We start from the raw sequence: 56,687 nt of genomic DNA, 5'->3' as shown, positions 1-56,687 counted from the left end.
TTGCAAGGCTTTGCGCAGGTCCGACACGGTGTTGAGCAGGCTGCGTTTTTCTTCGTCCGGCTTACGGTTGATGGCGTAGTCGTCGCCGTTTTGCGGCACGCCGTCGATTTGCACGCGCACGCCGCCGTAGCTGACGAAGTCGGACGTCGCCGGGTTGGTGTCGATGGCGCCAGTGGCCAGCTGGCCCGTGGGCGGCGTAGTCGGGTCGTAGGTGGTCCAGTCGTAACCCGCCGGCAACGTCGCCTGGTCGTAGACGACATAGTTGGTCGGGCTGAGGAAGTGAATGCCGATGCCGTCAGTGGCAACCGGTGGGTTGCTCGACGGGAAGGTGTTGTCGTAGGCAGCCTTGTCGGTCACCAGGCCCAGCGAGATACGCCCGGTGCTGACGGTGCCGTCGGTGCCCGTGCCGGTTACGGTTTTGTTGGTGGTGACACGGTTGGCGTTGAACACGTTTTCGAACAGGTCTTTGCCGTCGTCGCCCAGCGCCACGAAGGTGCTACTGGCGATTTGCACGTTGCGTTCGGTTTCGTTGCCCTGGTAGCTGTAGGTGCCGTCGGGGTTGCGCACGAAGGGCTGTTGATCCGACTGCGAGCCGCCAAACAGGTAATTGCCGCTGGCGTCTTTGCTGTTCATCAGGCTGAGCAGCTCGTCTTCACGCTGTTGCAACTCGGTGCCCAGCGACTCACGGTCGGTGGCATCCAGCGTGCCGTTGCCCGCCTGCACGCCAATTTCGCGGATGCGCTGCAGCACGGTGCCCACGGAGCTGAGAATGGCTTCTTCGGAGTTGAGGCTGTTCTGCGCGGCGGTGTTGTTGGAGGTGTATTGCTCGTTCAGCGCTTGTTCCTGGCTCAACTGCAGCAGGCGAACGGACGCTACCGGGTCATCGGCCGGGGTCAGAATGCGCTTGCCGGTGCTGATCTGTTCCTGGGTGCGGGAAACGTTGGCGTAGTTTTTCTGCATCCCGCTGACGGAACTGTTGAAGGCTTGGATAGTGGAAATTCGCATAACTAACTAGCCTCAGTTGAAGGCGCCTATAAGCGTATCGAACAGCGATTGCGCAACTTTAATCACCTGTGCCGATGCATTGTAGTACTGCTGGAACTGCACCAGGTTGGCGGCCTCTTCGTCCAGGCTGACGCCGGACAGCGAGTCGCGGTTGTTTTGCGCTTGCGTCAGCACGGTTTCGGCCGCATCCGAATTGACCCGCACCTGCGCGGTCAACGAACCCACCCGCTCCACCAGACCGCTGTAGGCGTCGTTGTAGGTCGCCCCTGCCCCCGCGCCGCTGGTGCCGACCGTTTTCTGGGTTTGCAGGTCGATCAGTTTCAGCGCGTTGCGGTTGTCGGAAGATCCGGCGGTATTTTGCGACAGCGTAAAGGTATCGCCCGTTTGCGGCGTACCTGTAACGGTAAATTCGTAGGTGTAGCTGTTGTTGCTCACCGGGTCGGTATAAGCCAGGCGCAAGGTGTTGTTCTGGCCGGGCGTGAGTGCCGTGGTCGAGGGCGACACATAGCTCAGCGTGGCGCCAGGCGGCAAGGTGCCGTTAAGGGTGTTGGTGGCCGAGTCGAACGTCAGCGGCAGGCCGGTACCGAACAGCGTTTGCAGGTCGGTGGGGTTGATCGGTGTAGGGCCAGCAGTCAGGTTCGGCTGGCTGATCACGCCGGTGCCCCGGTTGTTGGTGGTCGCCTGGGCACGGGCGGAACCGGCAAAGGCCAACTGGTCGGGCGATTGCAGCTCGGTGCCAAAGTCGAACGCGCCGCGCCGGGTCGGTTGCAAGGTGAAGCGGTCACCGGCGTTGGGCGTGCCATTGATGGTGACGTCGAAACCCTGACTGGTCGGCGGCGTGGTGCCGGGGTCGGCCATGGAAATGGTAAAGGGCCCGGTGCCGGTCACGGTGACGTTCATGGTCGCGCCGTCGCTCAGGCGGCGGGCGGTGAAGTTGGTGCCGTCGTAGTCCAGGCGGTAATCGCTGGTGGTCAGCAGGTTGGCATTGGTGATGTTCAGCGAACCCGTTGCGGTGCCGGTGTTGGTTGCCTGCGCCAGCACCCGCAGCGAGGCGGCGGTCGGTTCGTTGATGTCAGTGAACAGCTGGCTGCCGGGGCGACCGTTGAGGTCAAAGCCCTGGCCCAACTGATCGTTAATGGTGTCGGTGAGCACAATCGCCATCTGCCCGAGGCTGTTGTAGCTCTTGTCCAGCGTGGTGTCGCGGTAGGCCAGCAGCCCGCCCATTTCACCGCCGGATATCTGCGAAGAAATGGTCTGCGACACACCGTTGATGCTCAGGTCGATCTGATACTTCATCGGGTCGTCGATGCCAGGCTTGGCCGTCAGCGTCGAGGCGGTGTTGCCCACCACCAACGGCTGGCCAGTGCCGACAAAGAGACTGACGCTGCCGTCAGTTTGCTCAACGCTTTGTACACCGATGATTTCGGAAATCTGCCGAATGGTTTCTTCGCGGGCATCAAGCAGGTCGTTCGGCTCGGCACCGGCGCCACGGGCCCGGGCGATGGCGTCGTTGTAGCTGGCGACGCTGGCAGCCATGGAGTTGACCTGCGTGGTCAGCGCGCTCATCTGTTGGTTGATGAGGCTGTTCTGCTTATCCAGCTGGTCATACAGCGTGTTGAACGAGTCGGACAACCCACCGGCCTGCGACAACACCGCCTCACGGGCGGCCACGGACGACGGATTCTGCGAAGCGGTTTGCAAGGAAGCGAAGAACTTCTGCAAGGCCGGGCTGATACCGGTGGTGCTGTTGGACAGCAGCGAGTCGAGCTGCTCGATCTGGCTTTTGAACGACTGCAGCTCACTGTTGGAACTGGTGGCGGTACGCACCTGGTTGGTGAGGAAATCGCTGGCCAAACGGCGCACATCCACCACTTGGGCACCGGAGCCGATGTAACCGGCGCCGGTGAACTGGGCGATGTTGGTCTGCTGCACCGATTCCTGGCGCGAGTAACCGGGCGTGTTGACGTTGGTGATGTTATGCCCGGTCACCGTCAGCGCGGTCTGCGCAGCGCGCAGCCCTGACAGCCCTACCGATAACAAGTCAGCCATGTCGATTCCTCACTAAAAAACTCATCCCTGCATCCTTACAAACGCGTGGCGGTGGATTCGCCCGCGGCGATGGTTTGGTACGTCTGCATCTGTTTGGCGATCTGCGCCACTTTATTGGCGTACTGCGGGTCGGTGGCGTAGCCGGCCTGTTGCAACTCACGCACAAACTGCTTGGGGTTGGCGGTGGCATCCAGCGCATCGTCATAACGGTCGTTGTTCTGCAAGAAGCTTACGTAGTCGTTGAAGCTGTCCTGGAAGCTGTCATAAGAGCGGAACTTCGCCGCTTCTTTTACCGCCTGGCCGCCTTTGTATTCGGTGGTCAGCGCGCGAGCCGAGTCGCCTTGCCAGTTGCCTGCGGCCTTGATGCCGAACAGGTTGTGGCTGCTGGAGCCGTCGGAATCACGAATGATCGACTTGCCCCAACCGGTTTCCAGCGCCGCCTGGGCCACCAGGTAGGAAGGGTCGACGCCAATCTTCGCGGCGGCTTCCTTGGCCATCGGCAGCATGGTGGCGATGAACTCATCGGCCGACTTGAACGCTGCTTTGCCAGGTGCCAACGGTGGCTGGGCCAGACGGCGGCCGCTGCTGGCGTCGATGGCGTTCAGCTCGGCGTTCTTGCTAGTGGCGCCTTTGCCGATGGTGGCGGTGTTGCTGGTGGTGTTCGCGGCCAGCCAGTCGTTCTGCGCCAGCGGCTTGCCATCGGCGGTCGCCCCGGCTGTTGTAGTTGGGACAATACCGGCTAATAAACGATCAGTAAGACTGCCCGGCAGTGACAGGCGGCGCTTGTTGAGCATTTTCGAATCGTCGCGGGTGCCGTCCACGGCCGGCAGTTCTTTAACGGCGCGGTTGGTCAGGGTTTTGTTCGCGCCGTCGGTGCCGGTGGTAGCGCTGGCGCCGCTCGCGGCGATGGCGTTGGCGTCGGCGGTTTGCGCGAACGGGTTGGGCCGGTGTGTGCCCTTGTTCATTTTCGACATTTGCCGCGCCAGCACATCGGCCAGGCCGATGCCGCCCTCTTTGGACATCTTTACCGCCAGCTCCTGGTCGTACATTTGCTGGTAGGTTTTGGCTTCGTTGCTGTTCATGAAGTTGCCTTCGGAGAACGCTTCGTTCGCCGAACGCTGGGCTTTGAGCATCTGGTTCAGGAACAGCGACTCGAATTCCTGCGCCACCTTCTTGATGTTCGATTCGCTGTCGCGGTCTTTGCCGACCTTCAGGTTGGCCAAGCGATTGATGTCGCTGTACGCGCCGCTGTCGAGCGTGGAGCCAACCCCGGATGTGAATTTCGCGTCCATGGCTGCCTCCTTAGATAACGATCAGATCAGCTTGCAAAGCGCCGGCTTGCTTGAGCGCTTCAAGAATGGCCATCAGGTCGGACGGCGAAGCGCCCACCTGGTTAACCGCCCGTACGATTTCATCCAGCGTGGTGCCCGGGCCGAATTTGAACATCGGCTTGGTTTCCTGCGCGGCGTCCACTTTCGAGCGCGGCACCACGGCGGTCTGGCCGTTGGAGAAGGCGCCGGGCTGGCTGACGATCGGGTCTTCGGTGATGCTCACGGTCAGGCTGCCGTGGGTGACGGCGGCCGGCTGAACTTTGACGTTCTGGCCGATAACAATGGTGCCGGTGCGCGAGTTGATGATGACTTTCGCCACCGCCTGACCGGCGTCCACTTCGAGGTTTTCCAGGATCGACAGGTAGTCGACGCGCTGATTGGGGTCCAACGGCGCGCTGACGCGGATCGAACCGCCGTCGATGGCCTGCGCCACGCCTGGGCCGAGCAGCTCGTTGATCTGGTCAACCATGTGCTTGGCGGTGGTGAAGTCGGGGCGATTGAGGTTCAGGGTCAGCGTGTTGCCCTGGTCGAAACCGCTCGGCACCGGACGCTCAACCGTGGCGCCGCTAGGAATACGGCCGGCCGAGGGCACGTTAACGGTAATTTTCGAACCGTCGCCGCCTTCGGCATCGAAGCCGCCGACGACCAAGTTGCCCTGGGCGATGGCGTACACGTTGCCGTCGATGCCTTTGAGCGGCGTCATCAGCAAACTCCCGCCGCGCAGGCTTTTGGCGTTACCGATGGAGGAGATGGTGACGTCGATGGTTTGCCCGGGCTTGGCGAACGCCGGCAGGTCGGCATGAATCGACACCGCTGCGACGTTCTTCAACTGCACGTTGCCGCCAGCCGGCACCTTGATGCCGAACTGCGCCAGCATGTTGTTGAAGGTCTGCACAGTGAACGGCGTTTGCGTGGTCTGGTCGCCGCTGCCGTTAAGGCCCACGACCAGGCCGTAGCCAATCAGTTGGTTGGCACGCACGCCCTGGATGGTGACCAGGTCTTTGATCCGCTCAGCCTGCGCCGCCGAGGCGACGAGCAGGAAACAGCAGGCGGTTAGCAGTCGTTTCATCATGACCGGTACTCAGAAAGGAAACAGCGGGCTGATGAAGAAGCGGTCAAACCAACCCGGCTGGTTGGCGTCAGCAAACGCGCCAGTACCCGAGTAAGTGATGCGGGCGTCGGCCACGCGTGCCGAAGACACGGTGTTGTCGGTGGCGATATCGTCTGCTCGCACCAGGCCGGCAATGCGCACCAGCTCGTCGCCGGTGTTGAGCGTCATCCACTTCTCGCCGCGCACCGACAAAATGCCGTTGGGCAGCACTTCGGCAATGGTCACGGTGACCGAACCGGTGAGGCTGTTGCTCTGCGCGGCGGTGCTTTTGCCGGAGGCGTCACGCGAGCCGCCGTAGCTGGCGTCCAGGCTCAGGTTGCCGGCTTTGAGCGGGTTGAGGCTGGTGCTCGGGTTGTCGGTCGATACCGCGCCGCCGAACAACGAGGTCAGGCCCAGCGAGGTGGCGCTGTCTTTGGCGATGTCCGAGTTGGCGTTCTTGCTGGCCGACATGCGCTCGTTCAAGGTGATGGTGATGATGTCGCCCACGCGATACGCCTTACGGTCGCCGTACAGGTTGTTTTCAAACCCGGTCTGGTAAATGGAGCCGTTGTTTTGCGCAGCCGGCAGCGGCGTACGCGGTAGCACAGGCGCGTAGTACGGGTCGTTCGGCTTGGGTGGAGGCGCGACGCAACCGCTCAAAGCAGCCAGGCCAAGCAGGGGAAGAAGAACAAGCCGATTCATAACACGTACCTCACACATTCTTTGCGCAGTGCCAACACCAGACCGAACCACCGTGTGCCTACCAGCTCCTTATGGCGGGCCTAACGGGCTGCGGTTAAATCCGGTTAGCGATTAAAGATTCTGGGTAATAAACGACAGCATCTGGTCGGCCGTCGAAATCACTTTGGAGTTCATTTCGTAGGCGCGCTGGGTGGTGATCATGTTCACCATCTCTTCCACCACGCTGACGTTGGAGTTTTCCAAGGTGTTCTGTTCGATGGTGCCCAGACCGGTGAGGCCAGGCGTACCCACTTGCGGCGCGCCGCTGGAGGCAGTTTCCAGGAACAGGTTGTTGCCGATGGCTTCCAGGCCGCCCGGGTTGATGAAGTCGGCGGTCTGGATGTTGCCGACGATCTGCGGCTGGGCGTTGCCGGCGGTGGTCACCGAGGCGGTGCCGTCTTCGCCGACGGTAAAGGTGCGCACTTCGTTGGGCAGTACGATGGCCGGCTCCAGCGGGAAGCCGTTGGAGGTCACGACCTGGCCGTCCGAGTTCAGGTGAAAGCTACCGTCGCGGGTGTAAGCGATGGTGCCGTCGGGCTGAAGAATCTGGAAGAAACCACGGCCGTTGACCGCCATGTCCAGCGGCTGCTCGGTGGTTTGCAGGCTGCCGGCGGTGAACATTTTCTGCGTGCCGACAATGCGCACACCGGTACCCAGTTGCAGGCCGGACGGCAGTTGGCTGTCCTGGGTGCTTTGGGCGCCGGGTTGACGGCGGATCTGGTAGAGCAAGTCCTGGAATTCCGCGCGGTCGCGCTTGAAGCCCGTGGTGGACACGTTCGCCAGGTTGTTGGAAATGGTCGTCAGGTTCATGTCCTGGGCGGACAAACCGGTTTTACTGACCCACAGAGCCGGAAGCATGTTGATTCTCCTCGGACGCCGGTTTCACGGCGCCGTGTACTGATGGTTAGCTAAGTTGCAAAACACGCGCCAGGGACGTGGCGTCGTCTTCGGCCGTTCGCATCATCTTCACTTGCAGTTCGAACTGGCGGGACAGCGAGAGGATCGAGGTCATCTCTTCCACCGCGTTGACGTTGCTGGTCTCGACAAAACCGGACGTCAGCTTCACGGTGTTGTCGGCCAGCGGCGGCGTGGTGCCTTTGAAATGGATCATGCCGTCCACGCCCTTTTCCATTTGCTTGAGGTCGGGGTTGACCAGCTTGATGCGGTCCACCTCGGCCAGCACATTCGGCGCTTCGCCAAGGGCGCGAATGGAGATGGTGCCGTCTTCGCCGATCTCTACTTTCTGTTCCGGTGGCACGGCAATCGGTCCGCCGTTGCCCAATACCGGCAAGCCGCTGCCGGTGCGCAGTTGGCCAAGGGCGTCGATTTTCAGGCTGGCGGTGCGCACGTAGGCTTCGCTGCCATCGGGCGCTTGCACGGCCACCCACCCCTGGCCGCTGACGGCCACATCCATCGGGTTGCCGGTGTCTTGCAAAGTGCCGGGGGTGAAGTCGGTGCCGGGGCGTTCGCTCATGGCGTACACGCGCGACGGAAAGCTGTCGCCGAACACCTGCATGGAGCGGGCTTGTTCGAAGTCGCGGCGGAAACCGTTGGTGGAGATGTTCGCCAGGTTGTTGGCATGGGCGCGCTGGGCCAGGGTGTTCTGGCTTGCCCCTGTCATGGCGACGTACAGCATTTTATCCATGGTGATTTCTCCGAGATTGGGCCAGCCAAACGTTGACGGCCTGCGGCTCTATGCAAGCTACAAAGCAGGCATCGTGCCAATCTCTAAAAAATTCTTTACACCGTTGATAAAAAAGGAATTTCTAAAATAACAAAGGGCTTCCAGAGAAGCCCTTTGCAGGTGTGCGGCGACGGTTTGCCGCCAGCGGCAACCGTGTTAACGCAGGTTGATGATGGTTTGCGTCACGGCGTTTTCGGTCTCGATGGTCTTGGCGTTGGCCTGGTAGTTACGCTGCGCCACGATCAGGTCGACCAGTTCGGTGGAAATGTCGACGTTGGACGACTCCAACGCACCGGCAGTCAACGAACCCAACGTGCCGGCACGCGGCGTACCGACCACCGGCTCGCCCGAATCCGCCGACTGAACCCACTGGGTTTTGCCGACTGGGGTCAGGCCTTGCACGTTGGCGAAGTTGGCCAGAATCACTTGGCCTTGAATCTTCGACTGGCCGTTGGTGTAACGGGCGAACACCTGGCCGGTGTCGTCAATTTCCAGCCCCGACAGCTGGCCGGTGGTGTAACCGTCCTGGGTGACCTTGTTCACCGCAAAGGTGCTGGACACTTGCGAAGAACCACGGATATCCAGGGTCACGGTTGGCGAAGCTGCCGCACCGTTGGCCGACCACACCGGCGGCGTGCCGCCGTCAGACTGGGCCGGTACCCAGCCGTTAATGCTGAGTTTGTTGTCGGCGAAAGTCAGGCCTGCCGTGGTGGGCGTCACGGTTGCCAGTTGGCCCGCGCCGTCGAAGGTCAGCGTGGCGCTCAGCGGCGCGGTGCTGGCAGGCGTCGCCGGCGTGGTGGTGGCCGGGGTCTGCGGATTGCGACCGTCGATCAGTACGTTCATGGTCCAGTTGTTGGCCACCGGTGGCGCCGCGCCTGGGTCAGCGTTGTTGATGAAGTACTGGGTCATGACGTGGGCGTTGCCCTGGGCGTCGTAAATGTTCACCGAAGTGGACGAGGTGTAGCTGGTGGGGTCCGAGGGGTCGAACGGCGTGGTGGTCGGCGCCTTGCTCGAGGAGTTCAGGTTGAAGCTCTGAGTGATGGCGGTGGTCGCACGCGGCGCCTGGTTGGCGGTTTGAATGCTCAGGTTGCCGACGATGCCGTTCTGCAGCTGGCCGTTGGCGTCTACCGAGTAGCCCTGCAGGTTGTAGCCGTTGTTGTCGACGATAAAGCCTTCTTTATCGGTACCGAAATAACCGGCACGGGTGTAGCTGATCGAACCATTGTTGCTGGTCACGAAAAAGCCGTTGCCGTTGATGCCCATGTCCAGGGCGTTTTCGGTGTAGTCGATGGTGCCTTGGTTGAACAGCTGCGCCACGTTGCCCAGCAACACGCCGCTGCCGATGGCGTTGCTGCTGGAGGCCAGCATCGACGAGGAATACAGGTCCTGGAACTCGGCACGGGACTGTTTAAAGCCCACGGTGCCGGCGTTGGCGATGTTGTTACCAGTGATATTCAGGTCACTGGAGGCGGCTTTGATACCGCTAAGTCCGATATTGAACGACATGGGATGCTCCTGAACGCCGGGTTGCCGGCAGTTATTGACCTATCACTTGAACTTTGGAAATGCCGATGCTGCCGAGCCCTGCGAGGTTGAGCAGCATTTCGCCGCCGTTGATCCCCAGGGTCACGCTGTCGACGTTGGCCGGCAGGCTGGTGCCCATGGCGACCTCTTTGCCGCCGACCGACGCCTTCGCTTCGAAACTGTATTTGCCAGGCGGCAACAGGTTGCCGCTTGAATCTTTGCCATCCCACATAAACGTGACCTGGCCGGTTTTCTGCTGCCCGAGGTTGACCCGTGCCACTTGCGAACCCTTGCTGTCGAGCACGTTGACGAACAGGTTGTCGGTGCCGCTGGTGAGGGCAATCGAGCCTTTGAACGTTTCCTTGGTGTCGACCATGGCGGTGTCGGTGGACAGGATCACTTTGCGGCCCACCAGCGACGAGGCTTGCAACGCCTGCGACGACTGGGTGCTGGAGAGGATGCTTTCCACGCTGGTGTTGAGGTTGTCCAGACTCTCCACCTGAGTGAACTGGGCCAACTGCGCCACGAATTCACTGTTGGTTTGTGGGTCCAGCGGGTTCTGGTTGTTCATTTGGGCTACCAGCAATTGCAGGAACTGATCCTTGCCGAGGGTCTTGTCCTGGGTACCAGTGTCCTTGATGGCGTACTGATCAAGGATCGATGACTGGTTGCTTACGCTATCGACGGCCATTTCTTACCCCTAAGTCCGGCTTACTGACCCAGGGTCAGCACCTTGGTCATCATTTGTTTGGCGGTATTCATCATTTCGGTATTGGTCTGGAACGCGCGGCTGGCGGAGATCATGTCGGCCATCTCTTCGACCACGTTGACGTTGGGGTAATAGACGTAGCCGTCCTTATCCGCCGCCGGGTGATTGGGTTCGTAGCGCGGTGTCAGGCTGCTCTGGTCTTCCACCACACCCATGACCTGCACGCCACGACCGGAGTTGTCCTGGTCGGCGAACAGCGAACCACGGTCGCCGTTCTGCTGCGCTTGCTGGTCGGTAAACACGGTGGCAAACACCGGATGACGAGCGCGGTAGGTTTTATCGACGCTGGAGGACACGGTCTCGGCGTTGGCAATGTTGCTGGAGATGGTGTTCAGGCGGGTGGTCTGAGCACTCATGCCGGTACCGGCGATATTGAACACACTGGAAAGGGACATGGCAGTGGTCTCCGTTATTCGCCGCGAATCGCAGCAACAAGGCCTTTGAATTTGGCGTTCAGCAGGGTGAAGCTGGCTTGGAACTGCACAGCGTTTTCTGCGTAATTGGATTGCTCGATTTGCTCGTCGACCGTGTTCTGGTCAATCGAGGGCTGCGTCGGCACGCGGTAGTTGAGGCCCGGGTCGGCAATGGCCATGCCTTCAGCGGCAATGTGGCCGGTGTTGGTGGTGGCCAGGGAAACCGGCGAGCGTTGGCTCTTTTCAGCCTGGGCGGCGAGCACCGAGGCGAAGTCCAGGTCGCGGGCTTTAAAGTTGGGGGTGTCTGCGTTGGCCAGGTTGTTGGCCAACACTTCGGCGCGTTGAGCGCGAAAGCCCAATGCCTTTTCGTGAATGCCGAGTGCTGAGTCGAAGCTGATGCTCATGTCTGCGAACCTTTGCCAATGGGCCAACGGGTTTTCTGTGCAAGACATTTAGCAAAGGCTGTGCCAACTAATTTAGTTCTTTAATTTCAAGGACTTACTTAGAATAGCAGCCAATTTTCCAGCGCAACCGGCAAGGCTTTTCCGCTGCCCGGCAATGGCAACGACGGCAAGAGGATGGAAATTTGCCGCTTGGGGGCAAACGCGCGGCAATAAAAAAGGAGGCACGTGGCCTCCCCGTTTCGGCATCGCTACGACGTTATTTAACCTTGTAGATGATGCCGGGACTGCACTGCACCATCTGATAGTGATCCGGCAGGCCGTTAAGCGCTTCGGATGCGCCGAGGAACAAATAGCCGCCCGGCTTCAAGGTGGCGTGGATGCGCAGCAGGATGTCTTTCTTCACTTCGGCGGAGAAGTAGATCAACACGTTGCGGCAGAACACGATGTCGAACTTGCCGAGGCTGGCGTAGCTGTCGAGCAGGTTCAGCGCGCGGAATTCGACACGGGTACGAATGGCAGGCTTGATCGCAAAGCGGCCGTTGCCTTTGGGGTCGAAGTAGCGCTGCAAACGTTCTTGAGACAAACCCCGACCAATCGCCAGGCTGTCGTACTCGCCCGATTTACAGGCTTGCAGCATGGCGCTGGATAGATCGGTGGCGACAATCTGCACGCCGCCTTTGAGCTGGCCCAGGTTGCTGCGCTCGAACTCGTCGGTGGCCATCGACAACGAATACGGCTCCTGCCCCGAGGAAGACGCCGCCGACCAGATGCGCAAGCGCGCGCTGGGGTTGGCTTTGAGCAACTCGGGATAGACGCGATTCTTTAATACTTCGAAGGGATAGGTGTCACGAAACCACAGGGTTTCGTTAGTGGTCATGGCATCAACCACCTGCTCGCGCAACCCGCCGCGCGGCGTGCTTTGCATGCGTTGCACCAGTTCACCGAGGGATTTGATGCTGTTCTGTTCCATCAGCTTGTTGAGCCGGCTGGAGACCAGGTATTGCTTGTTGGCCCCCAACACGATGCCACAGGCCTTTTCCAGGAAGATCCGGAACTGCTCAAAATCCACGTTACCTGAAGACACTAGCGCTGCCTCACCATACCTGTAGGTTTGCTAAAGGGCCGTGCGGCCCTCAGCTTCAATCTGAAACGTTAATGCGCTCAATCACGCGGTTGGCCAAATCGTCTGGCCGGAATTTGGCGAGGAAATCGTCGGCCCCCACCTTCTTCACCATAGCTTGGTTGAATACGCCCGACAGGGAAGTATGCAGGAGGATGTGCAGCTTCTGCATGCGCGAGTCCGCACGAATCTCCGCGGTCAGCGTGTAGCCATCCATTTCCGGCATTTCGATATCGGAAATCAGCATGATGAATTCGTCTTCCGGACGCTTGCCCTCGTCTGCCAACTTGCGCAGAAACTCCAGGGCCTGACGGCCATCGTTAAGCGCTGTCACTTCAACGCCCACAGACTGCAGACAACGGGTGACCTGCTTTCGTGCCACTGACGAGTCGTCAACGATCAGTACGTGTTTGGTCACCGCCTTGCCTTGCGTCTCGACGTCGATCACCCCAGCGGTGATGGCTTCGGAAATAGGCGCCACCTCGGCGAGGATTTTCTCCACGTCGATGATTTCCACCAGTTGCTGGTCCAGGTGGGTCACTGCCGTGAGGTAGTGATCGCGCCCGGTGCCCTTGGGTGGCGGATGGATTTCTTCCCAGTTCATGTTGACGATGCGTTCAACCGAGCGCACCAGAAAGCCCTGAACCTTGGTGTTGTATTCGGTGATGATCACGAAGCTGCTGTCCAGATCCGCCAGGCCCGCACGGCCGGTGGCCATGGACAAGTCAAGAATCGGAATGGTGCCGCCGCGAATGTTGGCCACCCCGCGAACCACCGGGCTGGATTTGGGCATGATGGTGAGCTTGGGGCACTGCAGCACCTCTTTCACCTTGAACACGTTGATGCCATACAACTGTTTGCTGTCCAGGCGGAATAACAACAGCTCCAGTCGGTTTTGCCCCACCAACTGCGTACGCTGGTTAACCGAGTCCATCACTCCGGCCATACCCTGCCCCTCATTAATATGTTGACCACCGTGCCCCCGCTTAGCCTAGCAGCCGGCACGGGCTTTGCTTTGTACCTGAGCATGAAACTGAAAACGCCACTTTCTCGACGCTTCTCTTTCCGGCCACTGCGGGCAGCCGGATCATGGCTGGCTTTGCTGGCGCTTGGCCACATTAACAGTGCAGCCGCTGACCTGACATTACCTGAACAACTTATCGGCGCAAGCCAAGGCTTTCTTGAGGTCACGGTTCAGGACTATTTAGAGCGTAGCGAAATCCAGGCGCGGCAAGAGATTCAAATTAATCGACTCGACCCGCGGTTGCAGCTGCCTCTATGCGACCAAGATTTGAGCGCGTCACTCGAAAGCCCGGCGCAGCCCGTTGGTCGGGTGACGGTGCGGATCCGCTGCGAGGGCTCCACGCCTTGGACAGTTTTCGTGCCCGCCCAGGTCAAGCTGTACCGCAAGGTGGTCATCGCGATTCGGCCATTAAAGCGCGGCGTGCAACTCAGCGAGGCAGATGTGGCGCTGGTGGAGCGGGATGTGGGCCTGCTGACGCAGGGTTACATGACCGATATGGGCCAGGTGCTGGGCACCACCCTGACGCGCGGGGTGATGACCGATCAAGTGCTGGCGCCGGTGACCATCGAGCAAGCCAAGGCAGTGAGCAAAAGCGACCAAGTAGTGATCAGCGCGAAAAAGGGCGGCATCAATGTGCGCATGCAAGGTGAAGCGCTATCGGACGGCGTGCTGGGCGAGCAAATTCGTGTGCGTAACCTCAGTTCCAAACGGGTGGTGAAAGCGCGAGTGGTGGGGCCAGGCCAAGTGGAAGTTGGCATGTAGCTGGATTTTTCCGGGCAATTTGCTGTCCGTTTTCATACACTGGCGCCCAGCTGGACGCAGCCAAAAGTCGGTGAAAAAAAATCCTAAAGTTTCTTCAACCAGCGCCGACAAGCTAGGCAAGCGTCCAAACACCGTAGAGGTTTTGCATCATGGTTATCGATATCAACCGGCTAAATAATGCCGCCGCGTCCACCAGCACTGGGCGTACCAACGCGTCCCAAACTGGCCGGAGCACTGATACCGCGAGCGCCACGCAACCCGTCGCGCCAGCTAACGCTGCCGAACAAAGCACCGCTAAAACCGGTGAGTCGGTTCAGCTCAGCCAACAAGCTCAGCAGCTGCAAAAAGTTACCGACAAACTTAGTGATCAACCGATTGTCGACAAAGAACGTGTGGCTCGCCTGAAACAGGCTGTGGCCGACGGCAGCTACCAAGTCGACAGCAAACGCGTAGCCAGTAAACTGCTCGATTTCGAATCCCAGCGTTAACCCGTCAGCGGGCGACTCTGGGGGTGTTGTTGGACGCCTAACTCCGAGAGTTCGCCATGCACGATACGACCCTGCTGCACCTGTTCAACGAAGACATCGGCACCGCCTCGCAGTTACTTGAACTGATCGACGCCGAATTCCAAGCCCTCACCGACCGCGACCTGCCTCGTCTGGAAAGCATTCTGGCCGACAAGCAACCCCTGCTCGCGGTGCTCGGCCAACACGGCGCCGAACGCAACAAGCTCCTCACCTCCCTCTCACTCCAAGCCGACCAAAGCGGCCTTAACGCCGTGGCCGAACAGTCGCCTGTGGGCGCCGAATTGCTGGCACGTGGGGCCGAGCTCAGTGCGCTGCTGGAACGCTGCCAGGCCGCCAACACGCGCAACGGCCGCTTGATTCGCGTGAACCAGGCCTCGGTCGGCGGCATGCTCGGCATTCTGCGCGGTAACGCCGACACGCCAGGGCTCTATGACAGTCGCGGTGGTGCCGCTAGAATCGGCCAGCAGCGCCCGCTCAGTCAGGCCTGACGAACTAATAACAAGGGGCAAGGGACGTACCGGCAGAATGCCAGTATGCTAGAACCCAACCTGGGTCGTGCCACCGTATTTTGCTCGGAGAATTCTGGACCGTGTCCAACCCCTTCGCCGCGGGTGATGGCCCGCAACCACCGAAAGTCCTGAAAGCTCCGCTGGAAGTTTTCGCGGCACTGCGCCCATTGGAAGAACACCGCGACCCGCTGATCATCACCTTTCACGAGCGCTCGCAGCGTTTCCAGACGTTCATCATTCAAATCAACCGCGAGCGCGGCGTGGTGGCGCTGGATGAAATGGTGCCCAACGATGGCGAACGTTTTCTGAAAGCCGGAGAAAGCTTTCGCATCGAAGGTTTCCACGACGGCGTGCGCATCGCTTGGGAATACACCCAACAGATTCAAGTCGGGCAGCTCGAAGGCTCCAACTGCTATTGGTGCCCGATGCCGACCGAAGTGCTCTATCACCAACGTCGCAACGCCTACCGCGCCCCGCTCAAGCAAGCTCAAGCGGTGAAGATCGAACTGAGCGGCGACCGCCTGAAAAGCCCCATCAAAGGTCATCTGCTCGACATCTCTGCCACCGGCTGCAAGCTGCGCTTTTCCGGCGACGCCAGCAAAGGCCTGCAGTCTGGCCAGGTGTACGAACGCCTGGTTGCGCAGCTGCCCTTCGGCGCGATGACCACGGCGGTGGAGCTGCGCCATCTGGTGTACGACGAAAAGCTCGACATGACCTTCGCCGGCATGCGCTTCCACCGCATGAACGGGCTGGAGCAACGTCAAATTGACCGCTTCGTGTACCAACTGCAACGCGAAGCCCGTCGCGACGACATCGACGACTGATACCCGCACAAGCAAAAACGCCACCCGATGAGGTGGCGTTTTTGTTGGCGGGCGAATGTCAGGTCGACTTGGTGTCCGCAGGGTCGTCGATGTCTGCCGGGGTTTGCGTTTGCATCTGGTCCTGAACGATGTGTTCGTCAACGCGCGGGTCCAGGGCCGCGACCAGGGGCGAGCTGGTCATGTTGTCCGGCATGGACATGTGATGCAGCGGCGCATCGTCTACTTGATGCAGGTTGGTAACGGCATCCGGACGAATGCGCAGCACCAGCACAGCAGCACAAAAGCACACGAAGGCGAACAGCATGTTCGGCCCGAACTGACGCATCAGCCCGCCCGCCACCAACGGCCCAACGCAAGCGCCAATGCCAAAGGTCACCAACAAGATCGCCGTCAGCGACACCCGCCGTTCCGCCTCGACGTGGTCGTTGGAAAACGCCACCGCCAGTGGATACAGGCTGAACTGCAACACGCTCAAGGCGAAGCCAATCGGCAGCAACACGTCCAGTGAGACACTGGGCATTACCGCCAACGGCAACGCCGCCAGTACCAGCAGCAAGGCGCAGCCGCGAATCAGCACCGCGCGGTTGTGGCGATCAGACAACCACCCCAACGGCCACTGCACCACCAGCGCGGCGAACACACAGCAACCCATGAACAAACCGACCTGCTCGTTGCTCAGGCCTTGCCGCGCGGCATACAACGGCGCCAAGCCGTAAAACGAGCCGATGATCAGCCCCGACACCAACGTGGTCTGCAACGATTGCGGCACGCGCTCGATAAAAAAGCGCGGCTCCAGCGGTGCCGGGCGCATTGGCGCAGGGTGAATTTTCCGTGTGATAGCCACCGGCACCAGGCACAGCGAGAAACACAGCGCCACCAGAATCAACAGCTCAAGCCCCAGCGCCGGGTGAACAATCAGCACCAACTGGCCGAGCACCAACCCCAGGTACGACGCAATCATGTAGCCCGAAAACACCAACCCGCGCTGACTGGCTTCGGCCTGCTCGTTGAGCCAGCTTTCGATGACCATGTACTGACACATCATGCCAACGCCGACGATGGCCCGCAGTACCGTCCAGGCCGGCAGCCAATCGAGCAGACCATGGCCCAACACCGCAGCGGTGACGATGCCGGCACACGACACATACGCGCGAATATGCCCCACGCGTGCGATCAGGCGATGGCCGATTTTGCCGCCAAGCACCAGGCCAAAGTAGTACGCCGCCATCAAGGCGCCGACCCACAGCGAATCGACTTTGTCGGCCGCCAGGCGCAGGCCCAAATAAGTGCTTAACAAACCCGAGCCGATCAGCATCAGCAGGCTGGCGAAGTAAAGCGCTCGAAAAGACTTCCAGATTCGACGCATCGGCTTTCCGAACGGCTCCTTGAATAGAGGCCGGACCCCAGCGGTCCGGCACGGTGACACTTACGCTTGGGCTGCCAACACGCGGCGTTCCCACGGGGTGATTTCGTCGTAGAAGCTCGAGAGTTCCAACGTCTTGGTAGCAATGTAGCCGTCAATGAACTCATTGCCGAATAGCTCGCGCGCCAGCGTGCTGCGTTGCAGACGGTCTATCGCAGCGTGCATCGTAGACGGCAGCCGCAAGGCATCGGGCACCTCAAACTCGCCTTGAATAGCCTCGCTCGGTTGCAGCTCCCGCTCCATGCCATATAAGCCCGCCGCCAAGCTTGCCGCCAGCGCCAGATACGGATTGGCATCGGCGCCCGGCAGACGGTTTTCGACCCGACGTGCCACCGGCGAACTGGCCGGAATACGCAAGCCGGCAGCGCGGTTGTCGTGCGACCAGCAGGCGTTGTTCGGCGATGCGTAGGGATGGAAAAGGCGCTGGTAGGAATTCACGTTCGGCGCAAACAGCAAGGTGAAATCGGCCATGGCCGCTTGTTGGCCTGCGATGAAGTGCAAGAACGCCGGCGTCGCTTCGCCATGTTCGTCGCTGAAAATATTCTGCCCACTGCCCTGCTCTACCACGCTCTGATGGATATGCATCGAACTGCCCGGCGTATGGGCCAGCGGCTTGGCCATGCACACCACGATCACGCCGTGCTTAAGCCCCACTTCCTTCAGCAGATGTTTGAACAGGAAGGTTTGGTCGGCCAGCAGCAGCGGATCGCCGTGCAGCAGATTGATCTCGAATTGGCTGACGCCCATCTCGTGCATAAAGGTGTCGCGCGGCAAACCCAGGGCCGCCATGCAGCGATACACCTCGTTGAAAAACGGCCGCAAGCCGTTGTTCGACGACACGCCAAAGGCTGAGCAGCCATCTTCACGACGACCATCCAGCCCAAGCGGCGGCTGGAACGGTTGCTGCGGATCGGCATTGGCCGCGAATACGAAAAACTCCAGTTCGGTGGCGACCACCGGCGAGAGACCGCGCGCGGCGTAATTGCGCAGCACCCGCTTGAGCAGCCCGCGCGTGGAAAGGCCGGAGCTGCTGCCGTCCAGTTCATCAGCGTCACAAATGGCCAGCGCGCGGGGCACGTCGCTCCAGGGCAGACGGTGAATTTGCGTAGGGTCGGCGTTTAGCGCCAGGTCGCCGTCGTCGCCACCGTAAAACGGCGCGGGCGGATAGCCGCCCATGATGCATTGCAGCAACACCCCTCGCGCCAGTTGCAGCCGGCGCCCCTCCAGGAAGCCAGCGGCGGTCATCACTTTTCCGCGCGGCACGCCGTTGAGGTCAGGGGTTACGCATTCAATTTCGTCGATGCCGGCCAAGTGCGCGGCCAGTGAACTGGGGCCATCAGTACTCATAACGTCTTGTCCTTATTAGAGCCATCACGCATGGGAGCGCGGGCGCGTACAAAATACGCATCGGCTGTTCAGGATTTCAAGCAGCGAGCACAGATAAACCGCCGCAGTGGCCGGCGAGAACGAACAGAAGGGAAAACAGAAAGCAGAGATGGTGTCCCCTGCTGGAGTCGAACCAGCATCTAGCCCTTAGGAGGGGCTTATTCTATCCATTGAACTAAGGAGACAAACCGAGCCAGCCGGCAGAGTAGCCGACCGGCCGGCATGTTAACGGCGGGCAGGGGTTTTGTCATGTATTTGCCGGGCGCAAAAGCGCCGCTGCGTGACGTCTTACACGCAGCGGCGCGAAGGCCTATCAGGCCGCTGCCACGTAAAGCGGCGACGACTCGCTGCTCTCGTCGCGCAGTGATCGGCGTAGCTCTTCAGCCTGCCGCGCCACAGCCAGCAGCGCTTGATCCTTCACGTGACCATAACCACGGATACGTTCCGGCACCCGCGCCAGCGCCAAGGCGCTATGGCGTTTTGCTTCGTTGATTCGCTCAAGAATCAGCGCAACATCCGCTTCGTAGTGGCCGATCAGCTCGCGCTCCGTGCGCCGTTCGTGGCTGTAGGCAAACGGATCGAACCGCGTGCCGCGCAGGAATTTGAATCGCGCCAATACGGCAAACGCCTGCAACATCCACGGCCCGAAACTACGCTTGCGCAGCTCGCCCGTACGCGCATCGCGCTTGCTCAGCCACGACGGCGCCAGGTGGAACTGCAAGCGGTAATCGCCTTCGAACTGCGCTGCCAACTGACGAGTGAAGTCGCCATTGCTGTACAGGCGCGCCACTTCGTATTCGTCCTTGTAAGCCAGCAGTTTGAAATAGTTGAAGGCAACCGCCTCAGTCAGCGCCAGCGGCTGGCCGGGGAACAGGCGAGATTCAGTAGCGCGCACGTGACTCAGCAATGCCAGGTAACGGTCGGCATAGGCGTCGTCCTGATACGCGCGCAAATTCGCCGCGTTTCGCTCGATACGTTGCTCCAAGGTCAGTTCTTTTTCGGCCAACTGCGCCGCGGCATCGGGCTTGGCGAGCGCCTTGACGGCGTCCGGCGAGTGCGCCGCGCGACGCCCCCACAAAAATGCCTGTTGATTCAGCGCCACGGCGACCGCATTGAGTTCGATAGCCTGATTGATCGCTTCTGCGCTCACCGGCACCAGCCCCAGTTGATAGGCGTACCCCAACATAAAGAGGTTGGTGGCAATGCTGTCGCCGAGCAGGCCGGTGGCCAATTCAGTGGCTTCGACAAAATGGGTTTTGCTGCCGCCCACCGCCTCGACAATTGCCTGCTGCATCGCCGCGCCCGGGAATTCAGCGTTGGGGTTGCGGGTGAATTCGGCGGTCGCTGCTTCATGGCTATTCACCACGGCGTGGGCAATTTGCTCGTTCAGCTTGGCCAACGCTTCTTCACTGGCGGCTACCACCAAGTCGCATCCCAGCAGCAGGTCGGTTTCGCCAGCGGCGATGCGCACGGCATAGATGTCGTCTTGCTTGGCGGCAATGCGGATGTGGGTAATCACTGGCCCAAACTTCTGCGCCAACCCCGCTTGATCCAGCACGCTGCAGCCCTTGCCTTCCAAGTGCGCGGCCATGCCCAGCAAGGCGCCGACCGTCGTGACGCCGCTGCCGCCAACGCCCGGCAATAGGATGTTGTAAGGGCGCTCCAAGGTCGGCTGAACCGGCTCGGGCACTGCGGCGAACTCTGCGCCGTGGCCGAGCGCTTCCGGCTTACGCAAGCGGCCGCCATGCACGGTGACAAAGCTCGGGCAGAAGCCATCCACGCACGTGAAGTCCTTGTTGCAGGAATTCTGGTCGATCTCGCGTTTACGCCCTTGCGCGGTTTCCAGCGGGAGCACCGACAGGCAGTTCGACTTCACGCTGCAATCACCACAGCCCTCACACACGGCCGGGTTGATGAAGGCGCGCTTGGCCGGGTCAACCAACTTGCCGCGTTTGCGCCGCCGGCGTTTTTCGGTCGCGCAGGTTTGGTCATAGATGATCACCGAAGTGCCTTTGAACTCGCGGAGCTCACGCTGCACCGCATCCAGTTCGCGACGATGGTGGAACGTAACGATGGGCGCAAAGGTGGTGCGGGTTGGGTATTTGTCTGGCTCGTCGGACACCAGCGCAATGCGTTTAACGCCTTCGGAGAACAGTTGCTGGCTGAGCTGATCGACGCGCAACTCACCGTCAATAGGCTGGCCGCCGGTCATGGCGACCGCGTCGTTGTAGAGAATTTTGTAGGTGATATTCACGCCGGCGGCGACCGCTGCCCGCACCGCCAGTTGGCCGGAGTGGAAGTAAGTGCCGTCGCCCAGATTCTGGAAAATATGCGGCGTGTCGGTGAACGGCGCCTGGCCGATCCATGTCGCGCCTTCGCCGCCCATCTGCGTGAAAGTATCGGTGTTGCGGTCCATCCACTGCGTCATGTAATGACAGCCGATGCCGCCTTGGGCGCGACTGCCGTCCGGCACTTTCGTCGAGGTGTTGTGCGGGCAGCCGGAACAGAAATGCGGGGTGCGAACGGTTTTGTGCTTTGGCGCGGCCAGGGCCTTTTCCTTGGCGGCCAGAAAAGCCAGGCGTGATTCGATTTGCTCGCTGGAGTAAATCGGCGCCAGGCGTTTGGCAATCGCGCGGGCGATCATAGCGGGCGTCAGCTCGCTGAGGTTCGGCAACAGGGAAACGCCCTGCTCGTCAAACTCCCCCACCACGCGGGGGCGTTTGTCGACCGGCCAGTTGTAAAGCTGCCCGGTGAGCTGGTCCTCAATGATGCTGCGCTTCTCTTCGACCACCAGAATCTCGTCCAAGCCTTGCGCGAACTCATGCACCGACACGGGCTCAAGCGGCCAGCTCATACCGACTTTGAGCACCCGCAGGCCGACTTGCGCGCAGAGCTCGTCGTCCAGACCGAGGTCTACCAGCGCCTGGCGTACGTCGAGGTAAGACTTGCCGGTGGTGATGATGCCCAGGCGCGGATTGGGGGAGTCGAGCTTCACCTGGTTGAGGTTGTTGGCCAGCGCAAATGCGCGGGCGGCGTAAATTTTGTAGGTGTTGAGGCGCTTTTCCTGAACCAGGGGCGGGTCCGGCCAGCGGATGTGCACACCGTCTTCGGGCAACTGGAAGTCGGTGGGTAACTGGACTTGAACACGCAGCGGGTCGACATCAACAACGGCCGAGGAATCGACATTCTCGGCGATGGTTTTCAGCGCCACCCAACAGCCGCTGTAGCGCGAGAGTTCCCAGCCGAGGATGCCGTAATCGAGAATTTCCTGAACATTGGCGGGGTTGAGCACCGGAATCGACGCTGCGATAAAGGCGTGCTCGCTCTGGTTGGCGATACTCGATGATTTGCAGCCATGGTCGTCGCCGGCCAGCAATAGCACCCCGCCATGAGCCGAGACGCCGGCGGAGTTGCCGTGTTTGAACACATCGCCGCAACGATCGACGCCCGGCCCTTTGCCGTACCACATGGCGAACACACCGTCGTAACGCGCGCCGGGAAACAAGGACGTTTGCTGACTGCCCCATACGGCCGTAGCCGCCAGCTCTTCGTTAACGCCGGGCTGGAAGTGAATGTGGTTGTCTTGCAGAAAGGTTTTGGCTTCCCACAGGCTTTTATCGAGGTTGCCTAACGGCGAGCCGCGGTAACCGGAAATAAAGCAGGCGGTGTTGAGACCATGAGCGCTGTCGCGCTGTTTTTGCAGCATCGGCAGGCGGGTGAGCGCCTGAGTGCCGGTGAGGTAAAGATGACCGGTTGCGAGTCGGTACTTGTCATCCAGGCGGATCTCGGCCAGAGACATAGCGGGCGCTCCTGTTATTTTTATGGCGACCTGAGCGGCTACGGTAAAGCCACCCTACTGGGCTCACGGCAGGATTTCTGCCGGGGCACGTACCCAAGAATATGACCGGACGGTTCCGATTTTTTCTTTCTATTTTCGGGCCGCCGCGCCACTCTTGCGCATGAGTTATCCAAGAAAAACAACAAAAGAGACTGACTTATGCAAAACGCGCTAAGCCCTATCGATAGGAAGATTCTGCGCTTGCTGCAGCACAACGCCGATTTGTCTGCAGCCGAGATCGCTGAAAAGGTTGAGCTATCCCAGTCGCCCTGTTGGCGGCGGATTCACCGCATGCAGGAAGAGGGTTTGATCGAGCGCAAGGTGGCTCTGCTGAATCCGACGCTGCTGGGCTTCTCCATCACCGTCTTCGTCAACATCAAACTGTCTGCCCACGGGCGCAACAACCTCACGGAGTTTGAGCAGGCGATCGTGGGTTATCCGCAAGTGCTGGAGTGTTTCACCATGGCTGGCGGCTCCGATTACTTGCTTAAGGTGGTGGCCAAAGACATCGCCAGCTACGAGCGTTTTCTACGCGACCAGTTGTTGCAGCGCCCGCATGTATTGGAAGCCCACTCGAACATCGCCATGAGCGAAGTGAAGCGCACCACCGAGCTGCCGCTGGACCTGGTTTAACTGCGCGGGGTGGCGATTAGGCGCAACAACGCGGACACGGTGGTCGCTAGGGCGCCGGAGTTGTCGAGCATTTCCAGCCCATCAGCTTCTGCGGCGGGCTGAATGTGGGCGCTGCGGGCCAGGCGGGCATCTATTTCAGCGAGTGTTTCACGACCGCGAGCCAGGAGGCGTTGGCGCAGAATCGCCGGCTCGACTGTCAGTAGCACAGCGAGAAGGTTGGGATAGCGGCGGCGAGCTTCAGGCAAGTAAGCGCGCGAGCCGTTGACGACCACGTTGTCGCCGTTCGCCAACCAAGTGTCGATGTGGGCTGGAATGCCATAGGCGAGCCCGTTTGCGCGCCAACTCATGGCAAAGGCACCTTCGGTTTCCAATTGTTCGAATCGTTCTGGCGTAACGGCTTCGGCGTCTTCGCCTACCGCTTCGGCTGAACGGGTGATAACCCGTCGCACCAGGCGGCAACCATGCGCCTCAAGCTCGCCAGCAGCGGCCTGCAACAGGCTGTCTTTGCCAGAACCTGACGGCCCCATCAGGTAAACCAACGCGCCCATCTACATCACCTCACTACAAATGCCTAGCGCTAATGCCGCACTGAGTCGACGGAGCCGCAATCTTGCCCGATCACGTCTCAGACTGGGCAAGCAAATCGTGAAACTCCTCACCAATGCCGACAAGTTGTATGACGACAAGGCAAACATGGGCTTAAATGCACAGTACTTCCGTGCCAGAAATGCCCACTTTGACAAATGGCGCGCATTTTCGACAGTTGGTGCTGGCACAAAGCCGCTAGCGCGTTCAAACTGCGACACAGATTTGGCGTCAAATAACTGATGCAGCGACTCATGGGTCAACAGGGGATAATTGCCCTCCCGTTGAACGGCTAGTGCTAATGATGGTCAAACCGGTGACAATCATGCAGCCAAGTGCCAGCATCGCTTCCCTGAACTAACCGGTTTAAATGTATGCGCCCTATGAAACAGGCTATTTATTCCAGCCGTACGGCTGACAAGTTCGTCGTTCGCTTACCCGATGGCATGCGCGAGCGCATCGCGGATGTAGCGCGTAATCATCACCGCAGCATGAATTCCGAGATCATTGCTCGCCTGGAACAGAGCATGCTCCAGGAAGGCTCGCTGGACGAAGACCTGAGCATGCGCTTGGATAGACCGGAACTTTCTCTGCATGAGCGTGAGCTGCTGCAACGGTTTCGCCAACTGTCCCGCCGTCAGCAAAATGCCTTGGTCGCTTTGATCGCTCACGATGCCGAGATGAACGCTGAAGCAGAAGAAGCCTAAGTCGGCCGGATATCTTCAGGTAACAAGCCTCCATAAAAAAACCGCCAATGGCGGTTTTTTTATGTCTGCGATTTGAGGGCTTACAAGAGAAACAACGTAGCGAGCCCCAGGAAGATAAAGAAGCCACCGCTGTCGGTAACGGCAGTAATCATGACGCTGGAGCCTAGCGCCGGATCGCGCCCCATGCGCGTCAGTGTCATGGGAATGAGCACACCCATTAGCGCGGCTAGCAGCAGGTTGAGCGTCATGGCCGCCGTCATCACAATGCCTAGCGACCAACTGCCGTACAACATGTAGGCAACCACCCCGATCACGCCCCCCCACACCACGCCGTTAAACAGCGAAACCGCCAGCTCCTTGCGCATCAAGCGCGACGTGTTGCCAGTGCTCACTTGGTCCAGCGCCATCGCGCGAACAATCATGGTGATGGTCTGGTTGCCCGAGTTGCCGCCTATGCCGGCCACAATCGGCATCAGCGCCGCCAACGCCACCAGTTTCTCGATGGAACCTTCGAACAACCCGATCACGCGGGATGCGATAAACGCTGTGATTAGATTGATCGCCAGCCAAGCCCAACGGTTGCGCAGCGATTTCCACACCGAGGCGAAGATGTCTTCTTCCTCACGCAGACCCGCCATGTTCAAGACTTCGGTTTCGCTTTCTTCGCGAATCAAGTCGACCATTTCGTCGATGGTCAGACGGCCGATGAGCTTGCCGTTCTTATCCACAACGGGCGCAGAGATAAGGTCGTAACGCTCAAACGCTTGCGCGGCGTCGTAGGCATCTTCGTCCGGGTGGAAGCTCACCGGATCATCGGCCATGACTTCGGCAACCTGCTTGTCCGGATCATTCACCAGCAATCGCTTGATCGGCAGCACACCCTTGAGCACACCGTCGTAGTCAACCACGAACAGCTTGTCGGTATGGCCAGGCAATTCTTTCAGGCGGCGCAGATAACGCAGCACCACTTCCAGGCTGACATCTTCGCGGATGGTGACCATCTCGAAGTCCATTAACGCGCCGACCTGGTCTTCCTCGTACGACAACGCCGATCGCACGCGTTCGCGTTGCTGGGCGTCAAGGGTTTCCATCAGCTCGTGCACAACGTCGCGCGGAAGCTCCGGCGCGAGGTCGGCCAGCTCGTCGGCGTCCATGTCTTTGGCGGCCGCGAGAATCTCGTGATCGTCCATGTCGGCGATCAGCGTTTCACGAACGGAGTCGGATACTTCGAGAAGAATGTCGCCGTCGCGCTCGGCTTTGACCAACTGCCAGACGGTCAGACGGTCATCGAGCGGCAGCGCTTCGAGAATATGGGCAACGTCGGCGGAGTGCAGGTCGTCGAGCTTGCGTTGCAACTCGGCGAGGTTTTGCCGGTGAACCAGGCTCTCTACGCGCTCCTGATTCTGGCCTTCCTGACGGTGGGTCAGGTCTTCAACAAGCCGGTGCCGATGCAGCAGTTCAACGACTTGGGCAAGTCGGTCCTGCAGGCTTTCTTGCGGCTTTTTTGCTTCTACTTCTGTCATAGCACACTCCACCCCCAGCGGCAGAGCGCGCCAAAGGGATCAATCAGTCAATTCTTGATTGGTAAAGCGAGGTATTGAGCTACTACTGGGTAAGTCCATGATGGCAATCCATAAGCCTCGGCGAGGCTGACCGGCAAATGATACCACTGCGCCTTGTCTTTGCACGCGACAAAATCTAGGCAAGAACAAGTGCTTGCGCCACAAAGCTAGGTTTCTTCTGAATCCTGTGTACGACGCATTGCAAGCGCCATGGGGCACTACAGACCGACGAATATTTACGCGTTAGGGTGGCAACTTCTGTCACGGAGGACACCCCATGCATCTCATGCTTGCACTCATTACGCTTGCACTTCTTCTTTGCCCCGCCACTACTTCCTATGGCGCTACGGTTCACCGCTGCCAAGACGAAAAAGGCCACGTCACCTTCACCCAACTTGGTTGCTCGGCCGAGCATGGGCTGGCGAGTGAAATACTCAACATGCCGAGCACTGAGTCTGAAAACGCAGGGGCTGCCCAACCCACAAAAAAGGTGAGCAAGGCTGCGAGTGAAAAGCCGCCACGCGCGAACCGGCAGAGCTCTGCTGTCGCGGGCACCGGTGCGCGGCAAGACGGTTGCGGCAATCTGCTTACGCCAGCGGCGCGGCGTAAGGCGATGATCAACAAGGAAGCACGTCCAGGCATGACCCAGGCGGATGTAGAGAGCATGCTGGGCAAGCCCGACAGCATCAGCAGTCAAAACGGCAAGGCGCGCTTCAACTACGTCGACAAACACAGTGGCCGCAAGCGCAACATCAGTTTTGATGTCGATGGTTGCGTAAAATCCTAGACAATAAAAAAGGGCCTGCATGCCTGCAGGCCCTTCAAATATGGTGCACTCAGGAGGATTCGAACCTCCGACCGCTCGGTTCGTAGCCGAGTACTCTATCCAGCTGAGCTATGAGTGCAAAGTACAACTTTCAACAACATTCAGAGACTCTCGAGTTACATCTCTGACTTTAAATAACCGACTTGCTTTAACAACAAATCAGGCTGCTTAAATGGTGCACTCAGGAGGATTCGAACCTCCGACCGCTCGGTTCGTAGCCGAGTACTCTATCCAGCTGAGCTATGAGTGCATTTTGCGGAACAAATTATAAAGCTTCGAAATTGATTTTCAATCAATTTTTCCAGTAATTTCAACGACTTAACGCTAAACACCAGAACATCAATTTCGTTGAAATTAATGGCGGAGAAGGGGGGATTCGAACCCCCGACACCCTTTTGAGGTGTACTCCCTTAGCAGGGGAGCGCCTTCGGCCACTCGGCCACCTCTCCGCAACACGGGGCGCATGATATCCATGTTTTCCCCGTTTGCAAAGCCAAAAATTGATAAAAATTAGTGGCTTGGTTCTTGGTCCTTCTCTTTCTGGATGCGCTGGTAAATTTCTTCCCGGTGCACGGCAACTTCCTTTGGCGCATTGACGCCGATTCGCACCTGGTTACCTTTAACGCCCAACACGGTGACAGTGACATCATCACCTACCATCAGGGTCTCTCCGACCCGGCGAGTCAGAATCAGCATTCCCTTTCTCCTTACGGATTACAGTTCAGGACAACTAGACAGTCTGCAAAATTAAAATGGCGACGGCAGCGGTGCATATCAACCACCCCGCTGCCGTCACCCAAGTATTGACTAGTGTAGGCAGAAAGAAAGTTCCACCTACCCCGCCAAAAAGACAAAAGGCGCGGAATCAACCGCGCCTTTCGAATAAACGCTTATTCGCCTTGTCGCGCCGGCGCGTCGAGCTCGAACGCGGTGTGCAATGCACGTACCGCCAGTTCCAGGTATTTCTCTTCGATGACCACCGACACCTTGATTTCAGACGTCGAGATCATCTGGATGTTGATGCTCTCTTTGGCCAGTGCCTCGAACATACGGCTGGCGACACCCGCATGAGAGCGCATACCAACGCCAACGATCGAAACCTTGGCAATCTTCAAGTCACCGCTGACTTCACGCGCATTGATCTCACGCGCCGTCTGCTCCAGCACTTGTTGGGCATTCTGGTAGTCGTTGCGGTGCACGGTGAAGGTGAAATCGGTGGTGTTATCGTGCGCGACGTTCTGCACGATCATGTCCACCTCAATGTTCGCGGCGCTGATCGGGCCAAGAATTTTGAAGGCAACACCTGGGATATCCGGCACGCCACGGATGGTCAGCTTGGCTTCGTCGCGGTTGAAGGCGATGCCGGAGATGATCGGCTGTTCCATGGATTCCTCTTCATCAATAGTAATAAGGGTGCCCGGCCCCTCTTGGAAGCTGTGCAGCACGCGCAGCGGGACGTTGTACTTGCCGGCAAACTCCACCGAGCGGATCTGCAACACCTTGGAACCCAAGCTGGCCATTTCCAGCATTTCTTCAAAGGTGATCTTGTCCAGACGACGCGCTTGCGGCACGACACGCGGGTCGGTGGTGTAGACGCCATCGACATCGGTGTAAATCTGACACTCATCGGCTTTCAAGGCTGCAGCCAATGCGACACCCGTGGTATCCGAGCCGCCGCGACCGAGCGTGGTGATATTGCCCTGCTCGTCTACGCCCTGAAAACCAGCCACTACCACCACGCGCCCGGCCTTGAGATCGGCGCGAATCTTCTGATCGTCAATTTGCAAAATGCGCGCTTTGTTATGAGCGCTGTCGGTCAGAATGCGCACTTGGTTACCGGTGTACGACACCGCCGGCACACCGCGTTTAATCAGGGCCATGGCCAACAGGGCGATGGTGACCTGCTCACCGGTAGACACCATAACGTCCAGCTCACGGGGAACCGGTTGGTCGCTAATCTGCTTGGCCAAGTCGATCAGGCGGTTGGTTTCACCGCTCATGGCCGACAGCACGATCACCAGGTCTGTCCCGGCTTCGTGGAATTTCTTGACCTTCTCGGCTACCTGCTCGATACGCTCGACGGTGCCGACGGAGGTGCCCCCAAACTTCTGTACGATCAAAGCCATTTGCAGCTGCCTCAGCCCCTCATTAATCAGTCGCCTCACCCCAATGCGTGCCTGCCGGGCAGCAGGCGGCACTGTCGGGCGAGCGTTATAGACCCTGTTCGACGAAAGGCACGGTCAACGCCAGCGCGGCGTCCAGCGCACCGGCATCGACGCCGCCGCCCTGGGCCATGTCCGGGCGACCGCCGCCCTTGCCGCCGACCGCTTGAGCGGCCTGCTTCATCAAATCACCAGCCTTGAGCTGCGCGGTCAGGTCCTGGGTAACGCCTGCGACCAACACAACTTTGTCATCGCTCACCCCGCCGAGCAGGATCACTGCGCGGCCGAGTTTGTTCTTCAGCTGGTCGACCAGCGCCAACAGCGCTTTGCCGTCCATGCCATCCAGACGATGGGCGAGTACCTTCACGCCTTTCACTTCCACTGCCGAACCCGACAAATCGTCGCCGGCCGCGCTGGCGGCCTTGGCTTTGAGCTGCTCAAGTTCTTTTTCCAGCTGACGATTGCGTTCCACCAGACCGCCGAGCTTGTCCAGCAGGTTGTCGCGGTTGCCTTTAACCAGCACGGCCGCTTCTTTAAGTTGCTCTTCAGCACTGTTCAGGTAGGCCAGCGCTGCGGCACCCGTGACCGCTTCAATACGGCGCACGCCAGCGGCCACACCGCCTTCGCTGGTGATCTTGAACAGCGCGATGTCGCCGGTGCGCGAGGCATGGATGCCGCCGCACAGCTCTACCGAGAAGCTGCCGCCCATGCTCAGCACGCGAACGTTGTCACCGTACTTCTCGCCGAACAGGGCCATGGCGCCCTTGTTCTTGGCGGTTTCAATGTCGGTTTCTTCGGTCTCGACAGCGGTGTTCTTACGGATTTCAGCGTTGACGATGTCTTCCAGCGCCTTGATTTGCTCAGGCTTGATGGCTTCAAAGTGACTGAAGTCGAAGCGTAGACGCTGACTGTCAACCAACGAGCCCTTCTGCTGAACGTGTTCGCCCAGTACCTGGCGCAATGCGGCGTGCAGCAAGTGCGTGGCCGAGTGATTCAACGCGGTGGCTTGGCGCACGTCGGCTTCCACATGCGATTCAATGGACGCGCCAACCTTCAGACTGCCTTCTGTCACCACACCGTGGTGCAAGAACGCGCCGCCGGCTTTAGTGGTGTCACGCACATCGAAGCGCACGCCGGACGCTTGCAGATACCCGCAATCGCCAATTTGGCCGCCAGACTCGGCGTAGAACGGCGTCTGGTCCAAAACCACAACGCCCTCCTCGCCTGCGCCCAGCGCATCAACGGCCAGCCCGGCTTTGAACAGTGCTAGCACTTTGCCGTCGCCCGAGGTCGCTTTGTAACCGAGGAACACGGTTTCGCTGTCGACCTTTACCAGGCTGTTGTAGTCCATACCAAACGAGCTGGCCGAGCGCGCACGCACGCGCTGCGCTTCCATTTCCCGCTCGAAACCGGCTTCGTCCAGGGTCAGCTCGCGCTCACGAGCGATGTCGCCTGTCAGGTCCATCGGGAAACCGAAGGTGTCATACAGTTTGAAAATCACTTCGCCTGGGATGACGGTGCCTTTCAGCTCCGCCAAATCTTGCTCAAGAATTTTCAGGCCCTGCTCGAGGGTTTTGGCGAATTGCTCTTCTTCGGTTTTCAGCACGCGCTCAATGTGCGCTTGCTGCTGCTTGAGTTCCGGGAAGGCGTCGCCCATTTCCGCGACCAGCGCGGCAACGATCTGATAGAAGAAGCTGCCTTTGGCGCCCAGCTTGTTGCCGTGACGGCAGGCGCGACGAATGATGCGACGCAGCACATAGCCACGGCCTTCGTTCGACGGCGTCACGCCATCGGCAATCAGGAAACCGCACGAGCGGATGTGGTCAGCCACTACTTTCAGCGACGGCTGATCGTCGTTCGTGCAACCAATGGCCTTGGCGCAGGCGGCCAGCAGGCTTTGGAACAGGTCGATTTCATAGTTCGAGTGCACGTGCTGCAGCACGGCGCTGATGCGTTCCAGGCCCATGCCGGTGTCTACCGACGGTGCTGGCAACGGATGCAGCACGCCGTCGGCAGTGCGGTTGAACTGCATGAAGACGTTGTTCCAGATTTCGATGTAACGGTCGCCGTCTTCTTCCGGCGAGCCGGGTGGGCCGCCCCAGATGTCAGCGCCGTGGTCGAAGAAAATCTCGGTGCAGGGTCCGCACGGGCCGGTGTCGCCCATGGTCCAGAAGTTATCCGACGCATAGGGCGCGCCCTTGTTGTCGCCGATACGCACCATGCGCTCAGCTGGCACACCGACTTCTTTGGTCCAGATGTCGTAGGCCTCGTCGTCACTGGCGTACACCGTCACCCAGAGTTTTTCCTTGGGCAGGTTCAGCCACCTTTCCGAGGTCAGGAATTGCCAGGCGTAGTTGATCGCGTCGCGCTTGAAATAGTCGCCAAAGCTGAAGTTGCCGAGCATTTCGAAGAAGGTGTGGTGGCGTGCGGTGTAACCGACGTTTTCCAGGTCGTTGTGCTTGCCACCGGCGCGCACGCATTTCTGACTGCTCACGGCGCGGGTGTAGGCGCGTTTTTCCTGGCCGAGGAAGCAGTCTTTGAACTGGTTCATGCCGGCGTTGGTGAACAGCAGCGTTGGGTCGTTGCCCGGAATGAGCGAGCTGGAAGCAACACGGGTGTGACCCTGTTCTTCGAAGAAGCGGAGGAAGGCTTCGCGGATTTCTGCGCTTTTCATCAATTTTTTTCCACGGGAAAGGCGGCGATCTAATTAGGTACAGCGCGCGATAGGGCTAACAACTACCGCTTTTAGGCCGGCAAAGGGCCGCATTATATCGGCCTCGGCCCCGGGGTACAGTGCCTTTGTCGCTATGGGCTCTATGAAAACGATTGGTGCGCCGTTGGCCACACCCACACGCACAGTCGAAATCTCCACAGCAGGTACAGGTTTCAACCGGATTGTTTTTGCGCAAAAGCGGCAAACGCGTCGATCACCTGGCCAATATCATCGCGGCTCACGTCGAGGTGGGTGACTAGACGCAAACGGTCGGCAGCGGAAATGGTGATGCCGCGTTCGGCCATAAATGCTTTCAATGCGGCGGCCCGCCCGGTCATCTTCACGTAGACCATATTCGTTTGCACCGGCTCGACGCTATACCCCAGCTCCACCAATCCGGCCGCCAGGGCCGCGGCATTGGCGTGGTCATCAGCCAGACGCGCCACCTGATGCTCCAAGGCATACAGCCCCGCCGCCGCAAGCATACCGGCTTGGCGCATACCGCCGCCGACCATCTTGCGCAGGCGCCGCGCCTTGTCGATGAGTTGATCGTTGCCCAGCAGCACCGAGCCTATGGGCGCGCCGAGACCTTTGGACAAACACACGGAAACGGAATCGAAATATTGGGTAATTTCCTGCGCTTCAACCGCTTGTTTCACCGCCGCGTTGTACAGCCTTGCGCCGTCCAAATGTAGCTGCAGCCCCCGCTCGTGGGTGAGCCTGCGTGCCGCCGCCAGGTAACTGAGTGGCAGCACTTTGCTCTGCATGGTGTTTTCCAGCGCCAATAACCGGGTGCGGGCAAAGTGGAAATCGTCGGGTTTGATCGCTGCCGCTACACGCTCAAGGTCGAGGGAGCCGTCAGCTTCAACCTGCAATGGCTGTGGCTGAATTGAGCCCAATACCGCCGCGCCGCCGCCTTCATATTTATAGGTGTGCGCTTCCTGACCGACGATGTACTCGTCGCCGCGCTCGCAGTGCGCCATCAGGCCGAGCAGATTGCTCATGGTGCCGCTGGGCACGAACAAACCTTGGGCGAAGCCGAGATTGTCGGCCAGGTAGTTTTGCAGTCGGATAACGGTGGGGTCTTCGCCGTAAACATCGTCGCCGACCGGGGCCTGCAACATGGCCTCGCGCATGCCGGCGGTGGGCTGGGTGACGGTGTCGCTACGCAAGTCGATAACAGGCATTAACAGCTCTCCTTTACGGCGGACTGTCGACCCTAATGCAGGCGTCCCATAGCGACAAGGGGCTCTACGACTAAATGGCGACTACAACGCGTCAGCGTTGGTGGGCACCACCAGAATGCCAGCACGCAAACCGTTTTTAACTTTCGGGTTCGGAAAAATAATTCGCGCGCCCTGCTCTTCCACTACCCAGCGCATGCCAGCGATGTCTTCGGCCAATACATAGCCCACAGGCAGCTCGCTGAAATTCTCGATGTCGGCAGGCAGGTTCAGACGAAAGTCGTCGCTGTGTTTGATGATTTCCCGCGATACAGCAAATAGCTGCAACCCATCCAAACCCGTGTCATCCAACGCCGGTTCGTTGTTTTCGATCAGCCGCTGCAAGCGCTCCTCAAGCGCATCGAGATTCACCGCCTCGTTCTGCCCAAATGCGCGCGCCTTGCCCAGCTCCAGCGTGAAGGCTTCGGCGTTCAGTTGCGCGTAGGTGAACGCGCTGAAGGTGATAGACGCTTTGCTCTGCAACAGCACGGCCGCCACGCCCGCCGCCTTCAAGCGCGCCAGTTCCGTCACTGAATGCTTGCAGCCCTCGCGCCATGGATACAGCGCGAACTGCTCAATTTTTGAACCGCGAATGGCTGTATGCAGGTCGTAATGCAGGCGCTGGCGAGGCGAGTCGCTGGGCGCCTGGTTAAAAAACGTGGCGCTCAGGCGCTCAAGCTCGCAGGCACGCAGGGCTTCGGAACCACTGCTCTGCTCGTGACGCCCGTTGAACAGACGGTTGATGTCTTGCTCGATATAACGCTCGCCCTTGCGCATGGCTTCGGGGTTGCCGAGCAGAAACAGAATGCGCGCGCGGGGTTTTAACTCGCCTCGGGCAATGCCGTGCAGCAAGCGATCAAGCAGTTCGATAGGCGCGGTTTCATTGCCGTGAATGCCGGCGGACAGCAGCAAGTCGAGGCCGCTGTCTTGGCCGGCAGGCGGCGTAATCTCCAATGCGCCCTCGGCCAACCAGCGCAACCGTGCGCCCTCAGGCGTCAGCTGAATCTTCGCGGCCGGCTCGCGGCCCACCAGGGTCAGTTCCAGCAGTTTGCCGAGGGCTAGCATGGGTAAGTTCCGTCTTGGTGTAGCGGTTTTAGTGGTTGCAGTCCGGGCCGTGCACGTGGCCGTCTTCGTCGTCGATCTGGCCGGCCGGCTCCATTTCTAGCTCCAGGCTCACCAGGTTGGTAGCCAGGGGGCGCAGCAACAGGTTGGCGTATTCCTCGTCGCCCTCCTCCACGTCGACGCCGATGATCAGTTGGCCGCGGCCGTCTTGCTGAATCCACACTTCCTTGCCCTGCCAGATCACGGCAAAGCGGGTGCAGGACGTTTCCAGCTGGGTGCCGTCGGTATCTTCGAGGATCAGTTGCAGGCTATCGGACATGGTCAAAACACTCTTAATTAAGCTGGAAGGGGTACACAGAGCCTAGTTTAAGGATCTGCGTGAGCTCATCCAATGCCGAACGGCATTCGACGAGCAGTTGAGGATCGGCCAGGTCGCTCTCGGCCATGCGGTCGCGGTAGTGCTTGTCGACCCACACGTTAAGCGTGTCGTACAGCGAGGGCGTCATGATCACGCCGCTGTTTACCGCGTCCAGTTCCTGGTCTTTAAGCGCCACGCGCAGGCGCAAACACGCCGGGCCGCCGCCGTTTTGCATGCTTTGCTTGAGATCGAACACCTGCACGTCTCGGATCGGTCCGTCTTCGGCGGTCAGGCGCGACAAGTAACGCCACACGCGTTCGTTGTTGCGGCATTCCTCGGGCACGATCAACAACATGCCGCCATCGGCTCGGGACAACAGCTGACTATTGAACAAGTACGAATGCACGGCATCTTCAACGCTGACGGCGTCGCGCGGCACACACACGGCCTGCAACCGGCCGCCACGGCGGGAGAGTTTGTCGTGCAGCTCGGCCAGCACTTTATCGGTCTCCAGGAATGCGTCCTGGTGATAGAACAAGACTTCGCCGTTACCCACCGCGATCACGTCGTTATGGAACACGCCCTTATCAATCACGGCTGGATTCTGCTGGGCGTAGACCACGCCGGCCTCGTCCAGGCCATGCAAGCGCACCACCGCCTGGCTGGCTTCTAGCGTTTGCCGCGCCGGGTAGCGTTGTGGCGCGGGATAGCGCGCATCGAACGCGCTGCGGCCGAATACAAAAAATTCCACGCCAGCATCGCCGTAGTCTTTGCAGAAACGGGTGTGGTTGGCCGCGCCTTCGTCACCGAACTGAGCAACCGCGGGCAAGGCGGCGTGATGGGCGAAATGGCCTTCGTCGGCGAACATCGCGCCGAGAATGCGGCTGGTAGTCGGGTGTTCCAGGCTGCGGTGGAATTTGCAGTTGAGGTTGGCGGCGGTGAAATGCACCTTGCCGTCGCGCGTGTCAGCGCTGGGGCTAACGGTAGCGGCGTTGGCGGTCCACATGCTTGAGGCCGAGCAACTGGCGACCAGCAGCGGCATCGCTTCCTTGGCGGCGCGCTGAATCACCTCGGCATCGCTGCCGGTAAAACCGATACGGCGCAGCGCGGCGACATCCGGGCGTTCCTGCGGGGCCAATACGCCCTGCTTGAAGCCCATTTCCATCAGCGCTTTCATTTTCGCCAGGCCTTGCTTGGCCGCGACCTTAGGGTTGGACACCTGCTGGCTGTTGCCCTGCGACGCCACATTGCCGTACGACAAGCCGCCGTAGTTGTGGGTCGGGCCAACCAGGCCATCGAAGTTCACTTCATACGCAGTGTTTTTATTATTGGCGACAGTCACAGGCTGACTCCCGGGGTCAGGGTTGCAGGCAGACTCAAGCGTTCGCTTTCCAGCGAGGCGACCGGATACGCGCAGTAATCCGCTGCGTAATAGGCGCTGGCGCGGTGGTTGCCCGAGGCGCCCACGCCGCCAAACGGCGCCGAACTCGCCGCCCCGGTCAGTTGTTTGTTCCAATTAACGATACCGGCGCGGCTTTCCAGCCAGAACTGCTGATAGCGCTCGGCAGAATCGGACAGCAAACCGGCGGCCAGACCGTATTGGGTGTTGTTGGCTTCGGCGATGGCGCCGGCAAAGTCGGCGTAACGGATAACCTGCAGCAGCGGGCCGAAGAACTCTTCGTCCGGGCGCTCGCTTACAGCCGTAACGTCAATGATGCCGGGCGTCAGCAAGGCGGCGTTTTCCAGCGGCTGACTCATCGCCAGCAACGCGGTGGCGCCGCTGCTGAGCAAATGCGCCTGGGCTTTGAGCAACTGCCGAGCCGCTTCCAGGGAAATGACCGAGCCCATAAACGGCGCCGGCTGTGCGTCAAAGGCGCCAACCTGAACTGTCGCGGCCACCGCAACCAGGCGCGCCAGCAGCGCATCGCCCCACGCACCTTGCGGCACCAGCAGGCGGCGCGCGCAGGTGCAGCGCTGGCCAGCGGAAATAAACGCCGACTGAATAATGGTGTACACGGCGGCATCTACGTCGCTGACTTCGTCGACCACCAGCGGGTTATTGCCGCCCATTTCCAGCGCCAGGATCTTGTCCGGCCGGCCGGCAAACTGTTGATGCAGCACATTGCCCGTGCGGCTGGAGCCGGTGAAAAACAAGCCATCGATGCCGGCATGAGCCGCCAGGGCAACACCAGTATCGCGAGCGCCTTGCAGCAGATTCAGCACGCCCGCAGGCAGGCCGGCTTCAATCCAGCACTGCACTGTCAGCTCAGCCACTTTGGGAGTCAGCTCACTGGGCTTGAACACCACGGCATTGCCTGCCAACAGCGCCGGCACGATATGGCCGTTGGGCAAGTGGCCGGGAAAGTTATAGGGGCCAAACACGGCGACCACGCCATGAGGCTTGTGGCGCAGCACGGCGGTGGCGTCGGCCAGTGGGCCGCTTTTCTCGCCGGTGCGCTCGCGGTAGCTCTGAATGGAAATGGCGACTTTGTTGACCATGCTGGTAACCTCGGTGGCCGACTCCCACAACGGCTTGCCGGTTTCTTCACCAATGGTGCGCGCCAGTTCATCGCCACACGCTTTGAGGGTGGCGGCAAAGCGTTCAAGCACGGCAATGCGTTCGTCCAGGGTCAGCTTCGCCCACGCCGGAAACGCCGCGCGAGCCGCTTGCACCGCAGCATCCACCTGCGGTGCCGTGGCCGCCTTGCCGGTCCACACCACGGCTTGCGTCACCGGATTCAAGGATTCCAGTGCCTCACCCGCGCCGGCCTGCCAGGCGCCTGCAATGTAATGGCTGCTCATCGGCTCAGCTCCTTGTTTTCCACCGCCAGCGGCACGGCGCGCACCTGATCGCCGGCCTTGAGTTGCAGGCGTTTGGCCGTGGCCTGATCAACCACCAACGTGCCTGCCGCCAAACGCGCCGGGGCGGCAGTGATGCGGCACTCTTCGCGCTTGCGGTTGTGCATCAGAAAGGTGGTGGCGTCGTCGCCCGGCGTGCCGATGGCCAGCACCAGCGCCTGGCTGTCGCGCACCGCACGAATCTTGTTGGTTTCCGCCTCGATAGCTGGGCCGGCGTCGAAGATGTCGACGTAGCCTTGATAGCTGAAGCCTTCGGCCTTGAGCATGTTTAGCGCCGGCTCGGTATCGGGGTGCACGCGACCGATAATGTCCCGCGCTTCTTCCGAGAGAAAGCAGGTATACAGCGGAAACTTGGGCATCAGCTCGGCGATAAACGCCTTGTTGCCTACACCGGTGAGGTAGTCGGCGCGGGAGAACTCCATTTTGAAGAAGTGCCGGCCAAGGCTTTCCCAGAACGGCGAGCGCCCGTGTTCGTCGGACATGCCGCGCATTTCTGCGATCAGCTTGTTGCCGAACAGCTGCGGGAATTCGGCGATAAACAGGAAGCGTGCTTTGGACAGCAACCGGCCATTGAGCCCGGTGCGGTGGTCCGCCTGCAAAAACAGCGAGCACAGTTCCGAATTGCCCGTCAGGTCGTTGGCCAGGAACAGCGTCGGAATTTCGCGATAGATATTCAGTTCTTGCGAAGCACTCACCGTCAGGCCGACGCGGTAGTTGTACCAAGGCTCACGCAAGCCCACGGCACCGGCCACGGCAGAAATGCCGACGACTTTGCCGTCGTCGTCTTCCAGCACAAACAGGTAGTCGGCGTCGGCGCGGGTGGCCTCGCCACGGAATGCCTTTTCCGCCCAGCCAACGCGGTGCGCCAGACGCTCTTCGTTGGCAGGCAAGGTGGTCAAGCCAGCGCCGGTGCTGCGGGCCAGGTCTATCAAGGCAGGCAAGTCAGCACTGCGCACGGGACGAACGATCATGGCTATTCCTCTTAAACCGCAACCAGGCGCACGCTCGCGCCCTCACCGACGCCCAAGGCCTCAGCAACATCAGCACTCAGGTTCACCGGCTTGCCCGGCACCCAATCCAACTCCACCACCACTGCACGGAAATCCTGCAGCTGGCCGTTGGCAACCAGATACAAGCGGCCTTTGCCAGGCTCACCGACACGCGCCGGCACCACGCGACTTTGCGCAATCGAGCGAATGCCCGAGGTGCGCGCATGCAGCGTTGGGCCGCCGTCGAAGATGTCGATGTAGTGATCGGTTTCAAAGCCTTCGCGCATCAGAATGTCGAAGGTGATCTGCGCACGCGGATGCACTTGGCCCATGGCTTCCTGGGCTTCGTCGGGGAGCAGTGGCACGTAAATCGGGTAATGCGGCATCAGCTCGGCCAGAAAGGTCCGACTCTTCAGCCCGCACAGTCGCTCGGCTTCGGCATAGTTGAGGTCGAAGAAGTTGCGGCCCACGGCGTCCCAGAACGGCGAGTCGCCCTGCTCGTCGCTATGGCCAACAATTTCCACCACCACCGCATCGGCAAAGCGCTCCGGGTGGCTGGCCACGAACAGCAGGCGCCCGCGGGAGTTCAACTCGGCCCATGGCGAATCCACTAGCGGCTGCTCAACGTAGAAGCTGGTGAGCAGGCTGTTGCCGGTCAGGTCGTGGCACAGCGACAAGACGTGAATCTTGTTGTGGATCGACAGCGAGCGTGAGGCGTGTACGAAGGTTTCGTTGCGGAAGCTGTAGAACGGCTCGGAATAACCGGCCGAAGCGACAACGCCGGAACAGCCGACAAGGCGGCCGGTTTCCGTGTCTTCCAGCACGAAGAAATAGCTTTCTTCACCGTTGAAACTCACCTCGGCCGCGAACGACGCTTCCGACGCGGCGATTTTATCGCCCAGCCGGCCGGCATCGTCCGGCAGCGAAGTAACACCAACCGGGCTGTCCGCAGCCAGACGTTGCACGTCCGCCAAGTCAGCCATTTGCGCAGGGCGCATCACCAGCATGGTGTTACTCCTTAAATTCTCTTTGGTATTTGAAAAGCGGAAACGCTGAAGGCTCGAATTTTGTAGGAGCGGCCGGTTCGGCGCTGCGGTTGGCCGCGATGCTCTTTTAAGAGCATCGCGGCTGAAGCCGCTCCTACAGGGATTGGCAGAGCTTTAGCGTCCGCGTACAGCCGTCAGGCTTGGGTCAGCTTGGCCACGGCGCGTTCGAAGCGGTCGAGACCTTCGTCGATGTCGGCGTCCGGAATCACCAGGCTTGGCGCGAAACGCACCACGTCCGGGCCGGCTTGCAGCACCATTACGCATTCTTTTTCAGCGGCGTTGAGCACGTCTTTGGCTTTGCCTTTCCAGGCATCGCTCAGCGCGGCGCCAATCAACAGGCCCAGGCCACGCACTTCGGTGAAGATGCCGTACTTGGCCGCCATCGCTTCCAAGCGTGCTCTGAAACGCTCGTGTTTGGCTTTCACGCCGTTGAGCACTTCCGGCGTGTTGATCACGTCGAGCACTGCGCCAGCGACTGCGCAGGCCAGGGGGTTGCCGCCGTACGTGGTGCCGTGTACGCCAACCGCCAGGTGCGAGGCGATTTTGCTGGTGGTGAGCATGGCGCCAATGGGGAAACCGCCGCCCAGGCTCTTGGCGGTGGAGAGAATGTCGGGCGTGACGCCGTAATTCATATAAGCGAACAGCTCACCGCTGCGGCCCATGCCGCTCTGCACTTCATCGAACACCAGCAGCGCGTTATGGGCGTCGCACAGTTCGCGCACGGCCTGCAGATAGGCTTTGTCGGCCGGCAAAATACCGCCCTCGCCTTGTACCGGCTCAAGCACCACGGCGCAGGTTTTGTCCGAGATGGCCGCTTTGAGGGCGGCCAGGTCGTTGAATGGAACGTGGGTGATGCCTTCTATTTTCGGACCGAAGCCATCGGAATACTTGGGCTGCCCGCCCACGGTTACGGTGAACAGCGTGCGGCCGTGAAAGCTGTTGGTGGCGGCGATAATTTCGAATTTTTCCGGGCCATACACATCGCTGGCATAACGGCGAGCCAGCTTGAAGGCGGCCTCGTTGGCCTCGGCGCCGGAGTTGGCGAGGAACACGCGTTCGGCAAAGGTGGCCTCGACCAACTTGTGCGCCAGGCGCAAAGCCGGCTCGTTGGTGAAGACGTTGGACACGTGCCAGATTTTGTTGGCTTGTTCGGTGAGTGCCTTGACCAGCGCCGGGTGCGCATGGCCCAAGGAGTTCACGGCAATGCCGCCAGCAAAGTCGATCAGCTCTCGACCGCTTTGATCCCAGACTCGGGAGCCCTCGCCACGCACCGGAATAAACGCGGCTGGGGCGTAGTTGGGCACCATCACCTGATCAAAATCGGCGCGCTGGACCTGCACTTGCTCAACGGACATCGAAGCTCTCCTGACAAGGACCGCCGACCCCATAGGCCGGCGTTGGAATGAATTGTAGGGACTGATTTGGGGAGGGCATTGTCGGCATGCGACAACTTCTTATAGCGCCAACCCCTGATTTCCCGCGGCTTTCCGAATTGCGACAGAAAGGTTCGCAGAGGCGCAGTTTAAACAGGGTTGGCGGCGGGACGGAAATATGATCGAAGCGGGGGTTGTGGGATCTCGAGCGACGGCGCCTTCTGGTATCCGAGGTCAAGCGCATCGCGGCTAAAGCCGCTCCCACATGGAGCGAGGGCGGTCTGTGGGAGCGGCTTTAGCCGCGATGCTTTTTAAGGCGGGGCAAATCAACCGCGTTCGGAAGGAATAGAGCTCAGTTCAAACGGGCTGCTGCTGCGCCGTTGGTTGCGGTCTTCGCGGGGCGTGGCGCCGAAGAAGTTGCGGTAGGCGCTGGAGAAGTGCGGGCCGGAGGAGAAGCCGCACGAGAGGCCGATCTGGATGATCGATTTGCTGGTTTGCATCAGCAATTGGCGCGCTTTGTTCAGGCGTAGTTCCAGGTAGTACTGGCTCGGCACGCGGTTGAGGTATTGCTTGAAGATGCGTTCCAGCTGACGGCGCGACACGCAAACGTGCTGGGCAATTTCATCGGTGGTCAGCGGTTCTTCGATGTTGGCTTCCATCAACAGCACGGCCTGGGTCAGCTTGGGGTGACTGGAGCCCAGGCGGTTTTGCAGGGGAATGCGCTGGCGCTCGCCGCCTTCGCGAATACGCTCGACCACCAGCTCTTCCGACACCGCGCCCGCCAGCTCGGCGCCGTGGTCGCGAGCCAGCACGGCCAGCAGCAGGTCCAGCACGGCCAGGCCGCCACAGGCGGTGAGGCGGTCGCGGTCCCAGTCGAACAAATGGCTGGTGGCGATCACTTTGGGGAAACGTTCGGTGAAGTCGTCTTGCCAGCGCCAGTGCACGGCGGCGCGATAGCCGTCGAGCAAACCAAGTTGCGCCAGCGGGTACACGCCTGCCGACAACCCGCCAATCACGCAACCGGCGCGCACCAGTTGTTTCAGTGCGCTGGACAGCGCCGGGGCCAGATGCCCCGGCGGCTCGTCCGCTAACAGAAAGAGTTTTTGGCAGCCTTCGAGCTTGCCGGCCCACGGCTCGCCGGGCAGACGCCAGGCGCCTTCGGTGGCCGGCTCGGCCTGGAGAAATACCAGTTCATAGGCCACTTCGGGGTGCACCCGCTGGGCGACACGCAAGGCTTCTTCGGCCAGAGCCAGGGTCATGGCCTTGGTGTTGGGCCAGAGGAGAAAACCGATTCGGTGGGCAGTCATGGCTGGCAGTCTAGGCTCTGTTGCCATGCATTCACATGGCCGGTTGTGCTGCTACGAAGCAGTCTTAGGTTAATAGCCGCGCTGAAGCTTACTTCAAGCTGCCGGAAAGAAATTGCTTGAGACGGTCGGACTGCGGATTGACCAACACTTCCTTCGGGCAACCGCGCTCTTCCACCACGCCTTTGTGCAGAAACACCAACTGGTTGGAAACTTCGCGAGCAAAACCCATTTCGTGGGTGACCACAACCATGGTGCGCCCCTCTTGGGCCAGGTCCTGCATCACTTTCAGCACTTCGCCGACCAACTCGGGATCCAGCGCCGAGGTGGGCTCGTCAAACAGCATCACTTCCGGCTCCATTGCCAGGGCACGGGCGATGGCCACGCGCTGCTGCTCGCCGCCCGACATATGCGCCGGGTAGGCATCTTTACGATGGGCCACGCCGACTTTCGCCAGGTAATGCTCGGCCTTTTCGATGGCTTCTTTTTTCGGCACGCCGAGCACATGCACCGGCGCTTCGATGATGTTTTCCAGCGCCGTCATGTGCGCCCACAGGTTGAAGTGCTGAAACACCATCGACAGGCGCGAGCGCATGCGTTGCAGCTGCTTGGGGTCGGCGGCTTTCAGCGCGCCTTCCTTGTTGGCCACCAGCTTCAACTCTTCGCCATTGAGCAGAATCTTGCCGCCGTGTGGCTGCTCCAGCAGGTTGATGCAACGCAGAAAGGTACTTTTGCCCGAACCACTGGAGCCGATGATGCTGATCACATCGCCCGCCTTGGCGGCCAGCGACACGCCCTTGAGCACTTCATGGCTGCCGTAGCGTTTATGCAGGTCTTGGACTTCAAGTTTGTACATGGTTCAGGTTCTCGGCAGGCAAGGGTTCAGCCGTGGCTGGCGTTGCTAATTCGGAAATTTCTCAGGCCTTACGTGGCGCCAGGTAGGCCAGCCAGCGGCGCTCGGCCAGCTTGAACAGGCGCACCAGCACAAAGGTCAGGCACAGGTAAATGGCACCGGCAGTGATATAGGCCTCGAAGGCCAGATAGAACTGCGAGTTGATGGTTTTTGCCGCACCGGTGATGTCCACCAACGTGACGATGGATGCCAGGCTGGTGGTGTGCAGCATCATGATCACTTCGTTGCTGTATTGCGGCAGCGCCCGGCGCAGGGCCGAAGGCAGCAGAATGCGGCGATACAGCTTGGCGCGCGACATGCCCATGGCCTTGGCCGCCTCGATCTCGCCGTGGGGAATCGACTTCAAACTACCGGCCAGAATTTCCGCGCTGTAGGCGCTGGTGTTGATGGCAAAGGCCAGGCACGCGCAGAACGTGGCATTGGACAGATACGGCCAAAACACGCTTTCACGTACCCCGGCGAACTGCGCCAGGCCGTAGTAGATCAGGAACAACTGCACCAGCATCGGCGTGCCGCGAATCACATAGGTGTACAGCCAGGCCGTGGCGTTTACCAAAGGCTGCCGGGACACCCGCATCAACCCCAGGGGCACGGCGGCCGCCAGGCCAACCGTCAGGGATATCAGCAGCAGCTTAAGGGTGATCAGGATGCCACCCAGGTACAGGTGGATGCTTTCCCAGATGGGCGCGAAGTCGAAAATCATAATTCAGCCACCTTCATGCCGACCGAATAGCGTTTTTCCAACGCCCGCAACAGCAGCAGCGACACGCTGGTGATCGCCAAATACAACGCTGCCACCACCAGGTAAAAGGTGAACGGCTGATGCGTCGCGTCGGCGGCGTTCTTGGCTTTGAACATCATGTCCTGCAGGCTCACTGTCGACACCAGCGCAGTGGCCTTTACCAGCACCAACCAGTTGTTGGTGAAGCCGGGAATGGCGAAGCGAATCATCTGCGGCACCAGCACCCGGAAGAACACCTGCATGCCGCTCATGCCGTAGGCAGCACCCGCCTCGCTCTGGCCTTTGGGAATGGCCATAAAGGCGCCCCGGAAGGTTTCCGACAGGTACGCACCAAAGATAAACCCCATGGTGAACACGCCGGTCGCGAACGGGTCGAGGTCGATGTAATCCTCAAAGCCCAGCAGCGGCGCCACGCGGTTCACCACATCTTGGCCGCCATAGAAAATCAGCAGGATCAGCACCAGGTCGGGAATACCGCGAATGACCGTGGCGTAGGTTTCGCCCAGCAATGCCAGCCATTTGATCGGCGATAAACGAAACGCAGCGCCGATCAGGCCGAGCACAATCGCCAGCGCCATCGAAGTCAGCGCCAGGGAAATGGTCAGCCATGCGCCATCGAGAATGGTCGAGCCGTAGCCGTTGAGCATGATGAAGAGCCCGTGAGAAGAAAGATCGCTGAGAGATAAGCCGGTCCGGCAGTGCGGTTGGCCGCACTCTCTTTAAGCGCTAACAGCATCGCAGCTAAAGCCGCTCCCACAGAGATCTGTGGCGCAAACAAAAAGTGGCACATCCCGTCAATCGAGCCTGTGCCACTGTCAGCGTGCTGGAGTTACTTGCCGTAAACGTCGAAGGCGAAGTACTTGTCTTGCACTTGCTTGTATTTGCCGTTGGCGCGAATGGCCAGGATGGCCGCGCTGATCTTGTCGGCCAGGGCTTTGTCGCCCTTGCGCACCGCAATGCCTTGGCCTTCGCCGAAGTATTTCTCTTCGGTGAAATCTGGGCCGGCGAAGGCGAAGCCTTTACCAGCGTCAGTTTTCAGGAAGCCGTCATCGATATTCACCGAGTCCGCCAGGGTGGCGTCGAGGCGGCCCGACGCCAGGTCGAGGAACACTTCGTTCTGCGAGCTGTAACGCACGATCTCGGCGCCGGCCGGGGCGAAGACTTCGGTGGCGTAACGGTCATAAACCGAGGAACGCTGCACGCCGATTTTCTTGCCTTTCAGGTCGGCCAGCGGGTCGTTGAGGGTGGTGCCGGCCTTCATCGCCAGCTTGGCTGGAGTGGAGTAGTACTTGCCGGTGAAATCGACCGACTTCTTGCGGTCGTCGGTGATCGACATGGACGACAGAATCGCGTCGAACTTGCGGACCTTCAGCGCAGGGATCAGACCGTCGAACTCTTGCTCGATCCACTTGCACTCGACCTTCATCTCTTCGCACAGGGCCATGCCGATGTCGTAGTCGAAGCCGGTGATTTTGTCGTCAGGAGTCTTGAAGGCGAAGGGCGGGTAAGCCGCTTCAATACCGATACGCAGGGGCTTGGCATCATCGGCCATGGCCAGGGGCGACAGCAGCGACACCGCCAGGGCGCCGAGAAGGGCGAGCTTCTTCATCGTGGACTCCTTATTAGGTCGTGCGCTGGGTAACAGGCCGACCGTGAAATTATAGGAAGAGTCGCCATCTTTGCCGGGTGATAACCCGAAGGGACGAAGCTCATCGGCCGACGCGCGAGTAGCGGCGTCTGGGTGGCGGCATTCTAACGACAGCCCTAAAGCCGATATTTCTTCAATGCGACAAGTAATTACAAAACGGCTTTGAGAGGCGCTCGGCCTATTGACAGCAGCTGCGAAAAGCGGCAGCCGCGAGAACGCGGGTAAACGGGAAACTACAGCAGGATTTGGGCCAGGTTTTTATGAGCCCTTACGGGCATTGGGTTTTGCCAAAGAAATGTTTTTTTCGAAACGAGGAAAACGCCCGTGAAGGGGGCAGGCTGTTTCCGATTGCCCCGTTATCGGTCGGGAGTGATACCGGGTCGTGGAAGACGGATAAAAATCTTTGTAAACCACCCGTCATCCTCGCGCAGGCGGCGGTGCGACGATTCGGGATCCAGGGTTTTGGATTGGTTCGTGATCTTCGACACGTCCGAAACTCTGGATTCCCGCTTTCGCGGGAATGACGGGTATTTAAAACCTCCGTCATCCTCGCGCACGCGGGGATCCAGAGTTTTGACGTGCCAAAGATGGCGAAACGGTCCGAGATTCTGGACTCCGAATCGTCGCACCTCCGCCTGCGCGGGAATGACGGGTGTTTTGTTTGGGGTCTTCGTACTCCTGCTTCGCGTCAGTCGACACACAGCCATCAGTAAAAACCTCCGTCATCCTCGCGAACGCGGGGATCCAGTATCTGACAGGGAAATGCAACTCTTCCGAAACCCTGGACTCCGAATCGTCGCACCTCCGCCCGCGCGGGAATGACGGGTGTTTTGTTTGGGGTTTTCGTACTCCTGCTTCGCATCAGTCGACACACAGCCATCAACAAAAACCTCCGTCATCCTCGCGAACGCGGGGATCCAGTATCTGACAGGGAAATGCAATTCTTCGAAGCTCTGGACTCCGAATCGTCGCACCGCCGCCAACGCGGGAATGACGGTGTTGGGTGCAAGGAATACGCAAAACAAAACGCCCGCAACTAAGCGGGCGTTTTGTCACAGCGAAACCCTCAAGCCACCGCTTGCTGCATCGCCTTGTGCGTATCAATCAAATGCTGCACCACACCCGGATCGGCCAGGGTGGAAATGTCGCCCAGGCTGTCGTATTCCGCCGTGGCGATCTTGCGCAGGATGCGACGCATGATTTTTCCCGAGCGGGTTTTCGGCAGGCCCGGCGCCCATTGAATGACGTCCGGCACAGCAATCGGGCCGATCTCTTTACGCACCCACTGTTTAAGTTCCTGGCGCAGCGTTTCGCTCGGTTCTTCACCGTTGTTGAGCGTCACGTAGACGTAGATACCCTGCCCTTTGATGTCGTGCGGCATGCCGACCACGGCGGCTTCGGCCACTTTCGGGTGGGCGACCATGGCGCTTTCGATTTCGGCGGTGCCCATGCGGTGGCCGGAGACGTTAAGCACATCGTCGACACGCCCGGTGATCCAGTAGTAACCGTCTTCGTCACGGCGCGCGCCGTCGCCGGTGAAGTACATCCCACGGAAGGTTTTGAAGTAGGTGTCGACGAAGCGGTCGTGGTCGCGGTACAGCGTGCGCGCCTGACCTGGCCACGAGTCGAGGATCACCAGGTTGCCCTCGGCCGCGCCTTCGATCAGGTTGCCCAGGTTATCCACCAGCGCCGGCACCACGCCGAAGAAGGGCCGTGTCGCCGAGCCTGGCTTCAGCGCCGTGGCGCCTGGCAATGGACTGATCAGCACGCCGCCGGTTTCGGTCTGCCACCAGGTATCGACAATCGGGCAGCGCGACTGGCCGACGGTTTCGTAGTACCAGTTCCAGGCTTCCGGGTTAATCGGCTCGCCCACCGAACCGAGCAGACGCAGGCTGGAGCCGTCGGCGCCTTCGATGGCCGCCTTGCCCTGGGCCATCATGGCGCGAATGGCGGTCGGCGCGGTGTAGAGGATGTTGACCTTGTGCTTGTCGATGATCTTCGACACGCGGGTGATGTCCGGGTAGTTCGGAATGCCTTCGAACAGCAGCGTAGTCGCGCCGTTGGCCAGCGGGCCGTACACGATATAGCTGTGGCCGGTAACCCAGCCGACGTCAGCGGTGCACCAGTACACCTCGCCCGGCTTGTAGTCGAACACGCGCTCGTGGGTCAGCGCGGCGTAAAGCAAATAACCGGCGGTGGTGTGTTGGACGCCTTTCGGTTTGCCGGTGGAGCCGGAGGTGTAAAGGATGAACAGGGCTTCTTCAGCGCCCATTTCCTTCGGTGCGCAGACACTGCCGGCCACCTTCATCAGGTCTTCGTACCAGATGTCGCGGTGCTGGTTCCACTTGATCGGCGAGCCGGTGCGTTTGCACACGATCACTTTCTGAATCGAGCTGGTTTCCGGGTTGGTCAGGGCGTCGTCGACATTGGCTTTGAGCGGGGTTTTCTTGCCGCCGCGCAGGCCTTCGTCAGCGGTGATCACCACCTTGGAACGGCAGTCGATGATGCGCCCGGCCAGGGCTTCCGGCGAGAAGCCGCCGAACACCACCGAGTGAATGGCACCGATGCGCGCGCACGCCAGCATGGCAACCACGGCTTCGGGAATCATCGGCATGTAGATGGTCACCACGTCGCCGCGGTGCACGTCCTGGCCGCGCAGGGCGTTGGCGAATTTGCAGACTTCTTCGTGCAGCTCGCGGTAGGTGATGTTGCGGTGCTCGGAAGGATCGTCGCCCTCCCAGATGATCGCCAGTTGATCGCCACGCTCGGCCAGGTGGCGGTCCAGGCAGTTGGCCGAGACGTTCAGGGTGCCGTCGGCGAACCATTTGATGTCCACGTGGTGATCGTCAAACGAGGTTTGTTTCACCACCGAGAACGGCTTGATCCAGTCCAGGCGCTGGGCCTGTTCACGCCAGAAGCCATCGGGGTTGACGACCGACTGTTGGTACATGGACTTGTAGCTGGCCTCGTCGGTCAGCGTGTTAGCCGCGACCTCAGGACGTACGGGATACACAGCACTCATCGGGGATACCTCGGGCAATCGTTGTTTTTGTATGGCGCCTTTTGTAGCCCTCCCCTCCCCGCTGGGCCATTCGACCATGGTCTTACCGGAGGCCACGAACATCGCCGTTTGGCGCAAAAACATCGCGGCTAAAGCCGCTCCCACAGTCGTGCGCTGACCTGTGGGAGCGGCTTTAGCCGCGATTATTGGGACGCCGTACGCGTTACTCCTTACCCAACCCATACTGCCGAAGCTTATTGGCAATGGTGGTATGCGAAACCCCCAACCGCTTGCCCAATTGCCGACTACTCGGGTGCTCGTGATACAGCCGCTCCAGCACCGCCTGTTCAAAGCGCCCGAGGATCGCGTCCAGCCCGCCTTCCAGAGAAAAGTCGCCCAGCGGCTGCGGCGCGCCGTAGTCCGGCAGGCGGATATGTTCAGCCTTCACCACCGCCCCGTCGCACAACGACACCGCCTGAAACAGCACGTTTTCCAACTGCCGCACGTTGCCCGGCCAGTGGTAGTGGTTCAGCCGCTCGAACGCCGACGCCGCGAGGGTGGGCAGCGGGCAGCCGATTTGCCGGCTGGCCTGGTCGAGGAAGTGTTCAACCAGCGGCATCAGCCCATCCAGGCATTCGCGCAGGGGTGGAATGTGCAGGCTCAGCACGTTCAGACGGTGGTACAGGTCTTGGCGGAATTCGCCTTTGGCGCACAGCTCCGACAAGTCGACCTGCGTGGCGCAAATCACCCGCACGTCGAGGTACACCTCTTCGTCGCTGCCGACGCGGCGGAAGCAGCCGTCTTGCAGAAAGCGCAGCAATTTGGCTTGCAGGCGCGGGCTCATTTCGCCGACGCCGTCGAGAAACAGCGTGCCGCCTGCCGTCAATTCCAGCAGGCCGAGCTTGCCCTCCGGGCGCGCCCCTTCGAACGCGCCAGGCCCATAGCCGAACAGCTCGGTTTCGGCCATCGACTCCGGCAACCCCGCGCAGTTGAGCGCCATAAACGGCGACTGGCCGCGCGGGCTGGCCAGGTGGCAGGCGCGGGCCAGCAGTTCCTTGCCGGTGCCGGTTTCGCCTTCGATCAGCAATGGCGCATCCAGCGGCGCCATGCGCCGGGCCTCACGCACCACGGCGGCGAGTACGCGCGAGCTTTGGAAAATGCTGTCGAAGCCGCGCAGTTCCTGTTTGCGCACGTGGTAAATGCGCTCGCCTACGCGGTCGGCGCGGTGCAGGGTGAGCACGGCGCCCGCCATGGCGTCGCTTTCTTCATGCTCGGTTTGCAGCGGCGCGATGTCGGCGAGGAACACGTCGCCTTTGATCTTCACCCGCAGGCCGTTAATGCGCGATTTGTTGGCGCGCACCAACTCGGGCAAGTCGAAGTCTTCGGCGTAACGCGACAGCGGCATGCCCGGCACTTCATCGACGCGAACGCCCAGCAACTGCGCCGCCGCCCGGTTTGCCGCGACGATGGAGCCAGCCATGTCGATGGACAGCACCGGAAATTCCAGCGCGCCGAGCAAAGCGTTCAATTCCAGATGCCGCCGCTCGCTGGGCATCAGCCCCACGCGCTTGACGCCGAACACGCCGCCAATGGCCTCGAACTTGGGTCGCAAGGATTGGAATTGCAGGTTGATCAGGTTCGGGCAATGCAGATAAATCGCGTTGCCCTGCTCGCCGCCCACCTCGCCACGCGCGACGTTGATGCCGTATTCGACGAGCAGATTGAGGATGTCGCGAAGGATGCCAATCCGGTTCTGGCAATGGACTTTGATACGCATGGCGGGCTCGTTGTTGTTGTTCTGATAGACGCTGCTATCACCGTCGCCATCAGGAAAATCTGACGACGCGGCGGAATTTTCGTAAAGGATAGTTTACGAATTAGCGCGCCAGCAATACGACGCCTCGCCGCTTTCGCTTAGTTGTCATCATTTCTTTACGGTTTTTGAACGCCGTTATCACCCCGTACTGCCCAGGCCCAGCTGAAATCAGGCGCGCCACAGGTTATCTCTAGCCCCACAAGCGGTCGTCAATAACAACAATGAAGAGAGGCAGCGATGAAGCAGTCGCACTACGTGGCACGCGAGCCGGACAGCAATGGGTTTATCGATTACCCCGATGCCGAGCACGAAGTCTGGAACACCTTGATTACGCGGCAGCTGAAACTGGTCGAAGGCCGTGCCTGCCAGGAATACCTCGACGGCATTGAGCAATTGGCCCTGCCCCATGAGCGCATTCCGCAGCTGGGTGAGATCAACCGCGTGCTGGGCGCGACCACGGGCTGGCAAGTGGCGCGGGTGCCGGCGCTGATTCCCTTCCAGACGTTCTTTGAATTGCTCGCCACCAAGCAATTCCCTGTCGCCACGTTTATCCGCACCCCGGAAGAACTCGACTACTTGCAAGAGCCGGACATTTTCCACGAGGTGTTTGGCCACTGCCCGCTGCTGACCAACCCGTGGTTCGCGGAATTCACCCACACCTACGGCAAGCTGGGCCTCAAGGCCAGCAAAGAGCAGCGCGTGTTTCTTGCCCGCCTGTACTGGATGACCATCGAGTTCGGCTTGGTCGACACACCCCACGGCCGCAGGATTTATGGCGGCGGCATTCTTTCTTCGCCGAAGGAAACCCTCTTTAGCTTGTCCGATGCACCGGAGCATCAGGCCTTCGACCCGCTGGACGCCATGCGCACGCCGTACCGGATCGACATCCTGCAACCGCTGTATTTCGTGCTGCCCGACCTCAAGCGCTTGTTCGACCTCGCCCAGGAAGACCTCATGGCGATGGTTGCCCAAGCCGCCCAACTGGGCTTGCACCCCGCAAAATTTCCGCCGAAAGCGGCCTGACTTTTCTGACTGGAGCCCCCGATGACTGCCCTGAACCAAGCCCACTGCGAAGCCTGCAAAGCCGATGCACCAAAAGTGTCGGATGACGAACTGGCGGTGTTGATCAAGGAAATACCGGATTGGAACATCGAAGTGCGCGACGGCGTGCTGCAACTGGAAAAACGCTACGACTTCAAGAACTTCAAACACGCCCTGGCCTTTACCAATGCGGTCGGTGAAATTGCCGAAGCCGAGGGCCATCACCCAGGTTTGCTCACTGAATGGGGCAAGGTCACTGTCACCTGGTGGAGCCATTCGATCAAAGGCCTGCACCGCAACGACTTCATCATGGCGGCACGCACCGACCAGGTGGCCAAAACAGCGGAAGGCTTGAAGTGAGCCATTTCGACACGGTGAAACGCGTGCCCGGCGACCCGATTCTCGGCTTGATCGACGCGTACCGCAGCGACAGCAACCCGCAGAAAATCGACCTTGGCGTGGGCGTGTACAAAGACCCGCACGGCAACACGCCGATTCTGCCGTCGGTGAAAATTGCCGAGCGTCACCTGGTCGACAGCGAAACCACCAAGAGCTACATCGGCGGCCATGGCGACCCGCTGTTCACCCAGCACATGGCCCGCCTGGTGCTGGGCGCCGACTCGCCGTTGCTGACCGGCAACCGCGCCGGCGCCACGCAAACTCCAGGCGGCACCGGCGCGTTGCGCCTGGCCGGCGACTTTATTCGCCATTGCCTGCCGGGGCGCAGCATTTGGCTGAGCGATCCGACGTGGCCGATTCACGAAACGCTGTTCGCGGCGGCTGGGCTGGCGGTGCATCACTATCCGTATGTCGACGCCGACAATCGCCTGGCCTTCGACGCCATGCTCGCCGCGCTGCACCAAATTCCGCGCGGCGATGTGGTGTTGCTGCACGCCTGCTGCCACAACCCCAGCGGCTTTGATCTCGATCAGACGCATTGGCGTCAGGTGCTGGACGTGGTGCGCGCGCGCGAGCTGCTGCCGTTGATCGACTTCGCCTACCAGGGTTTCGCCGAAGGCCTGGAAGCGGACGCCTGGGCCGTGCGCCTGTTCGCGGCTGAATTGCCGGAGGTGCTGATCACCAGTTCGTGCTCGAAAAACTTCGGCCTGTACCGCGAACGCACCGGTGCGCTGGTGGTGGTGAGCGCCACCCCGGATTCACTCACCGACGTGCGCAGCCAACTGGCAGCCATGGCGCGCAACTTGTGGTCCACCCCGCCCGCCCATGGCGCGGCGGTGGTGGCGCAGATTCTGGCGGATGAGGGTTTGCGCCTGACCTGGCAGGCGGAAGTCGAGGCCATGCGTGTGCGCATTGCCGAGTTGCGTCAGGGTTTGCTGGCGGCGTTGCAGCCGTATGGGCTGGCCGAACGTTTCGCCCATATCGGCAGCCAGCGCGGGATGTTTTCGTATACCGGGTTGAGTGCCGAGCAGGTGCAGCGTCTGCGCGATGAGCACAGCGTGTACATGGTTAGCTCGGGGCGCGCGAACGTGGCGGGAATTGATGAGCAGCGGCTGGATTATCTGGCGGCGGCGATTGCCAAGGTGAGTGGGTGATCGCGACGTTCTTTGTTTGCAGGAATCGAGGCTAAAGCCTCTCCCACAGGTACTGCGCAATCTGTAGGAGAGGCTTTAGCCTCGAGCTTTTAAAGCGGACTTACCTAAGAGGCAGGATTATCTGGCGGCGGCGATTGCCAAGGTGAGTGGTTGATCGCGACATTCTTTGTTTGCAGGAATCGAGGCTAAAGCCTCTCCTACAGGTACTGCGCAATCTGTAGGAGAGGCTTTAGCCTCGAGCTTTTAAAGCGGAACCTCAGAACTCCACCTTCCCCCTCCCCGCCTTGATCGCCCCACGCTGACTCTTCCCCTCCAACCGCCGCTTCTTCGAGCCCAACGTCGGCTTGGTCGGCCGGCGTTTTTTCTCGACTTTGCTGGCGGCCAGAATCAGCTCTTTCAGGCGTTCAAGCGCATCGGCGCGGTTCTGTTCCTGGGTTCGGTATTGCTGCGCCTTGATTACCACCACGCCATCGCTGGTGATGCGGCTGTCGCGCCATTGCAGCAGCCGCTCTTTGTAGAACGGCGGCAGCGACGAGGCGTTGATATCGAAGCGCAGGTGCATGGCGCTGGAGACTTTATTCACGTTCTGTCCACCGGCGCCCTGAGCGCGAATGGCGCTCAGCTCAATCTCGGCATCGGGTAGGTGCACGTTGTTGGAAATCTCCAGCATGGGACGTTCGCTCTTTTGCTTTTTGCAGGGGTCAGTCTGTGGCGACTTGCAGCGCGGCAGTACGTGCCCGCGACAGCTTCAATCGGTAGCACGCCCACATGATGACCAGCCACACCGGAATCGCGTACACCGACACCTGAATGCCCGGAATCAGCAGCATCACGCCGAGAATGAACAGCACGAAGGCCAGGCACAGGTAGTTGCCGTAGGGGAACAGCAAGGCGCGGAAGGCGGTGCGTACGCCGTCTTGTTCCATGCGCTGGCGGAATTTCAGGTGCGAGTAACTGATCATCGCCCAGTTGATCACCAGGGCCGCCACCACCAGCGACATCAACAGTTCCAACGCGTTTTGCGGCACCACGTAGTTCACCACCACGGCCAGCACCGTCACCAGCGCCGAGAGCAGCAAGGCGTTTACCGGTACGCCGCGTTTATCCACTTTGGCGAATACTTTGGGCGCGTCGCCCTGCTCCGCCAGGCCCAGCAACATGCGGCCGTTGCAGTAGGTGCCGCTGTTGTAAACGGACACCGCCGCCGTCAGCACCACAAAGTTGAGCAAATGCGCGGCGGTGTTGCTGCCCAGCAGCGAGAACACCTGCACGAACGGGCTGCCGCTGTACGGGTCGCCGGCGCTATTGATGTGTTCGAGCAACAGATTCCAAGGCGTCAGCGACAGCAGCACGACCAAGGCGCCGACGTAGAAAATCAGGATGCGGTAGATGACCTGGTTGATTGCTTTGGGAATCACGCTTTTCGGCTGATCCGCTTCGGCAGCGGTGAAGCCGAGCATTTCCAGGCCGCCAAAGGAAAACATGATAAAGGCCATGGCCATGACCAAGCCGCTGATGCCGTTGGGGAAAAATCCGCCGTGGGCCCACAGGTTGCTGACCATCGCCTGCTCACCGCCAGCGCCGCTGACCAGCAAGTAGCAGCCCAGGGCGATCATGCCGACGATGGCCACCACCTTGATCATGGCGAACCAGAATTCCGCCTCGCCGAACAGTTTTACGTTGGCCAGGTTGATGGCATTGACCAGCACAAAGAACACGGCCGCCGACACCCAAGTCGGAATTTCCGGCCACCAATAGTGAATGTATTTACCCACGGCGGTGAGCTCGGACATGCCCACCAGAATGTACAGAACCCAGCAATTCCAGCCGGACAAAAAGCCGGCGAAACCGCCCCAGTATTTGTGTGCGAAGTGACTGAACGACCCGGCTACCGGCTCTTCGACGATCATTTCGCCGAGCTGGCGCATGATCAAAAAGGCGATAAAGCCGCAAATGGCGTAGCCGAGAATCATCGACGGCCCGGCGCTTTTCAGCACCCCGGCCGAGCCCAGGAAAAGCCCGGTGCCGATGGCGCCGCCTAAGGCGATCAATTGGATGTGGCGATTTTTCAGGCCGCGTTTGAGCTGGCCGGAGGTCTGACTGTCGTGCATGTAACGTCACCTACTTGTTTTTATCTGTGACGGGATCGGACCCGCCGCGCTTGTGGCACGGCGGAATTCAGCAAGGCGGGCGCGCGGCCTTGGTGTGGTCGGCGCGCCCCTTTACGCCTACAACAGCGGGGGAGCGTCGGGCTGCACCTCCGGTGTCGCATTGGCAAATGCTTCAAGGGAATTACAGCGCTCGACTACAGCGAGAATGCGTGGGTACGCATGGAGGTCACAGTTAAAACGGCGGGCATTGTACACCTGCGGCACCAGGCAAACCTCCAGCAAACCGGGGCGCTCGCCCAACGACAGTTCGCTCGGCATGCGCTGCAGGTTCAGTTCAACCGCCGCCAAGCCGCTCTCAACCCAGTGCCGGTACCACGCGTCTTTGGCCGCCGCCTCTATGCCCAACGTTCCGCTTAGGTACTGCAACACGCGCAGATTGTTCAACGGGTGAATATCACAGGCGATGTGCAGCGCCACGCTGCGAATTTGCGCACGCAGGCTTGGGTCGCGGGGTAGCAGCGCCGGTTGCGGATAGCACTCTTCGAGGTATTCGAGAATGGCCATGGACTGAGCAATGCGGGTCTGCCCGTCCACCAGCAGCGGCAACAACCCTTGTGGGTTCAGCGCCTTGTAGTCGGCGCTGTGCTGCTGGCCGCCGTCTTTGACCAAATGCACCGGCACCGACTGGTACGCCAGGCCTTTAAGGTTCAGCGCAATGCGAACGCGGTACGCCGCGCTGGAGCGCCAGTAGTCATAGAGCGTCAGCATGGCTCAGCCTCGGTACGCAGTGACCACTTGGTCGATGGCGCCGAAAATGCTCTGCCCTGCCGCGTCGAACATCTCGATGCGCACCCGGTCGCCAAAGCGCAGGAACGGGGTTTTTGCCTCGCCGTGCTCGACGATTTCCAACATGCGTTTCTCAGCCAGGCAACTGGAGCCGGCGCTGCGGTCATAGTTCGACACGGTGCCCGAGCCGACGATGCTGCCCGCGCCCAGCGCGCGGGTTTTCGCCGCGTGAGCCAGCAGCGTCGGGAAGTTGAAGGTCATGTCGGTGCCGGCGTCGGGCTGGCCGAACAGCTCGCCGTTGATGTGCGAGGTCAGCGGCCGGTGCACCTTGCCGTCGCGCCAGCTTTCGCCAAGCTCGTCCGGGGTAATGGCCACCGGCGAGAAACTCGACGACGGTTTGCTTTGGTAAAAACCGAAACCCTTGGCCAGTTCGCCGGGAATCAGGTTACGCAGCGACACATCGTTAACCAGCATCAGCAATTGGATATGCGCGCCCGCCTCGGCCGCCGACACGCCCATGGGCACGTCGTCGGTGACCACGGCGATTTCCGCTTCGAGGTCGATGCCCCAGGCTTCGTCCGCCATCAGAATCGGGCTATGGGGCGCGATAAAGGTATCGGCGCCGCCTTGGTACATCAGCGGGTCGTGCCAGAAGCTTTCCGGCATTTCAGCGCCACGGGCTTTGCGCACCAGCTCCACGTGATTGACGTAGGCGCTGCCGTCGGCCCAGTGATACGCACGGGGCAATGGGCTGGCGCAGGCGCTCTGGTCGAAGGCAAAGGCCTCGCCTTCCAGGCCATCGTTCAGGCGCTGGTACACCGCTTCGAGTTTCGGGCGGGCGGTGGCCCAGTTGTCGAGCGCCGCTTGCAGGGTGGCGGCAATGCTTGGGACTTTGACGGCGCGGATCAGGTCGCGGGAAACGACGATGAGTTGGCCGTCACGGCCGGTGTTCAGGGATGCGAGTTTCATAGAATTCTGATCTTCGAGTGTGTTGAGGTTGTGTAGGGCGTGGCACCGCTGCCCTCTCCCCTAGCCCCTCTCCCGCGCGCGGGCGAGGGGAACTGAACGCGGTCGGCTGGCCTCCCCTCGCCCGCCTGCGGGAGAGGGGCCGGGAGAGGGGCCGGGGGAGAGGGCCGCGGCAGTCACCGGTCTAACCTTTTCCCGGCGCCCGCCACGAATCCACATACGCCGCCACATCCACCGCCGCTGCGGCTTCGCCGATCTCCAGGCCACGCCGTGTGTCGATCATCA

51 protein-coding genes and 4 tRNA genes (2 of these 55 cut by a window edge) are annotated in these 56,687 nt (G+C 60.3%); 10 read left to right on the top strand and 45 right to left on the bottom strand.

Going from position 1 to position 56,687, the window contains the following annotated elements:
- From flgL to ACZZZU_RS21175, 13 genes are all read right to left on the bottom strand, one after another.
- On the bottom strand, nt 1-1,005 hold the 5' portion of the coding sequence (gene flgL, locus ACZZZU_RS21235) for a flagellar hook-associated protein FlgL (RefSeq protein WP_122492534.1). The gene continues 315 nt to the left of window position 1, outside the view; the window shows 1,005 of its 1,320 coding nt (coding positions 1-1,005); its start codon is at nt 1,003-1,005; the stop codon falls past the left edge of the window.
- 12 nt (nt 1,006-1,017) lie between these two features.
- Nucleotides 1,018-3,054: a flagellar hook-associated protein FlgK gene (flgK, locus tag ACZZZU_RS21230; RefSeq protein WP_122492535.1), complete on the bottom strand. Its 2,037-nt coding sequence runs from the start codon at nt 3,052-3,054 to the stop codon at nt 1,018-1,020.
- 35 nt (nt 3,055-3,089) lie between these two features.
- Nucleotides 3,090-4,346, bottom strand: a complete 1,257-nt coding sequence (flgJ, locus tag ACZZZU_RS21225) for a flagellar assembly peptidoglycan hydrolase FlgJ (protein ID WP_463382059.1) — start codon at nt 4,344-4,346, stop codon at nt 3,090-3,092.
- A 10-nt stretch (nt 4,347-4,356) separates the two neighbouring features.
- A complete protein-coding gene (locus ACZZZU_RS21220) occupies nt 4,357-5,454 on the bottom strand; it encodes a flagellar basal body P-ring protein FlgI (protein WP_463542304.1) in 1,098 nt (365 codons plus the stop codon).
- Nucleotides 5,455-5,466: 12 nt separating this feature from the next.
- Nucleotides 5,467-6,177, bottom strand: coding sequence for a flagellar basal body L-ring protein FlgH (gene flgH / locus ACZZZU_RS21215; RefSeq protein ID WP_463382058.1), 711 nt, complete (start codon nt 6,175-6,177; stop codon nt 5,467-5,469).
- A 111-nt stretch (nt 6,178-6,288) separates the two neighbouring features.
- Complete coding sequence (gene flgG / locus ACZZZU_RS21210; RefSeq protein WP_122492539.1) at nt 6,289-7,074, bottom strand: flagellar basal-body rod protein FlgG; 786 nt, start codon at nt 7,072-7,074, stop codon at nt 6,289-6,291.
- A 46-nt stretch (nt 7,075-7,120) separates the two neighbouring features.
- On the bottom strand, nt 7,121-7,861 hold the full coding sequence (locus tag ACZZZU_RS21205; protein ID WP_463551732.1) for a flagellar basal body rod protein FlgF: 741 nt from the start codon (nt 7,859-7,861) through the stop codon (nt 7,121-7,123).
- A gap of 195 nt (nt 7,862-8,056) precedes the next feature.
- On the bottom strand, nt 8,057-9,406 hold the full coding sequence (flgE, locus tag ACZZZU_RS21200) for a flagellar hook protein FlgE (protein WP_463382057.1): 1,350 nt from the start codon (nt 9,404-9,406) through the stop codon (nt 8,057-8,059).
- Between the two features lie 31 nt (nt 9,407-9,437).
- The gene (locus tag ACZZZU_RS21195; protein ID WP_463382056.1) at nt 9,438-10,115 is read right to left on the bottom strand and encodes a flagellar hook assembly protein FlgD; all 678 of its coding nucleotides are present in this window, start codon (nt 10,113-10,115) and stop codon (nt 9,438-9,440) included.
- 20 nt (nt 10,116-10,135) lie between these two features.
- The gene (gene flgC, locus ACZZZU_RS21190; protein ID WP_122492543.1) at nt 10,136-10,588 is read right to left on the bottom strand and encodes a flagellar basal body rod protein FlgC; all 453 of its coding nucleotides are present in this window, start codon (nt 10,586-10,588) and stop codon (nt 10,136-10,138) included.
- A gap of 14 nt (nt 10,589-10,602) precedes the next feature.
- Nucleotides 10,603-11,010, bottom strand: coding sequence for a flagellar basal body rod protein FlgB (flgB, locus tag ACZZZU_RS21185; protein ID WP_463551731.1), 408 nt, complete (start codon nt 11,008-11,010; stop codon nt 10,603-10,605).
- Between the two features lie 256 nt (nt 11,011-11,266).
- Nucleotides 11,267-12,094: a protein-glutamate O-methyltransferase CheR gene (gene cheR / locus ACZZZU_RS21180; protein ID WP_122492545.1), complete on the bottom strand. Its 828-nt coding sequence runs from the start codon at nt 12,092-12,094 to the stop codon at nt 11,267-11,269.
- A 55-nt stretch (nt 12,095-12,149) separates the two neighbouring features.
- Nucleotides 12,150-13,076 carry a chemotaxis protein CheV gene (locus ACZZZU_RS21175; protein WP_122451779.1) on the bottom strand — a complete coding sequence of 309 codons (927 nt, stop codon included), beginning with the start codon at nt 13,074-13,076 and terminating at the stop codon, nt 12,150-12,152.
- Between the two features lie 81 nt (nt 13,077-13,157).
- On the opposite strand from ACZZZU_RS21175, the gene flgA reads away from it, so the two are divergent.
- The 4 genes from flgA to ACZZZU_RS21155 all read left to right on the top strand — a co-directional run bounded on the left by flgA (nt 13,158) and on the right by ACZZZU_RS21155 (nt 15,776).
- The gene (gene flgA, locus ACZZZU_RS21170) at nt 13,158-13,916 is read left to right on the top strand and encodes a flagellar basal body P-ring formation chaperone FlgA (RefSeq protein ID WP_463551730.1); all 759 of its coding nucleotides are present in this window, start codon (nt 13,158-13,160) and stop codon (nt 13,914-13,916) included.
- Between the two features lie 149 nt (nt 13,917-14,065).
- The gene (gene flgM, locus ACZZZU_RS21165) at nt 14,066-14,404 is read left to right on the top strand and encodes a flagellar biosynthesis anti-sigma factor FlgM (RefSeq protein ID WP_122492547.1); all 339 of its coding nucleotides are present in this window, start codon (nt 14,066-14,068) and stop codon (nt 14,402-14,404) included.
- Between the two features lie 56 nt (nt 14,405-14,460).
- Nucleotides 14,461-14,931, top strand: coding sequence for a flagellar protein FlgN (locus tag ACZZZU_RS21160; protein WP_122492548.1), 471 nt, complete (start codon nt 14,461-14,463; stop codon nt 14,929-14,931).
- 101 nt (nt 14,932-15,032) lie between these two features.
- Nucleotides 15,033-15,776 carry a flagellar brake protein gene (locus ACZZZU_RS21155; protein WP_122492549.1) on the top strand — a complete coding sequence of 248 codons (744 nt, stop codon included), beginning with the start codon at nt 15,033-15,035 and terminating at the stop codon, nt 15,774-15,776.
- A 58-nt stretch (nt 15,777-15,834) separates the two neighbouring features.
- Here ACZZZU_RS21155 and ACZZZU_RS21150 read toward each other — a convergent pair whose 3' ends face one another.
- The 4 genes from ACZZZU_RS21150 to ACZZZU_RS21135 form a co-directional block, all read right to left on the bottom strand.
- The gene (locus ACZZZU_RS21150) at nt 15,835-17,142 is read right to left on the bottom strand and encodes an MFS transporter (RefSeq protein ID WP_122492550.1); all 1,308 of its coding nucleotides are present in this window, start codon (nt 17,140-17,142) and stop codon (nt 15,835-15,837) included.
- 60 nt (nt 17,143-17,202) lie between these two features.
- Nucleotides 17,203-18,444, bottom strand: a complete 1,242-nt coding sequence (locus ACZZZU_RS21145) for a glutamine synthetase family protein (RefSeq protein WP_463552170.1) — start codon at nt 18,442-18,444, stop codon at nt 17,203-17,205.
- A gap of 251 nt (nt 18,445-18,695) precedes the next feature.
- Nucleotides 18,696-18,770: transfer RNA gene (locus ACZZZU_RS21140), tRNA-Arg, on the bottom strand.
- Nucleotides 18,771-18,898: 128 nt separating this feature from the next.
- A complete protein-coding gene (locus tag ACZZZU_RS21135) occupies nt 18,899-22,384 on the bottom strand; it encodes an indolepyruvate ferredoxin oxidoreductase family protein (protein ID WP_463551729.1) in 3,486 nt (1,161 codons plus the stop codon).
- Between the two features lie 198 nt (nt 22,385-22,582).
- Here ACZZZU_RS21135 and ACZZZU_RS21130 point away from each other — a divergent pair, with 198 nt between their 5' ends.
- Entirely contained in the window at nt 22,583-23,056 is a 474-nt protein-coding gene (locus ACZZZU_RS21130; protein ID WP_463551728.1) for an Lrp/AsnC family transcriptional regulator, read from the top strand.
- Here the strand turns inward: ACZZZU_RS21130 and phnN are convergent.
- A complete protein-coding gene (gene phnN / locus ACZZZU_RS21125) occupies nt 23,053-23,604 on the bottom strand; it encodes a phosphonate metabolism protein/1,5-bisphosphokinase (PRPP-forming) PhnN (RefSeq protein ID WP_463382052.1) in 552 nt (183 codons plus the stop codon). The genes ACZZZU_RS21130 and phnN overlap by 4 nt on opposite strands.
- A gap of 411 nt (nt 23,605-24,015) precedes the next feature.
- Between phnN and ACZZZU_RS21120 the strand changes: the two genes are divergently transcribed.
- The gene (locus ACZZZU_RS21120; RefSeq protein ID WP_122451789.1) at nt 24,016-24,348 is read left to right on the top strand and encodes an Arc family DNA-binding protein; all 333 of its coding nucleotides are present in this window, start codon (nt 24,016-24,018) and stop codon (nt 24,346-24,348) included.
- Between the two features lie 80 nt (nt 24,349-24,428).
- Here ACZZZU_RS21120 and mgtE read toward each other — a convergent pair whose 3' ends face one another.
- Nucleotides 24,429-25,871, bottom strand: coding sequence for a magnesium transporter (gene mgtE / locus ACZZZU_RS21115; protein ID WP_122492555.1), 1,443 nt, complete (start codon nt 25,869-25,871; stop codon nt 24,429-24,431).
- Nucleotides 25,872-26,187: 316 nt separating this feature from the next.
- On the opposite strand from mgtE, the gene ACZZZU_RS21110 reads away from it, so the two are divergent.
- Nucleotides 26,188-26,697 carry a DUF4124 domain-containing protein gene (locus tag ACZZZU_RS21110; RefSeq protein ID WP_122492556.1) on the top strand — a complete coding sequence of 170 codons (510 nt, stop codon included), beginning with the start codon at nt 26,188-26,190 and terminating at the stop codon, nt 26,695-26,697.
- 41 nt (nt 26,698-26,738) lie between these two features.
- Here ACZZZU_RS21110 and ACZZZU_RS21105 read toward each other — a convergent pair.
- From ACZZZU_RS21105 to ACZZZU_RS21005, 21 genes are all read right to left on the bottom strand, one after another.
- Nucleotides 26,739-26,815: transfer RNA gene (locus tag ACZZZU_RS21105), tRNA-Arg, on the bottom strand.
- A 94-nt stretch (nt 26,816-26,909) separates the two neighbouring features.
- Nucleotides 26,910-26,986 (bottom strand) — tRNA-Arg (locus ACZZZU_RS21100).
- 108 nt (nt 26,987-27,094) lie between these two features.
- Nucleotides 27,095-27,185: transfer RNA gene (locus tag ACZZZU_RS21095), tRNA-Ser, on the bottom strand.
- Nucleotides 27,186-27,246: 61 nt separating this feature from the next.
- A complete protein-coding gene (gene csrA / locus ACZZZU_RS21090) occupies nt 27,247-27,432 on the bottom strand; it encodes a carbon storage regulator CsrA (RefSeq protein WP_003283978.1) in 186 nt (61 codons plus the stop codon).
- Nucleotides 27,433-27,626: 194 nt separating this feature from the next.
- On the bottom strand, nt 27,627-28,862 hold the full coding sequence (locus ACZZZU_RS21085) for an aspartate kinase (RefSeq protein WP_122492557.1): 1,236 nt from the start codon (nt 28,860-28,862) through the stop codon (nt 27,627-27,629).
- An 85-nt stretch (nt 28,863-28,947) separates the two neighbouring features.
- Nucleotides 28,948-31,572, bottom strand: coding sequence for an alanine--tRNA ligase (gene alaS, locus ACZZZU_RS21080; protein ID WP_463551727.1), 2,625 nt, complete (start codon nt 31,570-31,572; stop codon nt 28,948-28,950).
- A gap of 212 nt (nt 31,573-31,784) precedes the next feature.
- Nucleotides 31,785-32,798: a low-specificity L-threonine aldolase gene (gene ltaE, locus ACZZZU_RS21075; protein WP_463551726.1), complete on the bottom strand. Its 1,014-nt coding sequence runs from the start codon at nt 32,796-32,798 to the stop codon at nt 31,785-31,787.
- A gap of 81 nt (nt 32,799-32,879) precedes the next feature.
- Nucleotides 32,880-33,899, bottom strand: coding sequence for a succinylglutamate desuccinylase (astE, locus tag ACZZZU_RS21070; protein ID WP_463551725.1), 1,020 nt, complete (start codon nt 33,897-33,899; stop codon nt 32,880-32,882).
- A 28-nt stretch (nt 33,900-33,927) separates the two neighbouring features.
- A complete protein-coding gene (locus ACZZZU_RS21065; RefSeq protein WP_108097275.1) occupies nt 33,928-34,215 on the bottom strand; it encodes a topoisomerase II in 288 nt (95 codons plus the stop codon).
- A 13-nt stretch (nt 34,216-34,228) separates the two neighbouring features.
- On the bottom strand, nt 34,229-35,596 hold the full coding sequence (astB, locus tag ACZZZU_RS21060; RefSeq protein WP_463551724.1) for an N-succinylarginine dihydrolase: 1,368 nt from the start codon (nt 35,594-35,596) through the stop codon (nt 34,229-34,231).
- Nucleotides 35,593-37,056 carry a succinylglutamate-semialdehyde dehydrogenase gene (gene astD, locus ACZZZU_RS21055; protein WP_463551723.1) on the bottom strand — a complete coding sequence of 488 codons (1,464 nt, stop codon included), beginning with the start codon at nt 37,054-37,056 and terminating at the stop codon, nt 35,593-35,595. Before astD ends, astB begins: the two co-directional genes overlap by 4 nt.
- Nucleotides 37,053-38,084: an arginine N-succinyltransferase gene (gene astA / locus ACZZZU_RS21050; protein ID WP_122492563.1), complete on the bottom strand. Its 1,032-nt coding sequence runs from the start codon at nt 38,082-38,084 to the stop codon at nt 37,053-37,055. Before astA ends, astD begins: the two co-directional genes overlap by 4 nt.
- Nucleotides 38,085-38,095: 11 nt before the next feature.
- On the bottom strand, nt 38,096-39,109 hold the full coding sequence (aruF, locus tag ACZZZU_RS21045; protein WP_122451800.1) for an arginine/ornithine succinyltransferase subunit alpha: 1,014 nt from the start codon (nt 39,107-39,109) through the stop codon (nt 38,096-38,098).
- Between the two features lie 173 nt (nt 39,110-39,282).
- On the bottom strand, nt 39,283-40,503 hold the full coding sequence (locus tag ACZZZU_RS21040) for an aspartate aminotransferase family protein (protein ID WP_463551722.1): 1,221 nt from the start codon (nt 40,501-40,503) through the stop codon (nt 39,283-39,285).
- Nucleotides 40,504-40,847: 344 nt separating this feature from the next.
- Nucleotides 40,848-41,828 (bottom strand): transcriptional regulator ArgR, encoded by a 981-nt coding sequence (gene argR / locus ACZZZU_RS21035; RefSeq protein ID WP_122492566.1) that lies wholly within the window; start codon nt 41,826-41,828, stop codon nt 40,848-40,850.
- A gap of 88 nt (nt 41,829-41,916) precedes the next feature.
- Nucleotides 41,917-42,681, bottom strand: coding sequence for an arginine/ornithine transport ATP-binding protein AotP (aotP, locus tag ACZZZU_RS21030; protein WP_122451803.1), 765 nt, complete (start codon nt 42,679-42,681; stop codon nt 41,917-41,919).
- Nucleotides 42,682-42,742: 61 nt separating this feature from the next.
- Nucleotides 42,743-43,441, bottom strand: a complete 699-nt coding sequence (locus ACZZZU_RS21025; RefSeq protein WP_463551721.1) for an ABC transporter permease — start codon at nt 43,439-43,441, stop codon at nt 42,743-42,745.
- Nucleotides 43,438-44,127, bottom strand: a complete 690-nt coding sequence (locus ACZZZU_RS21020) for an ABC transporter permease (protein ID WP_271195599.1) — start codon at nt 44,125-44,127, stop codon at nt 43,438-43,440. The genes ACZZZU_RS21025 and ACZZZU_RS21020 overlap by 4 nt, the downstream gene beginning before the upstream one ends.
- 182 nt (nt 44,128-44,309) lie before the next feature.
- On the bottom strand, nt 44,310-45,089 hold the full coding sequence (locus ACZZZU_RS21015) for an ABC transporter substrate-binding protein (RefSeq protein WP_463551720.1): 780 nt from the start codon (nt 45,087-45,089) through the stop codon (nt 44,310-44,312).
- Between the two features lie 1,105 nt (nt 45,090-46,194).
- Nucleotides 46,195-48,150 carry an acetate--CoA ligase gene (gene acs, locus ACZZZU_RS21010; protein ID WP_463382040.1) on the bottom strand — a complete coding sequence of 652 codons (1,956 nt, stop codon included), beginning with the start codon at nt 48,148-48,150 and terminating at the stop codon, nt 46,195-46,197.
- Nucleotides 48,151-48,352: 202 nt separating this feature from the next.
- Complete coding sequence (locus ACZZZU_RS21005) at nt 48,353-49,906, bottom strand: sigma-54-dependent transcriptional regulator (RefSeq protein WP_463551719.1); 1,554 nt, start codon at nt 49,904-49,906, stop codon at nt 48,353-48,355.
- Nucleotides 49,907-50,182: 276 nt separating this feature from the next.
- Between ACZZZU_RS21005 and phhA the strand changes: the two genes are divergently transcribed.
- The 3 genes from phhA to ACZZZU_RS20990 are packed head-to-tail and all read left to right on the top strand — an operon-like array spanning nt 50,183 to nt 52,539.
- Complete coding sequence (gene phhA, locus ACZZZU_RS21000) at nt 50,183-50,968, top strand: phenylalanine 4-monooxygenase (RefSeq protein WP_463551718.1); 786 nt, start codon at nt 50,183-50,185, stop codon at nt 50,966-50,968.
- 21 nt (nt 50,969-50,989) lie between these two features.
- Nucleotides 50,990-51,346, top strand: coding sequence for a 4a-hydroxytetrahydrobiopterin dehydratase (locus tag ACZZZU_RS20995; RefSeq protein WP_122492571.1), 357 nt, complete (start codon nt 50,990-50,992; stop codon nt 51,344-51,346).
- Nucleotides 51,343-52,539 carry an amino acid aminotransferase gene (locus tag ACZZZU_RS20990; RefSeq protein WP_463551717.1) on the top strand — a complete coding sequence of 399 codons (1,197 nt, stop codon included), beginning with the start codon at nt 51,343-51,345 and terminating at the stop codon, nt 52,537-52,539. Before ACZZZU_RS20995 ends, ACZZZU_RS20990 begins: the two co-directional genes overlap by 4 nt.
- 256 nt (nt 52,540-52,795) lie before the next feature.
- Here the strand turns inward: ACZZZU_RS20990 and arfB are convergent, their stop codons facing one another.
- The 5 genes from arfB to ACZZZU_RS20965 form a co-directional block, all read right to left on the bottom strand.
- Nucleotides 52,796-53,209, bottom strand: a complete 414-nt coding sequence (gene arfB / locus ACZZZU_RS20985; protein ID WP_122451812.1) for an alternative ribosome rescue aminoacyl-tRNA hydrolase ArfB — start codon at nt 53,207-53,209, stop codon at nt 52,796-52,798.
- 31 nt (nt 53,210-53,240) lie between these two features.
- Entirely contained in the window at nt 53,241-54,650 is a 1,410-nt protein-coding gene (locus ACZZZU_RS20980) for an amino acid permease (protein ID WP_122492574.1), read from the bottom strand.
- A gap of 117 nt (nt 54,651-54,767) precedes the next feature.
- Entirely contained in the window at nt 54,768-55,418 is a 651-nt protein-coding gene (gene maiA, locus ACZZZU_RS20975) for a maleylacetoacetate isomerase (protein ID WP_463551716.1), read from the bottom strand.
- 3 nt (nt 55,419-55,421) lie between these two features.
- Entirely contained in the window at nt 55,422-56,405 is a 984-nt protein-coding gene (locus ACZZZU_RS20970) for a fumarylacetoacetate hydrolase family protein (RefSeq protein ID WP_463382033.1), read from the bottom strand.
- 181 nt (nt 56,406-56,586) lie between these two features.
- Nucleotides 56,587-56,687, bottom strand: partial view of a homogentisate 1,2-dioxygenase gene (locus ACZZZU_RS20965; RefSeq protein ID WP_122451816.1) — the end only. The gene runs 1,036 nt beyond the window's last position; 101 of the gene's 1,137 nt are visible here — the last part of the coding sequence; the start codon falls outside the window, past its right edge; it ends in the stop codon at nt 56,587-56,589.

It is taken from the genome of Pseudomonas sp. AC136, assembly GCF_979258585.1.
This window is presented reverse-complemented; position numbering and strand designations above follow the sequence as displayed.

Excerpts from the sequence above, each read along its gene's own strand:
- flgB (WP_463551731.1), bottom strand. The coding sequence starts at position 11,010 with ATGAGCATCAGCTTCGACTCAGCACTCGGCATTCACGAAAAGGCATTG.
- mgtE (WP_122492555.1), bottom strand. The coding sequence starts at position 25,871 with ATGACAGAAGTAGAAGCAAAAAAGCCGCAAGAAAGCCTGCAGGACCGA.
- flgE (WP_463382057.1), bottom strand. The coding sequence starts at position 9,406 with ATGTCGTTCAATATCGGACTTAGCGGTATCAAAGCCGCCTCCAGTGAC.
- astA (WP_122492563.1), bottom strand. The coding sequence starts at position 38,084 with ATGATCGTTCGTCCCGTGCGCAGTGCTGACTTGCCTGCCTTGATAGAC.
- maiA (WP_463551716.1), bottom strand. The coding sequence starts at position 55,418 with ATGCTGACGCTCTATGACTACTGGCGCTCCAGCGCGGCGTACCGCGTT.
- phnN (WP_463382052.1), bottom strand. The coding sequence starts at position 23,604 with ATGGGCGCGTTGGTTTACCTGATGGGGCCGTCAGGTTCTGGCAAAGAC.
- ltaE (WP_463551726.1), bottom strand. The coding sequence starts at position 32,798 with ATGCCTGTTATCGACTTGCGTAGCGACACCGTCACCCAGCCCACCGCC.
- flgA (WP_463551730.1), top strand. The coding sequence starts at position 13,158 with ATGAAACTGAAAACGCCACTTTCTCGACGCTTCTCTTTCCGGCCACTG.
- flgG (WP_122492539.1), bottom strand. The coding sequence starts at position 7,074 with ATGCTTCCGGCTCTGTGGGTCAGTAAAACCGGTTTGTCCGCCCAGGAC.
- arfB (WP_122451812.1), bottom strand. The coding sequence starts at position 53,209 with ATGCTGGAGATTTCCAACAACGTGCACCTACCCGATGCCGAGATTGAG.
- alaS (WP_463551727.1), bottom strand. The coding sequence starts at position 31,572 with ATGAAAAGCGCAGAAATCCGCGAAGCCTTCCTCCGCTTCTTCGAAGAA.
- ACZZZU_RS21150 (WP_122492550.1), bottom strand. The coding sequence starts at position 17,142 with ATGCGTCGAATCTGGAAGTCTTTTCGAGCGCTTTACTTCGCCAGCCTG.
- argR (WP_122492566.1), bottom strand. The coding sequence starts at position 41,828 with ATGACTGCCCACCGAATCGGTTTTCTCCTCTGGCCCAACACCAAGGCC.
- ACZZZU_RS21020 (WP_271195599.1), bottom strand. The coding sequence starts at position 44,127 with ATGCTCAACGGCTACGGCTCGACCATTCTCGATGGCGCATGGCTGACC.
- flgJ (WP_463382059.1), bottom strand. The coding sequence starts at position 4,346 with ATGGACGCGAAATTCACATCCGGGGTTGGCTCCACGCTCGACAGCGGC.
- ACZZZU_RS21145 (WP_463552170.1), bottom strand. The coding sequence starts at position 18,444 with ATGACCGCCGCTGGCTTCCTGGAGGGGCGCCGGCTGCAACTGGCGCGA.
- ACZZZU_RS21175 (WP_122451779.1), bottom strand. The coding sequence starts at position 13,076 with ATGGCCGGAGTGATGGACTCGGTTAACCAGCGTACGCAGTTGGTGGGG.
- ACZZZU_RS20980 (WP_122492574.1), bottom strand. The coding sequence starts at position 54,650 with ATGCACGACAGTCAGACCTCCGGCCAGCTCAAACGCGGCCTGAAAAAT.
- flgM (WP_122492547.1), top strand. The coding sequence starts at position 14,066 with ATGGTTATCGATATCAACCGGCTAAATAATGCCGCCGCGTCCACCAGC.
- flgH (WP_463382058.1), bottom strand. The coding sequence starts at position 6,177 with ATGAATCGGCTTGTTCTTCTTCCCCTGCTTGGCCTGGCTGCTTTGAGC.
- acs (WP_463382040.1), bottom strand. The coding sequence starts at position 48,150 with ATGAGTGCTGTGTATCCCGTACGTCCTGAGGTCGCGGCTAACACGCTG.
- aotP (WP_122451803.1), bottom strand. The coding sequence starts at position 42,681 with ATGTACAAACTTGAAGTCCAAGACCTGCATAAACGCTACGGCAGCCAT.
- ACZZZU_RS21065 (WP_108097275.1), bottom strand. The coding sequence starts at position 34,215 with ATGTCCGATAGCCTGCAACTGATCCTCGAAGATACCGACGGCACCCAG.
- astE (WP_463551725.1), bottom strand. The coding sequence starts at position 33,899 with ATGCTAGCCCTCGGCAAACTGCTGGAACTGACCCTGGTGGGCCGCGAG.
- ACZZZU_RS21160 (WP_122492548.1), top strand. The coding sequence starts at position 14,461 with ATGCACGATACGACCCTGCTGCACCTGTTCAACGAAGACATCGGCACC.
- flgK (WP_122492535.1), bottom strand. The coding sequence starts at position 3,054 with ATGGCTGACTTGTTATCGGTAGGGCTGTCAGGGCTGCGCGCTGCGCAG.
- ACZZZU_RS21205 (WP_463551732.1), bottom strand. The coding sequence starts at position 7,861 with ATGGATAAAATGCTGTACGTCGCCATGACAGGGGCAAGCCAGAACACC.
- flgC (WP_122492543.1), bottom strand. The coding sequence starts at position 10,588 with ATGTCCCTTTCCAGTGTGTTCAATATCGCCGGTACCGGCATGAGTGCT.
- ACZZZU_RS21120 (WP_122451789.1), top strand. The coding sequence starts at position 24,016 with ATGCGCCCTATGAAACAGGCTATTTATTCCAGCCGTACGGCTGACAAG.
- ACZZZU_RS20995 (WP_122492571.1), top strand. The coding sequence starts at position 50,990 with ATGACTGCCCTGAACCAAGCCCACTGCGAAGCCTGCAAAGCCGATGCA.
- ACZZZU_RS21005 (WP_463551719.1), bottom strand. The coding sequence starts at position 49,906 with ATGCGTATCAAAGTCCATTGCCAGAACCGGATTGGCATCCTTCGCGAC.
- ACZZZU_RS20970 (WP_463382033.1), bottom strand. The coding sequence starts at position 56,405 with ATGAAACTCGCATCCCTGAACACCGGCCGTGACGGCCAACTCATCGTC.
- ACZZZU_RS21220 (WP_463542304.1), bottom strand. The coding sequence starts at position 5,454 with ATGAAACGACTGCTAACCGCCTGCTGTTTCCTGCTCGTCGCCTCGGCG.
- aruF (WP_122451800.1), bottom strand. The coding sequence starts at position 39,109 with ATGCTGGTGATGCGCCCTGCGCAAATGGCTGACTTGGCGGACGTGCAA.
- ACZZZU_RS21085 (WP_122492557.1), bottom strand. The coding sequence starts at position 28,862 with ATGGCTTTGATCGTACAGAAGTTTGGGGGCACCTCCGTCGGCACCGTC.
- ACZZZU_RS21130 (WP_463551728.1), top strand. The coding sequence starts at position 22,583 with ATGCAAAACGCGCTAAGCCCTATCGATAGGAAGATTCTGCGCTTGCTG.
- ACZZZU_RS21195 (WP_463382056.1), bottom strand. The coding sequence starts at position 10,115 with ATGGCCGTCGATAGCGTAAGCAACCAGTCATCGATCCTTGATCAGTAC.
- astD (WP_463551723.1), bottom strand. The coding sequence starts at position 37,056 with ATGAGCAGCCATTACATTGCAGGCGCCTGGCAGGCCGGCGCGGGTGAG.
- ACZZZU_RS21135 (WP_463551729.1), bottom strand. The coding sequence starts at position 22,384 with ATGTCTCTGGCCGAGATCCGCCTGGATGACAAGTACCGACTCGCAACC.
- ACZZZU_RS21025 (WP_463551721.1), bottom strand. The coding sequence starts at position 43,441 with ATGATTTTCGACTTCGCGCCCATCTGGGAAAGCATCCACCTGTACCTG.
- csrA (WP_003283978.1), bottom strand. The coding sequence starts at position 27,432 with ATGCTGATTCTGACTCGCCGGGTCGGAGAGACCCTGATGGTAGGTGAT.
- ACZZZU_RS21040 (WP_463551722.1), bottom strand. The coding sequence starts at position 40,503 with ATGTCCGTTGAGCAAGTGCAGGTCCAGCGCGCCGATTTTGATCAGGTG.
- ACZZZU_RS21015 (WP_463551720.1), bottom strand. The coding sequence starts at position 45,089 with ATGAAGAAGCTCGCCCTTCTCGGCGCCCTGGCGGTGTCGCTGCTGTCG.
- ACZZZU_RS21110 (WP_122492556.1), top strand. The coding sequence starts at position 26,188 with ATGCATCTCATGCTTGCACTCATTACGCTTGCACTTCTTCTTTGCCCC.
- phhA (WP_463551718.1), top strand. The coding sequence starts at position 50,183 with ATGAAGCAGTCGCACTACGTGGCACGCGAGCCGGACAGCAATGGGTTT.